This window comes from Lysinibacillus sp. JNUCC 51 (genome assembly GCF_015999525.1).
Lineage (GTDB): Bacteria > Bacillota > Bacilli > Bacillales_A > Planococcaceae > Lysinibacillus > Lysinibacillus xylanilyticus.
Genome location: NZ_CP065545.1, coordinates 4,391,130 through 4,448,800, shown reverse-complemented (window position 1 = coordinate 4,448,800; position 57,671 = coordinate 4,391,130). Strand labels below are relative to the sequence as shown.

Sequence of the window (57,671 nt, the reverse complement as noted above, 5' to 3'; positions counted from 1 at the left end):
AATCCAAAGCTAGCCGCTAATTGCTGTGTAAATACTGTCGTTTGTGTTAAAAAACCTGGTCCGATAGATGAGGTAGCCATTAAAAAGGCAGCTCCTATTAACACACTTTTACTAGCTGTTTTCTTAACAAATTTACCTTTTTTCTCTTGCTCGATTCCTACTTCACTAACTTCCGTTATTTTTGCACCCATTGGTTTACCCCTCCTTGATTGAACGTACTGATATTTGATGTTCTGATAATTTTGAATGAATATATTTTGCAAACTCTACAGCATGTTCCCCGTCCCCATGAATACAAATAGTATTTGCCTGTAATGGGATATCGATTTGCTGTTGTGACAGCACAATTCCCTCTTTCACCATTCTCACAACCTGATTCACAGCTTGTTCCTTATCGGTAATCATTGCATTAGGTTGTTTACGAGATGTTAAAGAGCCATCCTTTTGATAGGTACGATCTGCAAACACTTCATGGGCTGTTTGAAGCCCTACTTTTTCTCCGGCTTTTGTTAATTCACTACCTGATAGACCAAATAACACAAGTGAAGGTGAAATATCATAAATGGCTTGTGCGATTGCTTCAGCAATAGCTGGATTTTTAGCAGCCATATTATAAAGTGCTCCATGTGGCTTAACATGCTGCATAGTTTCATTGTAAGTCGTTAGAAAACCTTGCAATGCTCCAACTTGATAAATAACCATATCATAGGCTTCTTGTGGTGTGATGTTCATCTCACGTCGTCCAAAGCCATTTAAATCCGGTAATCCTGGATGTGCTCCGATTTTCACACCATTAGCAATGGCTAGTTTAACTGTCTCTCGCATGACTGTTGGATCTCCAGCATGGAATCCACAAGCAATATTTGCAGAGGTTACATATTTTAAGATTTCTTCTTGCTCTCCAAGTCGATAACGACCAAAACTTTCCCCTAAATCACAGTTTAAATCAACTCGAAACATCTTCTTCCCCCGTTTTCTTCCCACTAAAGTACTAATAATGAATACGTTTACAAATGTCTTGTACCGATATTCGGAACTTAAGTTTTGAAATTTAAAAAAATCTTAACATATTTTATTATTGCTGAAAAGTGCAAATTTAAAATTTTGAGAAAGAATATTTTTTTTCAAATTTTCATTTAAATTAGACTTGTTTTTGTTTATTGTATAAATATAATAAAAATAATCCGTTATTTAGAACTTACATACCGAATTACGAAACTTCAGGAGATGGTTTATATGGTGAACTTAAAAGAGAATGTACAGATAAGACCTTTGAGCGATTCTGCGCTAGTCATACATGTAGGTGAAGGAATCAGTGAGGCAATTCACAACAAAGTTAAAAATATATTGAATTTATTAGAGAGAAATCCATTTGAAGGATTCATCGAGGTTGTGCCTGCCTATAATAATGTGACAGTTTATTACAATCCAATTGAAGTATACTTTTCAAATATAGAAAAAGGAGGCGAAATGCCTTACGAAAAGGTGAAAGCGACAATTCTTTCTTTAATGAAACAATCTCACATAGTTGAAACAACGAAGGAACGTGTAGTAAAAATTCCTGTAGTATATGGTGGTGAAATGGGACCAGATTTGGAATTTGTAGCCTCTTATCATGGTTTAACACCTAATGAAGTCATTAAAATTCACTCTTCTGTAGAATATCTTGTATACATGATAGGTTTTGCTCCAGGTTTTCCGTTTATGGGAGGAATGGACAGACAAATTGCAACACCTCGTAAAGAAACTCCACGGTTATCGATTACTCCGGGATCTGTTGGAATTGCGGGTAATCAAACAGGGATTTACCCATTAGAAACTCCAGGTGGATGGCAAATCATTGGACGGACACCTTCTCGTTTGTTTCTACCTGAACAATCTCCTCCAACCTTATTACAACCAGGTGATCGAATTCAGTTTGTACCAATTTCGTTGGAAGAATATAAAAGTGATTGGGAGATGGAAACATGGGCATAAAGGTATTACAGCCAGGTATGCTGGCAACCATTCAAGACCTAGGAAGATATGGGCTACAAAAGTTTGGTGTTATCGTCGGAGGAGCAATGGATTCAATTTCCTTACGAATTGCGAATTTACTTGTTGGAAATTCGGAAGGAGAAGGCGCTCTTGAGGTTACACTTTATGGAACAACCCTTTTATTTGAAACGGATGAACTAATCGCAATTACAGGTGGCAATTTACAACCTACAATAGACGGAAAAGAAGCACCAATGTGGCGACCACTTTTAATTCAAAAAGGATCGGTTTTAAAATTTAATACTGCGATTAGTGGTTGTCGCGCCTACGTATCGTTTAGCAGCGGAATTCAAGTGCCCAAAGTGATGAGCAGTAAAAGTACTTACATACGCGCTGGAATTGGAGGATTTCAAGGAAGAAAATTGCTGAAGAATGATGTCTTTGAATTAGATAGACGATCAGAGTTAGGAGAGGATCTTTTTAAACAATTAAATAAAGAACCAACTCACCTTTCTTGGTCAGCTGATTACACATCCTTTGTTACATTTAAAAAAACACAAACAATCCGCTTCATAAGAGGCTCTGAATATCATCATTTCGACGAGGAAAGTTTAAAAACATTCCTTTCAACGCCTTACGCCATCACAACACACTCAGATCGAATGGGCTATCGATTAGAAGGAGAGGCAATACAATTAAAAGAGCCATTTGAATTATTATCCGAAGGGGTTACATTTGGAACGATTCAAGTGCCCTCCAATGGGAAACCTATTATTTTAATGGCAGATCGTCAAACAACTGGTGGTTATCCTAAAATAGCTCAAGTGATTTCTGCAGATTTACCATCATTAGCACAAATGCAAGCAAATGGTCGAGTCTATTTTAAAGAGGTCACTCTAGAAGAAGCTCAATTGGCATTAATTCAGCAAGAAAGAAAACTAAAAGAATTAGCATTTGGGCTCCGTTTAAAAAGGGGATAGCAACTTTAAGTAGAGGCTATCAATCATCCTAAATTCGATTATTTAAATAGTAGTATTTTTTAAAAATTAGCAATTCCAGCACAAAATGGGTAATCTCAAAAGACTTTTGAGACTACCCATTTTTTAAAGCTGTACATACCCCAATTGTTTTGAAATCTCTGCGGTAGCCTTCTTAAGTTTATCGACGAAGATTTCAACATTTTCCCCTCGATAATTGCTTTCTAGTCCCGCAATACTCATTGCTGCAACGACGTCTCCTTTATGATCGTAAATCGGTGCTGCAACAGCAGATGTATAATCTTCTAATTCTGAATGACTGATTGTATAACCAAGTTCTCTAGCCTGCATAATCGTTTCAAAAAGCCTTTCCTTTTCAGTAATCGTCCCCATTGCAAATGATTTAAGTTCTACCGATTCGAGATATTCCTTGATGTCTGCATCCGGTAAAAAGGATAATACAGCACGAGGGCATGCCCCTGCATAAAGAGGACTTTTTCTACCAATTGCAGTGTAGAGTCGAACTTTTTGCTTCGTATCTATTTTCTCGATATAAACAGCATCGTCACCATCACGAACGATTAAATTAATCGCTTCTTTTACATCATTATGTAACTTGTTCATAATTGGTTCTGCAATTTTTCGCACATCTAGGCGCGTTGATACTAAATGTCCAAATTTAAGGAAGAGAATACCTAATCTATATTTTGCATCAGTTCCCTTTTCTAAAAATTCCATTTCCTCGAAAGATTTCAACATGCGGAAAGCAGAGGTTTTAGGGATTCCTGATAACTCAATTACTTCTTGAAATGACAGTTCAGTATGATCGATAAATAAATTTAAAATATCCATTGAACGGATAACCGTTTTATTATTATTTGTCAATTTAAGTTTTCTCCCCCTTCTATACTAGATTTAATCTAATCATAATTTTTCTTTTCTTCTATAATAATTATACCTAACATCTTACTATTTTTATATACCCTGGCTCTTCACCAAAACGTGTGATTGTTTTCCGTTCCGGCTGGGCGCTTTTATCGCTGACGCTTCGCTTTCGCGCAGAGCAGAGCTTCCTGGGGGCGTCCGATGAGCCGCTTCGCTGCAGGGTCTCGGGCCAACAGATTTTTTTTGCGCGAAAGCGTAGTGCTAACGTAGCGGCAGCAAAAGGGGTTCATTCTGTGCGAAAGCGTAGTGCAACGTAGCGACAGCAAAAGGGGTTTATCTGCGCGAAAGCGAAGCGGCAGCAGCAACAGCACCGATGTTGGTCACGAAGGCGTTATCACAGGATGTGATGCTTTTAGCCTTCGTTCCTCTATCGCTAATCCCCAAGGAGTCGCCCAGCCTCCACTCCAATCAACTTATATACAAGGTATACGTTTAACAAATGTCATCCACAACTGTGATAGCCTATACCCTGTAAATCAGGTTAGTAAAGGAATAAAAAACAGGAGCAAAGAATGGTTGCTTTCCTTCCATGCTCTTTACCCCTGCTTGTTATTGTTATTGTTATTTTGAATCCCTCATGCGGATTTTCTTTTTTGTCCTACACTCTGACGTTTTTCCTTTAATAAAATCACTCCAATCAAACCACCGATGGAGAAGATAACTGGCGTGATGAAACCATAGTAATATCCATCAAATTGATTTCCTGAAGTTGATTGAAAATGATCTAATATATATCCAAAAATGATAGGTAGCAATACAGCACTTAGAAAGCCACCCGTATTCGCAATCCCTGAAACAATTCCTGATTCTTCAAGTTTAAAAGATTGACGTACAGCTGCAAAGGTTAATGCACTTGCCCCATATCCAAAGCCTATGATAAAGAAAATAATAATTAGAAAGAAAAAGGAAGGATAACCATTACATAAAAGGAAAGAAAACCACCCTAATAAAACAATGATATGAACGACAATATACGGTTTTTTTATTGTTTCTAACCGACTTGAAATCCAACTAGCTAGTGGTGCTCCAATAAGTGCACCGATAAGACCGATCATAATCAGCTGGCTGGCATCTGAACGAGTCATTTCATACATATTCATCCCATATGGTACAGCCCACGAACTGATAAACCCTACATAACCGCCGACTACCCCAAAATGACAGAAGAATAGAGCCCATGCTTGCGGGTTTGAAAATATTCTTCGTAGTAAAACTGATGTTTTTTCACGTTGCACTTTTACTGTATCAACTACTTGCACATCCCCAAATATTTGTTTCGTTTTTTTTACAAGTACAAAATAAAGGAGAATGCCACATAAACATAAGAGTAGTCCTACTGAGAAAAATGTTACCCTCCAACCAAATAAAAGTATCCACGTGGAGTAAGGTACTGTCGCCAATAAGAAACCAAGACTTCCCGTCATGCCCGCTAGGCCAATTAATCGAACAAATTCCTTTGTATGAAACCATTGAGCCAAAATTAGCACCATGTTAACCCATATGGTCGCATCCCCTACCCCAGTTAGTATTCTGGCAAAAAACAGGACAAATTCATGTGTACCCATACTATAAACAATTGTCCCTAAACCTGTAAGAGTAGCTCCAATAATTAGAAAAAAATTTGGCCCATATCGATCCGCTAAAATCCCCATCGGAATTTGCAAACTCGTGTAGACAAAAAATTGTATACTCGTCAATAACCCAATCGTTGATGCTGTTACATTAAAATCTCGCATCAATTGGTCTGTAATCAGTCCTGGGGCGGTACGCTGACTCGCCATTAACAAATAAGTAAATAATACAGAAACAAATACAACCCATCTATATCTGCTATTTTGTTTGTCCAATATTTCTACTCCTATTAGTTTTTACTATATATATATATGAATTATAGGTAACGTTAAAAACCTGTTTTTTAAAGTAGCTTAATGATTTGAATTTAGTTGAAAATGCTTTTTAATCTATTGGTTGGATGAGGCGTTGCAAAATGTCTATATATCGAAGCAACAATATATTCAGACAAATGAATTGACACAACAAATTATTAAAATATTAGTAGTTATGATAATAAAACTGAAAAGTAGCCCGATTGTATAGCATTTGTTTGATAAATGAAAAATAAGAAATAGAGGGGCGGTCCATTCAGTAAAATCTGAATTGCTTGTACACAATAAAAAAGGTCGAAACCGTGAAAAAGATAGTTATGGAAACAACCCTTATCCAACTTATCCACCAAGAGGCTAATTTTAATATCTATTTACCACTATATTAATAGGTAGAAATTTAAAAATAGAAAAGAAGGAGAAAGCTTGGTAGATTACGTTCCCTACCAATTTTCACCTTCTTTTCATTTCAAATAACATTATTTCTCTTATTCTATTTAACTGCTAACGCCGAAGTTGAATCTGCTGCTAATTCTACTTGTAGATCCGTATATGGTAATCCATGTGCATCAGCTACCGCTTTATATACTATTTTTCCATTTACTACGTTTATCCCCTTCGCTAAAACAGGATTATCTAAAGAAGCTTGGCGATAGCCTTTATTAGCAATTTGCAAACCGTATGGAACAGTTACATTTGACAAGCCCATTGTTGAAGTCCGCGCGCAAGCACCTGGCATATTCGCAACTGCGTAATGAACAACACCGTATACTTCATAAGTAGGATGACTATGAGTAGTAATTCGATCAATTGTTTCAATAGAACCCCCTTGATCTACCGCTACATCCACTACAACAGACCCCTTTTCCATCGTTTGAATCATCTCTTTTGAAACTAATTGTGGTGCACGTGAGCCTGGAATTAGCACAGCACCAATTAACAAATCTGCTGTTTTCACTGCTTCAGCGATATTGTAGGTATTTGATGCAAGTGTACGAACACGTCCTTGGAACATATCATCTATTTGACTTAAGCGTGTAATATTAACGTCTAAAATTGTTACGTTTGCACCTAATCCTACTGCCATTTTCGCAGCATTCGTCCCGACAACTCCAGCACCTATAATCACTACATTTCCAGGTGCAACACCAGGAATACCACCTAAGAGAACTCCTTTTCCTCCTTTGGAATTTTCTAAAAACTGTGCACCAATTTGTACAGACATTCGGCCTGCAACTTCACTCATTGGCGTTAACAATGGTAAGGCACCTGAATCTAATTGAATTGTTTCATAAGCAATTCCAATAACTTTACTTTCAAGCAAAGCTTTCGTTAATTCTGGCTCTGGAGCTAAATGTAAGTATGTGTAGAGAATTAGATTCTCTTTAAAATATTTGTACTCCTCCTGAATCGGCTCCTTCACTTTAATCACCATATCAACATCCCAAGCTTCCTTAGTCGATTTAGTAATTTGAGCGCCTACATCTAAATAATCTTGGTCGGTAAATCCACTACCTATCCCTGCACTCGATTCAATTATTACTTCATGACCACCTTTTTTGTAAGCCACAACACCTGCTGGAGTAATTCCTACTCGATTTTCATTATTTTTTATTTCTTTAGGTACACCAATTATCATTATATTTCCTCCTACCTATTTTTTTATTAGTTTTGGTTTATAACTACAAGTTTCATTTCTGTCATTTCCTCAATTGCATACTTCAGCCCTTCTCTTCCCATTCCACTTTCCTTTACACCACCATATGGTAGATGATCTAAACGGAATGTAGGAATATCATTTATAATGACACCACCTACATGGAGTTTTTGCGTTGCCTGTAAAGCAACATGGATATTATCTGTATAAATACCAGCTTGCAAACCATATTTGGAGTCATTTACTTGATCAAATGCCTCTTGAATAGATGTAAACTTCATAATAGATACGATTGGTGCGAATACCTCCTGACATGAAACCTTCTGCTCCGGTTTTACATTTAATAGTACGGTAGGTTGTAAGATATTCCCTTCAGATTCTCCACCAGTTGCAATAATTGCCCCTTGCCCCTTTGCTTCTTCAATCCAACTTAATGTTCGTTTTACATCTTGTGGACTAATTAAGGCTGAAACATCCGTTGTAGGATCTAGGGGATCACCAAGTTTCAATTCTTTTGTAGCTGCTACAAATTTATCTACAAACAAATCATACATTTTTTCGTGAACATAGATTCGTTGAACTGAAATACATATCTGCCCTTGGAATGCAAATGCACCGGAAACGACACGTGGAATTAATTTATCAATATTAACATTTTCATCGATAATAACAGCCGCATTAGAACCCAATTCAAGCGTTACTTTCTTAAGACCTGCTTGATTGCGTATGCCAATACCAACAGCAGGGCTACCTGTAAAAGAAATCTTTTTCACACGATTATCCGTGACTAATTTGTTACCAATTAAAGAACCTGCACCAGTAACGATGTTTAACGCACCCTTCGGTAATCCTGCCTCTACTAATAATTCACCAATAAAATAGGCAGTTAATGGTGTTTGACTTGCAGGTTTTAATACAACCGTGTTACCTGATGCTATTGCTGGCCCTACTTTATGAGCTACTAGATTCATTGGGAAATTAAAAGGTGTAATAGCTGCCACGATGCCTAATGGTTCACGAACCGTATAGGCAATGCGCCCGTCTCCACCGGGAGCAGCATCCACAGGAATTGTTTCTCCGTGTATTCGCTTTGCTTCTTCAGCAGCAAATTTATACGTTTGAATTGTACGCTGAACTTCAGCTTTGGCGGTTGTAATAGGCTTGGCAGCTTCTAGTGCTATTAGCTCTGCTGCTTCTTCAGCACGTGCTTCTAATAAAGAAGCTAATTTTTCAAGAATAATCGCACGCTTATAAAAAGGCATATTTGCTATCGTTTTACGTGCAGCATCGGCAGCTACTAAAGCCGCTTCTACTTCCTCAACATTTGCCTTCGGTATTTCTGCAATGACCTCGCTACTATATGGAGAGCATAATTCTGTATACTCTGCTGCTTCCACCCAATCCCCATTGATAAATAAATTTTTCCTCATTATAATTACCTCACCTTCCGTATTACAACTTATTTGCCAATATCTGATTCTCTACTTCTTGAATTGCTTTTTCTAGAATATCTAATAAATCTCTTAACTCCTTTTGGCTTATTGATAATGGTGGTGAAAATACAACAATATCTTGAGCATCTAGTACAACAGAGCGACATATTAATCCCAACTTTGCTGCCTCTGTCACTATTTGCGGAGCGAGGAGTCTTCCTTCATAAGAGATTTCTATACCTGCCATTAAACCTAAACCTCTTGCATCTACAATAAATGGATACTTCGCTTGTAATACTTTTAACCCTGCTAATAGCTCTTGACCACGAATTTCTGCATTTGCTACTAAATTATCTTTCTCTATAATTTCAATGTTTTTCAACCCAACAGCACAGGCCATTGGATGACCACTATAAGTGTATCCATGCAATATAGTTCCTTCTGATAACTCAGAAAATTCTTGGTGTATTTTCTCTGAGATCATTACACCACCTAATTGTGCATATCCACTAGTAACACCTTTTGCAAAGCACATCATATCCGGTACCACATTAAAATGTTCCATCGCAAAGAACTTACCCGTCCTACCAAATCCTGTGATAACTTCATCAGTTATCATCAAAATGCCATACTCATTGCAAATTTCACGAATTTCTTTGAAATAATTATCCGGTGCAATATGCACCCCACCTGCACCTTGTACTGGCTCGGTGATGAAAGCAGCAATTGTTTCTGGACCTTCAGTTTCAATCAAATCACGTAAAGCTTGTATGGAGAAATGATCTACGAATAGAAAATCCGGTGCATTAGAATTTGTAAAATCACGAAATCCTTTTAAACCCGTCGCACTTGTAGCACCGATTGCCACCCCATGATAAGATCTCGATCTTGAAATAATTTTTTTTCGAGAAGTTTCCCCTTTTAATATCCAATAATGACGAGCCAATTTATAGGCGCTATCATTGGATTCGGAACCCCCGGACGTAAAAAATGTAGTATTTAAATCACCAGGTGCTAATTCTGCTAACTTTTTTGCTAATAGAATAGCAGGCTCATTACTAAACGTTGCAAAACAAGAACTGAAGGCTAATTTATCCATTTGTTCCTTCGCTACTTCACCAAGTTCTGTTCTACCATGTCCGATATTCACATTCCAAAGCGAAGACATACCATCAATAACTTTTTTACCTGTAATATCATACAGATAAACACCTTTTCCTTCTGTAAAAATAAATGAAGGTCCATTTTCCGTCTTTACTGGTGAAGTAGGGTGTAAAAAATGCTTTTGGTCTAACACTTTAAGTTCTTCAACAGAATAATTTCTTTTCATAAAAATACATCCTCTCTTTTAAATGTTTTTAAACAATACACTCACAATTATTAATCAATTTCGCCTTGGCGTAATTGCGTCCGGATTTTGAATTGTGCTCAGGCCTGCAGATGTTTTTTGCGCGAAAGCGTAGCGACAGCAGCACCGACGCAGGTCAGTTAGCCGTTTTCGCAGGATGCGAAGGTTTTAGGCTAACATCCTTATATTCATTCCTTTGAAAATCCGTGACATCCGCCGGAGGCTTTAGGCCAACACGATGTTGGTCACTCAGTCGTTGCCACAGGACGTGGCGTTCTTAGACTGAGTTCCTCTATTTCAGTAGGTGTTTGGACACCCACTGAAAAGGTACCAAAATCGCATTCATTCTCCACCTATAGAGGTGGGAGTTTTCTGCTGAATAAAGATAAATAGTCATGCGATTCAAAAGACGACATTTATAGAAATTGCAAAGATTGTTGCATTTCTTGTGTCATTTTTAATGCTAGATTTTGTTTTAAATCTAATACCAATTGCATTAAGCCTACCCCCTTTTTTCCATAACATTCCTAATTATTCAGTTACCCAAGCTAGAAGAATTATGAGAGATACTATATTAGTTTGAAATGGATTTTCCCAAAAGTTAACGATGATTAACTCTCGCACCACTTAATAATATAATTTGCCAAAACATTAGTTACTTCTACTACGCTATCTAAATGAACACATTCATCTGGTCCATGCATATTTTCTCCAATTGGCCCAAAGCACAATCCTTGATTTCCATAATACTGAGTAAATCGTGCATCATTTCCTCCAGCTCTTCCAACCATCATTACTTTATGTCCCATAACATCTTCTGCATTTTCCATGAATAATTTTACAAAAGGGTTCTCAGGATCTTGGTACCATGGCTCCGTTGACCATCCAAACCACTCTATTACAGGTGGATTTTTATCCATCCACTCATCTCCTAAGACAGATTTCATAATCGTGTCTTGTACTAGTTGCTTAATTTCTTCGCGAGTTTCCCCTGGTATAAAACCAATTCTTCCTTCGAGGATCGCTTCCCCTGGAACCGTCGATACCCAGTCACCAGCTTTTAGTACACCTAAGTTTAAGTGAACGGACTGTCCAGACCCCTTTTCAAATAAATCAAACTTAACATTTTTAGCACGCCATTCACTTAATTCATCCAGCGCACTAAGGATTTTCATCATTTTTGAAATAGCATTTACGCCTTCATGCGCTAAACCAGCATGCGCTGTTCTTCCCTTTACGTACACTCGGAAATACATAATCCCCCCATGACTTATTGTCATATTCAAATTATGTGGCTCTGTCGAAATGTACCCATCTGTTACGAAGCCTTCCTCCAAACATGCTAAAGCTCCGCCTCCACCACCAGCTTCTTCTTCTATTACTGAATGTAGCTGAACATCTCCTGCAATTGGATAACCTAAATCAATTAATGTTTTCAATGCGAACCAATTTGATATAAGTCCTGCTTTCATATCGGCAGAGCCTCGACCGTATAACTTATTTCCAATAATATCTCCACTCCATGGGTCCATCGTCCAGTTTGAATATGGTTCTGGAGAAACAACATCTACATGCCCATGAATCGTTAATGACTTACCATTGGATACACCTTTATGTATTCCGATAATATTTTTTCGGTCTTTAAACGGAATACCAGAATCAATAAACGCTTCATGAGCTGAAACCTTCTCATATTTTGGTTCAATCTCATGCAAAATCAAGTTAAGTTCTTCATATTTTTTTTTCATGTATAGTTGCATCTCTTGTTCATTACCAACAACGCTTTTTATACGCACGACATCTTGAATTGTTTTAAATAATTCTTCTTTATTTTCTTCTATATACAGTCGAATTTTTTCTTTCAAAGCAATCACTCCTTTATTAACTTCTTGTGTCATTAAAAAGAGGAAGATTATCTAAGAGATTCTCATCCTCTCAATAGTTAATTCAAGACTTTAATCTTATCTTCATTAAAAATCTCTTTATCTAATGACTCCAAGTCATCAATAGAGTCCATGCTTCCAAGTTCTTTTTTAAAGAATCTTGTTATAAACAGCATGTAAATGATTCCGATTATAAGCCAAACGATTCCACCTATAAATGCATCAGCGTGTAAATGATACCAAAGAATTCCAGTAGCTAATGCTCCGAAAGTAGGCATAATTAAGTACTTAAAGGTTTCACTGCCTGATCTCATTTTCTGACGAATATAGAAATGAACAATAACAGATAGGTTAACGAATGTGAATGCAATTAATGCCCCAAAGTTAATGACTGAAGCAATTAATTCTAAATTTGGTCCTATTGCAAATAATGATACGATTCCCGTCAAAACAATCGTAAAAACAGGTGTTCTAAATTTAGGGTGTAAGTATCCGAAAGTTTTTTTAGGAAGTACACCATTTCTGCCCATAACAAACAGTAAACGAGAAGCACTTGCATGAGATGCAAGTCCTGAAGCTACAGTAGCAGCGAAAGCTCCTGCAATGAAAAGTAGTTGGAAAAACCTCCCTCCTACATATAAACCTATTTCCGGCAATGTATCATCTACATTTTCGAACACAGAAACATCCGGGAATAATGCTTGTGTAAAATAAGAAGCAATAAAGAAAATACCCCCACCGATTAAAACAGTTAGAAGGATTGCTCTAGGAACTGTTGATGTATCCTTTGCTTCTTCCGTATACATTGTTATTGCGTCGAAACCGATAAACGAGAAAGCTACTACTGTTGCCCCAGTTAAAACGGCTATTAATTTCACATTTTCATGTGATAGTGGATGAATCGTGAATAAAGTACCATTTCCCATACCGTGATAAAGTTGTACAGAAGCAAGTATTAAGAAGATACTTATTAAACAAATCGTGAAAACAACAAGTATAAAGTTTAAGCCGGATGTTGATTCCATACTATAAGCATTAATTGCAGTAACAACAATGACATAAGCAAAAACCCAAATCCAAACAGGTACATTCGGAAACAGAGATTCCATATATATTCGAATAATTAATGCATTAACTAAAGGTAATAATAAATAATCTAATAACGATGCCCATCCTACGAGGAATCCTAGGTGAGACCCCATTGTTTCCCGGGTGTAAGTATAGGCTGAACCAGCAGCCGGGAATACATGTACCATCTTTCCATAACTAATCGCTGTCAATACCATTACTAACAAGGCGACAAAATACGCCATTGGTACTACACCATTTGTTAATTTTGATACAATTCCAAACGTATCAAAGACCACTGTAGGCGTCATATATCCTAATCCCAGTGCAACAATTGACCAAACACCTAATGATCTTTTGAGCGTAGTGTTATCTGTCATTCATCCATCCCCTTACATATTTTTAGCTGCTTCATTAAACTGCAACGAATCAATCTCATCTGTTTTGAGCACTGGTGGTTTATGCTTAAGACCTTTTGTCATAAATAATAAATAAATAACACCAATTCCTAACCAAGTACTACCAAGAGCAATCGAATAAACATCTAGGTTGAAAAGCAAACAAGTTGTAAGTACCGCTCCGATCAATGGAAAAATCAGATAGAAGATAATCCCCTTTAAGGAGCGTTCTTTTCGCTTACCGTAATATAAAAAAACAACGGATAGATTCACAGCAGTAAATGCAAGTAGGGCACCAAAGTTAATGAAAGACGCGACAAAGGTTAGACTTAAAAACAATGCAGATAATGATAAAAGACCAATTAATAAAATGTTGTTAACCGGGGTTCTCGTTCTTTTATTTAGTTTTCCAAAAAATTTTTTAGGTAATTGTCCATCTCTTCCCATTGCGTATAATACACGTGCAGCACTTGCTTGAGATGCGGACGCGGAACCAAATACGACCACTGCAGTTTTTGCTAGGAATGCTGCTTGTAAGGCATTCCCGCCTACTAGGAAAACAATTTCATAGGAAGCAGAATCAGAATCTTTAAAACTTGTATAATCTGGCCAAACATTATGTGCAAAATAAGATACGACTACAAAACATAATCCACCAATTATTGTTACTAAAGATATTGCACGCGGTATGTTTTTCTCCGGATTTTTTACTTCTTCTGAAAAAGTAGAAACTGCATCAAAACCGAGGAAAGAGAAACATAATAGTGCAGCACCAGCAACTATATACTTAAATGACTCCTCGGTATTAATAAAGGGATCAAGGTTAAATAAAATGCCAGTCCCGGTTCCAGTTACTATTGATTTAACTGATAAGATGCAAAAGGCAAGTATAAATAATACTGATAAGCCTATTACAATCATGTTGATATTTGCGCTTAACTTTACACCTTTAACATTTACAAACGTCACAAGAACTATTAATGTAAATATCCAAACAGACTGTGGAACTTCAGGTATAGCAGCTGAGAAGAAAATACCAAATAGTAAAAAGTTAACCATTGGGATCAAGAGATAATCCATTAAAATTGCCCATCCCACTAAGAAACCAACATGAGAATTAATAGCTTTTTGCGCATAGGTATAGGCAGATCCCGCAATGGGGTACGCTTTTGCCATTTGACCATAACTATGAGCCGTAAACATCATCACAATTAATGCAATTACATACGATCCAGCGACCATACCATGAGATATTTTAGAGGCTATACCGTATGTGCTAAACACTGTAGTTAAAGCCATAAAGGCCATCCCAGTAACAACAACAGACGTTAAAGAAAGCGATCTAGACAAATTAACTGGATGTTTTATTTTTGTTCACTCCTCGAATAGTAATAAAAAAATCTTCCCGGTAAAATGATTAATTAACTAAAATAGTAGGATAGTAGACTGATTCACTATCAATTTCGCCTTGGCGTAATTGTAGCTGTCGCTTTGCTTTCGCTACAGAAAACATTTGCCGCTGACGCTTTGCTTTCGCGCAGATAAACAATGCGTCCGGATTTTGAATTGTGCCCGCACAATTCATTCCTTTCAAATTCCGTGACATCCGCCGGAGGCTTTGGGCCAACAAATGTTTTTTGCGCGAAAGCGTAGTGCTAACGTAGCGTCAGCAGCATGATGTTGGTCACTCAGTTGTTGCCACAGGACGTGGCGTTCTTAGACTGAGTTCCTCTATTTCAGTAGGTGTTTGGACACCCACTGAAAAGGAACCAAAACCGCATTCATCTCACCACCTGTAGAGGTGGGAGTTTTCTGCTGAATGAAGATATACAACTTCACCATCCATAATTGTTAACAAAACTTTCGTTTGCAGAATTTCTTTATTTTCTACTTCAAAGAGGTTTTTATCTAGTACAATAATATCTGCTAATTTTCCAACTTCTAATGTACCCAAATCTTTTTCTCTGAATGTGCTGTATGCTGAACCTTTTGTATACGCTTTCAAAGCTTCTGCGAGTGTTATCTGCTCTTGACTATTCCACTCATAATCACCAGTAAAGTCTAATCTCGTAATCGCATGGAAAATTTCTTTAAAAGGATCTAATGTTGTTATTGGGTAGTCTGTACCAAAAGCAATATTCTCGACTGCGTCGTATAACGTTTTACATAAATACGTATAAGGGTCTTTTTCTTTACCGACACGCAATGTATGACTTTCTTTTGGCATCAATGCTAGATGAGAAGGCTGTACAGATGGAACAACCCCCAATTCTTTAAATCTCTTAATATCTGTCGGATGAATCACTTCAATATGCTCTAGCGCATGTCGTGAATCTCTCACACCATTATTCATCCTTGCTTCTTCAAATATGTCTAGAGCAAGCCTAACTGCGCCATCACCAATTGTATGAAAGCGAATTTGAAATCCTTCTTTGTCCGCTTTTGTCACCCAGTTTTTGATCGTTTCTACAGGAAAAGCAGTACTCCCTCGTGTTATAGGTTTGTCTAAGTAAGGATCTAACATGTATGCGGTATGTCCAGTTACAACGCCATCAATAAACTGCTTAAGTCCTGCAAGCTGTAATTTTTCAGAATTGTACTTTTCACGCAAGCTTATCGCTCTATCTATATCATCATTTAACTCAGGGTAAAGATGAATTCGAGTTGTAAGTTTTCCAGCTTCATCATATGCCTTATACATATCGAAACTATTTAACTTATCAAAACTACTTGCAAACAAATCATTTACTGATGTAATGCCTAATTGAGCTGATTTTTTTAAGAACTCTTCAAACAATTCTTCTTTCCGTTTATCCGGAAATGCGAGAGCAATATCCACAACTAAATTCATTGCTGTTTCAAGAAGAATTCCTGTGATTTCATTATTTTCATCTTTTTGAATCGTACCATTAGGAGGGTCTTCAGTTTCATTTGTAACCCTAGCATTTTCAAGTGCTAAACTATTAACCCACGCATAATGACCTTCTGCGTGGAAAAGAATAATCGGGCGATTAGGAACTACTTTGTCTAAAGAAAAACGTGTCGGCAAGCATTTCTCTGCCCAATTTGTATGATCCCATCCATAGCCTATAATCCACTCATCAGCATGCACGTTTTCCGAGAATTGCTTTACTAAACTAGCAACTTCTTCTTCCGAATGAGCATCCGATAAATTGATACTTGCATGCGAGAAAAGACTACCAAACATGAGATGAAGGTGCGCATCATGAAATCCTGGCATAATGAGTTGGTTGCCATAATGATATTCCTTCGTGTTTAAACCTATAAATGGTTTTATTTCCTCCATCGAACCTACCGCAATGATTTTGTTACCTTTAATCGCAATAGCAGCTGGCTTTGCTTCATTTTCTAAACCTGTAAATACTGCTTCACTCGAAATAACTTTATCAGCGATAACCATATATAACTCCTCTCTTTATCTAAGATTTACTTCTAATGGAACTCTTATAACAATCACTTGAAAGCGCTTACATAACTAAAGAAGTTAAATAATCTCAATAAACAATGGGCATCCACTGTTCGCCTATTAAAATAGGCGAACATAACGGACAAAGGACTCATACTAATTTAAGCTTGTAAACTGGATTTTTCCATTCCAAAAGTGTTGCATATTCTAATGACTCAATATCCCCTGGTAAATAGCCTGGCATTACTTTATTTAATACGTATCCGTTTTTCAATTGGAATGTTAATACAGGATCATATATTTTCCCTTTCATTACCTCTAGTACATACTCATCTGCACTCATCTGCTCAGCATATTTATAGTAAAAAGGTATACGACCACCTACTAAGATATTTTCTAAGTTAAGTTTCTCACATATTCTTTTTCGGCCATCGTACAAATGACGTCCCAATTGTAACCCTCTAAAATCTTCATGTACTCCAATTTCAATACCATATAGGTTTCTACCATTAGGGTTATGATTTCGAATAAATCCTAAATCACAGATTTGAAAATATGAGTGACTATCTCCATAATCTTCAAAATTTACTATTAGACTTAAAGCGGTTCCTACAATTTTACCGTTATATTCTAGACAAATTTGACCTTCTGGAAACAACTCAATCTGACTTTCAAAATGCTCATATTTTAATGCCATATCAGGTCCAAAACACTTCATAGAAAGTGCGGCAACTTCAGCAAGATCCTCTTTTAAAATATTGCGGACAACTATTTCTTGTCCATTATTTTTTAAATTTACATTAGGCATAATAAATTCACCCTCTTATTTTATTGGAATTAAATTAAAGTTTATTGTAGACTGTCTCCCATACACTCTTTAGAAATTATGTATGAGAGACATGGAGAATATTGATAAGTCTACTACAATATATTTAGTTACCTAGATCAGTAACAATTTTTATCATTTTAAATAAATCGATACAAACTTCTTCTCCAAGTACTCCTCAAGTCCGTACCAACCACCTTCCTTCCCCATTCCGCTTTCCTTCATACCACCAAACGGAGCTTGTACAACCACTGGAGCTGGATCATTAATACCAACAATTCCGAACTCTAAAGCACGCATCATTCGTAAGCCTCGACCAATGTCTCGCGTATAACAATAAGCTGCAAGACCATATTCAGGATGGTTTGCTCTTTCTACTACCTCTTCTTCCGTCTTAAATGTATAAATTGGTGCAACTGGTCCAAATGTTTCTTCTGTTGTAATCTTCATATTATCGCTTGCATATTGAATAACTGTCGGCTCAAAGAAGTAACCGCTTCCATTATTTAATGTAATTACTTTACCTCCCGCAATTACTTTACCATCATGTTTCACAGCGTCTTCTACTTGACTTTTCACTTTTTCAAGAGCCACTTTATTAATTACTGGACCGACATTTACGCCATCTTCTAATCCATTTCCTACAACTAATTTAGATACCTTTTCAGCTAACTTTCCTGAGAATTCATCAGCTATAGTTTCTGCTACGTAAATCCGGTTGGTGCTGATGCAAGTTTGACCTGAGTTAATAAACTTAGACACTAAGATACCATTAACTGCTGCGTCAATATCAGCATCTTCAAACACAATATACGGTGCGTGTCCACCAAGCTCCATTGATATTTTCTTCACTGTATCAGACGAATCACGGATAAGTTTTTTCCCCACACGCGTCGAGCCAGTAAATGTAATTTTACGAACGTCTGGGTTACTCGTCATTTCGTTTCCAATTTCTTCAGCTGGGCCAATTATCAGGTTTGCAACTCCGGCAGGTAGTCCAACTTCATGAAAGCATTCGAATACTTTTATCGCCGAAAGAGGAGTTAGGTCAGCCGGTTTTAAAACAATCGTACAACCTGCAGCAAGTGCAGGTGCAATTTTTCTTGTAATCATCGATAACGGGAAATTCCATGGTGTAATAGCTGCACATACCCCAACAGGTTCGCGAATTACCATTAAGTGTTTATCAGCTGCAGATGCAGGAATTGTTTCCCCATAAATTCTCTTAGCTTCCTCTGCATACCATTCTAGATAGCCGATCGCACCTGCTACTTCACGAGTAGCATCTGGTAAAGGCTTACCATTTTCAAGTGTAATTGTTTCAGCTAATTCTTTTGTTTTTTCTTTCATCAATTGAACCACTTGAAACATGTAGTTGCTGCGCTCATTTCCAGTTGTCTTACCCCAGAATTCAAATGCTCTCTTCGCACTTTCGATTGCTTCTTTAGTTTCAGTTTTACCACCTGTAGCAACAGTTCTAATTATTTCTCCTGTCGCAGGATTTGTTACATCTAATTTATTTCCTGTATCTCGCCATTCACCATTTATATAAAGCACTAGAGAACCTCCCCTTTTTTAACTATAACCCCACTACTCAACTTACTTTATAGGAATAGTTTAGTTGCGTGTATTTTTAAAAGCAGTAATCGAATCGTCTATAATTTGAATCATTTTTTCAATTTCTTCTTTATTAATAATAAGCGGTGGTGCAATTGCCACAATTTGGTTATACGCTCCAAGCGCTCTTAATATTAATTGGCGATTGAAACATGCGTCAACTACCGCATTTGCTGGGAAAACCGTTGGATCAAACAATTTTCCACTTGTTGGATCTTCATAAAGTTCAAATGCAGCCAACAGTCCAATTACTCTGCAATTTGTTACAATACTATGTTTTTCAGCTAAGTAATCTAATCCTTTTTTAAGTTCTTTCTCCATCTCGTTTACATGGTCAATAATATTATCACGCTCTAGTATTTCAATGTTTTTCAGTCCAATCGCACAAGCAGTCGGATGGCCACTATATGTGAAACCATGTGGGATTACAGCATCGAAGTTAGTAATTGTTTCTCTAATTTCATCATTCATCATGACACCGCCAAGTTGCGAATAACCACTCGTAATTCCTTTTGCAATTGACATCATATCAGGGACAACATTCCAGTTTTCTATACCAAACATTTTCCCCGTACGACCAAATCCACAAATAACTTCATCTGCCATGAAAAGGATATTGTGCTCGTCACAGATTTTACGAACTGCTTCTAAGTAACCTTCTGGTGGAATATTAACTCCGCCCGCACCTTGCACAGGTTCAATAATAATTCCAGCAATCGTCTCCGCACCTTCTCTTTCAATTGTTCCACGGATAGAATCTGCATAGTTCGGGTCACTTTTATCGCCTAACTCACTGTTTAATAGGTGGGCTGTTGCACGAACAACTCCGTCTATATTTGATGATGCGAACTTGTGGTATGCTGCAAGACCAGTAGCTGTTTGCGCTCCTATTGTTACACCGTGATAAGCATTCGTTAGCGCAATAATCTTTCTTTTTTCTGATTTCCCTTTAAGCTCCCAGTAGAAACGAGCTAATTTAATTGCTGTATCATTTGATTCTGACCCACCAGAAGTGTAGAATACACTGTTTAAATCTCCTGGTGCTAACTCAGCTAATTTTTTAGCAAGTAGAATGGATGGTTCATTTGAGAATCCTTTAAATGATGATGCATACGCGAGGGTAGATAATTGACTATTACCAGCATCTGCAAGTTCTTGATTCCCATGTCCTAAGTTCACGTTCCAAAGCATTGACATCCCGTCGATGTATTCCACATCATCTGTACTTGTAACTGTAACGCCTTTACCTTTAACAAAGATAATAGGTGGTCCATTGTCAATTAAAGCCTTCGGATTTGTAGCTGGATGTAGGAAGTGCTTTTTGTCCAGTTTAGCTAACTCTACAGTTTTTGATTGTTGAGTAATTTTAGTTGTCATTGATAAAACCTCCATTTATAAATTAATAATTTGTGATTGGAAAGACACACTCTGGTATCAACTAACTTCAAACTGAAATACAACTTAAAACCATTTTTTAACTATTCTTAATTATGAAAATATTATATCTTTACATTTTTATAATGTAAATTATAATATTTATATGACTTCCATATATTTTATGAATACTAAAAGGAGGAGTTATCAAAATGAACCTTCATCGTTTACATTGTTTTATTACAGTAGTTGAGGAAGGTAGCATTACAAAAGCTGCTACTGCACTGCAAATGACTCAACCTCCCTTAAGTATTTTAATTAGAAAATTTGAACAAGAATTAAATGTCACTTTGTTTAATCGTTTAGGTAGATCTCTTGAGTTAACACCAAGTGGAGTATTTTTATATGAAAAAGGAAAAGAATTACTTGATTTATCTGAGAATACGGAGAAGAAATTAATCGAGTTTCATGAAGGAATTAGGGGTACTGTGAAATTGGGTTGTACTACTTCAGCAAATCTATTTATTTTGCCAAATGTCTTAAAAAAAATTCAAAAGGAAACTCCTAACATAGTTACACATGTTAGCGAGGGTAATACATCATATATTTTAGAAGAACTAAGAAGTCATAAAATAGATATTGGAATTGTCCGAACTTCAGTGAGAGCGGAAGACATCCATACTTCAACACTACTAACAGAACCTTTACTTTTAGCTCTTCCACCCAACCATCATCTATGTGAAAAAGATTCTATTGATATTGCAGACTTGAAAAACGAACGATTTCTTTTAAATACAACATCTTATGGATCAGGTGTTGCTGATGATGTGATCGAGGCATGCCAAAAAAGTGGATTTACGCCTAATGTTGTTTACTGGGGCACAGAAACATTACCAACACTTATGATGGTAATGAAAGGCGCAGGAATTTGTTTTGTACCTAGCTGTTTCAAGCTACTTAACTCTCCTGATTTACCAGTACTTAGACCACTAGCAAATCCAGTGTTACAAACAAAACTTAATATAATTACACTTAAGGATCGTTACATGACATCAATTTCCAAACGATTTCTTGCGATTACCGAAGAGGTTGCAGAAAAAATGACAAGCATTTTTCAATAATTAATATGATTTAAGTAATGGCGTTCAAGTTAAAATATTCAGTATAATGCATAATAAGTAAGTAAAAATAAGCACTCTCACTTTAACATCAGTTAAGGTAAGGGTGCTTTAACTTACCACCTGCTAAAGCAGGTGGGTTTTGTCATGAATGTCCATGACTAAAATCTTTTTTATCTAAGGCTGAAGCCCTTCTCAAATCTCTTGTGCTCAAGCACAATGTATATGGACTAAACTCATTCTTCAATACAGAAAACATCATTCTCATATTCATTAAATTGTTTCGCAATGTAATTTCTTATAATTTCTTCGTTTACTGTATAGCTGTCATAAAGGTATCCCATCGCCCATAGATGTTTGTCCAAATATTTTTTTATTCAACGAACAAATTTCTTTGTATGAAACCATTGAGCCAAAATTAGCCCATGTTAACCCATATGGTCGCATCCCCTACACCAGTTAGTATTCTGGCAAAAAAACAGAACGAATTCATATGTACCCATACTATAAATAATTTCCCTAAACCTATTTTTAATCTATACGAGTTTGCAAATTCTGATGGGGATTTTAGCTGATCGATTTGGGCCAAATTTTTTTTTTTGTCTTATAACCCCGTTGATGCTGTTACATTAAAATCTCGCTTCAATTGGTCTGTAATTAGTCTTGGGGACGGTACGCTGACTCGCCATTAACAAATAAGTAAATAATACAGAAACAAATACACCCCATCTATATCTGCTATTTTGTTTGTCCAATGATTTCTACTCCTATTAGTTTTTACTATATATATGAATTATAGGTAACAATAAAAACCTGTTTTTTAAAGTAGCTTTATAATTTGAATTTGGTTGAAAATACCATTTGTAAATGTAGTATAATAGAATTAAACGTCTGATTATTCAGTCATTAAAATAACGTAGCAATTTAGTTTAAGAAAATGTTTTAGCTTGTTAAACTATTGGGCAAATTAGGTAGTTTAAACCTCTATAAATATAAAAGGTACAAGCTGAATAGAGCTGGAGGGGGAAATGGTGAAAAAACAACATACAAGCAAAATATTAGTTTTATTAGAGTTGATTTTTTATGCAGTATTACCTTATGTTATATGGAATTTTAGTAGAGAGCCTTTAGGTGATTATACAGCAATGCTGATTTCAACTATTCCTGGAATTGTTTATACCATTTACCGCTTTATTTTAGATAAGCAATTTAACATTACGGGCTTATTAATCTTAAGCTCATTAGCACTAGGCACGACGGTTAATTTGCTATCAGGTTCAGCAGAGCAAATGATTTGGAATGGTGTATATCTAAGTCTCTTTTATACATTTCTTTATATTGTTACGCTAATAATTAAGCGTCCTCTTTCTTTATATCTTGCTGTTGATTTTGTATATTTGCAAGGTTATGCACGAATGGACAGCAGAGCATTATTTTTTCAAAAAGGAATCTTTAAATGGTTTCAAGTTATTCAGGTAATTTTTATCATCAGAGGACTTTTTATGGCAGGGTTAACAGTATACCTACTTCAAAAATACGGAATTGATGGTTATGGCGGCATGTTGATATATAAGCAAATCGCAGGGTGGGCTTTCTCGATTCTCCTTATAGGCATGTTCTTTTATATAAATGTCCCAGTACGAAACTTTTTTGCTAAGCAACAAAATCAAGTACAAGACAACAATAATCTAGCTCTCCAACAATCAAACGCAACTGTTGAATAAGCTTCATTTTCTTGTCCTAACAAGGATAGTTTAATAAGGATTGGACTTGTGCTTATAAAAAAATCTCCTTACACAAGTCCTTTTGTTTTGCTCCCTTAATCCCTTGTAGCTCCATCCTATCTAAACTTCCATTAAGTTTTTTAAAGCTTAATTGAATTGGTGATTCTTTTATTATTTTGTAACGGTACATAGTCTTCGTCAAAACAAATATACCAGTAGCCAGAGTCATCCTGATTACATATAGCATTTCTCTCACTAATCAATCCTTGTGGAGTAAAGCTATACGCATAAACTCGTTCTAAATCCAAACCAGTATCATAAAATCGATAGACCATTAGACAATTAGACAGTTGAATCATATTTTTTTGAAGAATTAAGTCGTTTAAATAATCAATTCTGTCTGCTGATTCTATGTACTGTATCCCAATGACATTATGGGGAATATAGCCTTCTTCTGTATCAGAAAAGAGTTTTTCAATCGTCTCTACATCTTTATTACAATTAAATTCTCTTTCTAAATGTAATGCAAGGTATAAAAAGTTTTCTTTATCAATTCTGGCATCCCACTTCCACCATGATAAGTCCATTGGTCGGGAACGTCCCTTTGATTTATCAAACTTTGAATCTTCTATAAATGCATCAAAACCCAACATTTCTCCCAAATTAGCAAAATATTCAATTTCACGATTTGTAAACATAGAACGATTATGTAACTGAGATAAATTCAATTTCCTGTAATTCCGAACATAGCCTTCAAAAAATTGCATAAGGTTAAAGTAATACTTCTCCATAGCTGTCTCCTTCTCTGTAAAAGCCCTTAGTAACGTAATTTCCAAATTAATCTACTACTATTTTATCACCGCATGTTATTATTTGGTATATAGATACAAACAATATGAATACTTGCAAATCAGACAACTCGGAGGAAGAATTTTGCCAAATACTAATTGGACACAACTTAAGCCCCAACAATTGGGAAGATATGCAGAATATTATACAAAAATGGAGTTTGCCTCACATGGATGCGATGTTTATACTTCAGAAGTGGATGACCACGGAATAGATTTTGTAGTGAAAGATAAGAATAACCGTTTCTGTGAGATACAAGTGAAATCTCTAAGAGGTACAGGCTACGTGTTTATGCAAAAAAGCAAGTTTGATATAACAAATAAAAATCTTTATCTTGCTTTACTGATATTTGAAGCTGGAAAACTACCAGATATTTTTCTTATTCCATCTCAAGCATGGGAAGTACCAAATGAAATATTTGTTGACAGAAATTATGACAAACATGGACAAAAAAGCATTCCAGAGTACGGAGTAAATATATCTAAAAGAAACTACTCAATACTCGAAATTTTTAAATTTGAAGACTCAATTCAAGATTTTTTATAAAAAACTGCTCCTGAAAAATTTTAGTTATGAGTGCTTTTTCCATTCTTTAAGCTCTTAAAAAAGTAGTGAAATTTAAAAATGATAAAACCCCTAAAAACGGTACGACAAGCCAAAGTATAAATAACATTAATTAGTCCTCTTCTTCTCATTTACAGTGGTAATTACCGATTTTTTTGCTTACAATTTTATACATAGTGTTATTAAATGAGGTACTAAAACAATTTTTCAGGAGGTAATTATCATAGACGAAATATTATTAGTAGATGATGAAAGTGGGCTTTTAGAAATACTTCAAATAACTTTAAATAAAGAAGGCTTCACAAATATACATACAGCTTCTACAGGATTACAAGCTATTGAATTAGTGAAGAAATATTCATTTGATTTAATCATTTTAGATATTATGCTCCCTGATATAGATGGTTTAGAAGTATGTAGACAAATGAGGCTTGAGTCTAATGCTTTAATTCTATTTTTAACAGCTAAAGATGAAGATACTGATAAGATTATTGGGCTAACAGTTGGTGGAGATGATTATATTACTAAACCTTTTAATCCTTTAGAAATTGTAGCAAGAGTAAAAGCTCATTTACGCAGACAAAAAAGAGCTTCTTCTAGTTTAAGAAGAGAAACACCGTTAACAATATGGAAATTGAGTGAAAATGTACGTGTAATCAAGGAATCAGGTCAAATTATTGTTAATAAAAAAGAGATTGATTGCCCTGCTAAAGAGTTTGAATTATTGATTTTTTTATGTGAACATCCAAATAGAATCTTTAGTGTTAGACAATTATATCAATATGTTTGGGGAGAATTATCATTAGGAGATGATAAAACGATTGCTGTTCATATTTCAAGGTTAAGGAAAAAGATAGAATATGATCCTAAAAACCCTACTATACTAATAAACTCTAGAGGATTAGGTTATAAACTATTATTATCTGATAATGGTGGAGAACATTGAAATTTTTCTCAAGAATTATTACACACTTTCTTAAAGCATTAATGCTTTTATTACTTCTGTTAATCATTATTTACATATTTTTATCTGTACTTTTATCTAATTCACTAATTTCCACAACTTTTTTTCAGTTACTTATGATTATTTTTAGTATTACTATACTTTTGATTTTTTCATTTTCGTATGGTTGGTATTTATGCAGACCTCTCTTTCAACTCATTGTTTTTATTGAAGAATTAGGTAAGGATGAGTCTGAAATAAAAGAAATGAAAAAATTTGTTGCAACTCCTGTTAAGTTGTATGAAGATTTATTTTTTAATATTGATAAGCTCTCTAAAAGACTAAACGAAAACAATAGAAAACAAGTACTATTAGAACAAGCGAAAAATGAATGGATTTCAGGTGTATCTCACGATTTAAAAACCCCACTATCCTATATCAAGGCATATGCAAAATTATTAAACTCACCTCAATATAACTGGAATGATGAGGAAAGATATAAGTATTTAAATATTATCGAAGAAAAGTCCGATTATATGGAAGAACTAATTAAAGACTTACATTTTCAGTTTCGCTTTGATAATGGAGATATTGTGGTAAACAAGTGTAAAGTTGATATTGTTTGCTTAGTAGAGAATATAGTTCTTGATGCAGCTAATAACCCTAATTCATCAGATCAAATATTAAGTTTTAACACAAATATCTCTTCTTACATTATTAGTGTTGATGAGAAATTAATTAGTCGTTCTATCAATAATCTTTTAACTAATGCTATTAAACATAATCCACCAGAAACTAGTATCGCTATTTCTATTCGGCTATCTCCTCTAAATCTCATAGTTGAAATTAAAGATAATGGAAAAGGGATTAATGATCGGGTATTACAAGATGTAGAACAAAATAAAAGAAACTACAATGGATTTGGATTGGTTATTGCAAAAAAACTAATTGAATTACAAGATGGGGAAATTTTAATTCAAAGCGAGCTAGGAAAAGGAACAATAATAAAGATTAAATTTAAGGGAGTTAAAAGTTAGATTACTTTTAACTCCCTGTTTACTTTCTGTTTATTTTAAATCACTACTATGTAATAGAGGTGAAAATATAATGATTAAAAATATCGTTGAAACTATACAATTAACTAAAATGTACAAAAAGAAATGTTCTGTTACCGAATTAAATTTAAAAATACCTGAAGGAAGTATATATGGTTTTTTAGGTCCGAACGGGGCTGGAAAAACAACAACTATACGGATGATATTAGGACTGATTAAGCCAACCGAAGGAGAAATAAAAATTTTCGAAAAAAAACTAATTGGAAATCGTGATTTTATTTTAGGTCAAACAGGTTCGTTAGTTGAATCACCTTCTTATTATGGACATTTAACAGGGTATAAAAACTTAGAAATCCTGACGACTATGCTCGGCCTACCAAAATCTAGAATAGATGAAAAACTAAAATTAGTTGGATTAGAAACAGAAAAGAACAAACTCGTTAAAAATTACTCATTAGGTATGAAGCAAAGATTAGGAATTGCAGCAGCCCTTATTAATAACCCTAAATTATTAATTCTTGATGAGCCAACAAATGGTCTTGATCCATCTGGTATTCAGGAAATACGAAATTTGATTAAAGAATTGTCTCAAAAAAGTGGTATTACAATCCTAATTTCAAGTCATTTATTAAGTGAAGTAAATCAAATCGCTACTCACGTAGGAATCATTAATAATGGGCAATTAATTTATCAAGATACATTAACTAATTTACAGCGACAAGGAGAATCAAAACTACATATTGAATTAAGTAAGGCTAAAGAAGCCTTTCTTTATCTGAAAGAATGTCATTTGAATGCAGATCTAGTGAGTGAAGAAAAAATAGTTCTTGATTCTATTAGCAAAAATAAAACAGCTGAGATAATAGAACAGTTAGTCTTCAATAAACATTCAATTTATTCAGTTACAGAGGTAAGAAAATCTCTTGAAGATCTCTTTTTAACTTTAACCCAAAAGGGTGATTTACTATAATGTATCGACTGCTACTTACTGAAGCATTAAAGCTTAAACGTTTGCCTATTGTATTTGTAGTACTTTTGAGTGTAATTGGGTTAAGTATTGTTGTAACTTTACAATCATATTTTTGGAAAGAAGAAGTAATGAATTCTAATGGGGTTTTTATTATGGCTGTATTAAATTTATTCTTTCCAATTGTTCTTTTATTAGGTATAACAATTCTTTCTTCAATGCTAGTTGGATTAGAAGATGATGCTCGGACTTGGAAGCAACTTTTAGCAACAACAATCTCTAAAATAAAATTATATTGGAGCAAGATTATTCTTATTTATGGAATTTTATTCATTATGTCTTTACTTATTTTTGTATGTATGTTCATTATTTGGTCTATTTTTGTGGGGCCATCAAAAATTGTTTGGGAGTTGCTGTTCAAGCAAATTTTTTATCCTTATTTTGCTTCATTTGGAGTATTATCTATTCAATTTTTCATTTCAATATTTAATCGGAACCAAGTATTTCCTCTTGCAATTGGATTGATAGGAGCTATTTCTGGTTCATTTCTTGCACGTTCATCATTACCGTTTATGCATTTCGCTCCTTGGACATATCCTTCATTGGCAACACCATTAATGAATGAAGCAACAAAGTGGGCAATCAGTGGATTGTTAATAGGTGTTATAGGGACGATATTCGGAGCAATTTTATTTTCAAAAAAAGAAGTAAATTGAGGTGGAAAAATGTTAAGTAACTTTATTCGAGCAGAACAGATGAAAATACCCTGGCTCTTAGTAATAATATTGCTTATTGGAAGTGGGATTATTAATTCTACAGTTGCGATCATTACATTAACAACACATCAAGCAATTACCTGGATTGATTTTTATACTTACTCAGTAAATTTTTATTCAATGTTTTTCTTTCCTTTAATGACAGGAATCATTATTTCATTATTATTTAAGTTCGAGCATTCAGGAGGTAATTGGAAACTTCTTTTCACCGCACCTTTTGCAAGAAAAAAATTATATCTCACAAAGGTATTTTGGGTATTCTTCCTATTATTTTTTTATCAATGTATATTTATTCTTTGTTTTTATAGTACTGGTAAGTTAATGAATGCAACTGGAATTTTCCCGACTGAATTACTAATCAAAAGTTTCATTTTAGGGATGATTTCCATAGTACCACTTGTAGCTCTTCAACTAGGAATAGTCATTTATATCAAAAATTTTGCAACTTCCCTAGTGTTCATTATTGGTATGGTTGTTCCTAATATAGTCATTACTGGACTGCCTTCTATAATTGGATCTTGGTTTCCTTCTGCTCTACCATTTTACCTTATGATGCCTGAAGATTCTCCATTTTCCCCTAGAGTAGATTTATATAATCTATATCCTATATTAATTATTACTTTTCTAATATATAGCTTATGGAGCTATCAAAGTTTTATAAAAAAAGAATGGTCTTAATTTGTAAGGAGTACTTTGGGATAAAGGAAATATAAATATACCTCAAAAGGTAAATGAAATTTTTCATTTACCTTTTGATTATAATTCTTTATTCAACTAACCTCCCCCCTAGTGGAATAGCAACAATCTTTTCGAAAAAACCTTCTTGTTTCTGTCCAATCTAAAGTGACGGAAGATTCCTTCTTGCACTATGACTAATTGATAACCTCCCCATCTGGTAACTTCCATCCTTAATCCACTCTTCAACAAAATGGTTAAAAAACACAGGGTTCGTTAATGAGACACCGTGGCAGATGTTCGATAGCACTACACCTTGACAATTGGAAAATTACTACTCACAAGTAGGATCGCAGATTTTTTCATGTTACTCTTCTCTTTTTCACCGACAGTTACTAAAATGTTACATTGTGCTTTTGAAAAATCATGCGGGATTGTAAAAGACATATTTTCTTGCAATATTTTAATAAGGGTATCTAATTTTATCTTTGAACTATCTTGATAATATTGCTCAGAATATTCTTGATCTACATATAATGTTTTAGCTTGAAGCTTGGCGAATGATTTATTTTTTATTAGAGGAAATGATAATTTTATCAATGGTCTAATCCATTTTTCTGCAATTGGGGAAGGTGTCACTAAAGCACTGTTGATGATGGCATAATCTATTAATTGCGGTTTTAGACTAACCATTTGAATAGCAACTTGTGCTCCTAATGAAAATCCTACTACTATGACACGTTTATTTCTTGCTTTTTCTTCTATTAAAAATAGAAGCTTTTTTGCACTTCTTCAATTGAAAAATCAGAGGTATTATTAACCTCGTTATCTATTAATTCTGGTACAACGCAATGATAATCGGAAAAGTATTGGACTTGTTTATCCCACATCCACCCTCCAACACCACCTCCATGAATCAATAATATGAGTGGCTTCTGTAGATCACCATACTCCTTATAATGCATTACCACACCTGCTTTCTTTGTTCTTGTATTTCTCGGGAAATAAACAGATTATTCTAACATATTTCAAATCATCACCAAAAGCAGTGGATAACTTTTGTTAAAGTGTATGCCGTGTATATAAGTTGATTGGAGTGGAGACTGGGCGACTCCTCGGGGATCAGCGTCACAGATGAGACCCTGGAGCGAGTGAAGCGAGTGAAGCGGCTCATCGGACGCCCCCAGGAAAGCGCCCAGTCGGAACGGAAATCAACCACACGTTATGGTTATGGGCTATATTTTTACACATAGTAATTATTTTACCAATTTATAGTGTTTATGTGTCATATTTATAGTTTCTGCTGCATATATAATACTTGAAACACATTTTGCATTTTTTGAAGCACTGTGGCTCTTGGGATTGAGGAAGAAAGACAAAAAAATAATAAACATGGAGGTAATAAAGATGGAGCAAAGCAAAACAAAAGAACCAAAAGAATTATTAAAAGCCATTAACCCTTCCAGTTTAGGAGAATTTCCCCTCTCACCAATTAGCGGTTTATATGCATGGGGTGAACAGCAAATCAGAGAGGAACTTCGCCTCGACGTAGACGGACTCTACCCTCAAATGGTAGCAAGCGGAACTATTATTTCAAACATGTCTTCTACTATTCATTGGATTGCTAAGTTAACAGCTAATGGTCCAGATACTTGGACAGGCAATATTCGAAATAAATACCTAGACGAAATACAATCATTTCCTTATACAAATGTAAAAATACAGGTAACACGAGGTTCATTGCCTGAACAGCATACTGCCGAAGTCGAGTTTCTTATCGGAGGTGAGACAGACAGAACTAGCACGTTCCAGTTTCAATCTCCTTACTTCCACCCTGTGGAATTTGAATTCGATGCTGAAGAAGGTACAACGCCAGTAACAACCTATCAAACGCACGCTCATCCAGACAAGCCTACATCTTTGCCGGATGAAACTCTATCAATCTCAGAGGTTTTTAAACGAACTGGGTTTGATGTAAAAATATCTGATGGTAATAATATTGTTTCCAAAGACTATACAGGAACTGATAAAAAGTGGAACACTCAAGAAATGCATGATGCCATGCAGGTATATTGGTCAAACTTTGATAATAAGCCCCAATGGTCCATGTGGACATTCTTTGCAAATTCGGAAGCTGAAGAAGGCCATGGTCTGGGCGGTATTATGTTTGATAGTATAGGTCCGAATCATCGTCAAGGGACAGCCATTTTTAATAATTCATTTATTTCTGATCCACCTAAAGGTGACTCCTCCCCAGAAGCTTGGGTACAGCGATATCGTTTTTGGTGTACTTGCCATGAAATGGGACATGCTTTCAATCTCCTGCACTCTTGGCAAAAACACCTAGGTCATCCTTGGGAACCGTTGGAGCGCCCTCTTACTCCAGAACCAAAGGCTCTAAGCTTTATGAATTATCCTTACAAATATGATGGCAACCAACAGGAGTTCTTTAAAAACTTTGAGTATCGTTTTAGCGATCAAGAGCTATTGTTTTTGCGACACGCACCTGAGCGCTTCGTACAAATGGGTAATGCTGACTGGGCTGTTGATCATGGGTTTGAACAACCGATCATTTCAATTCACCCTTCTTTTAATCTTGAATTGAGAGTTAACCGTAAAACACCTATATTCCAATGGTTAGAACCTACTGTTATAGAGATCAAACTAACTAATACTTCAAATCAACCTCAGTTAATAAATAAGCATATATTGTCCGATTTAAATGGAATGTCTGTAATTGTTAAAAAAGATGGTAAACAAGGGCGTCGTTTACTACCTTATGTTCAATATTTAAGGAACCTAGAGAACAAGGTACTTATGCCTGGAGAATCACTATATGAAACCATTTTCGCTTCCGTAGGGAAAAATGGCTGGTTAATTGATGATCCAGGATTCTATAACATTCAAGTAGCCCTACAAATAAACGGCAGTAACATCGTATCTAACAACTTAAGGCTACGAGTTTTACCACCAACTGGATACGATCAAGAATTCCTTGCTCAAGATTATTTCTCTGAAGAAGTGGGCCGTATCCTTGCATTCGACGGCAGCCGTTTTTTTGAAAAAGGGAACGATATCCTTCGTGAGGTAACGGAAAAACTTAGTGATCATGCAGTTGCTCTTCATGCTCATATCGCTCTTGCTAAACCATTGGCGTTCGATTATCAATTCCTTGACTTCAAAGAGGACTCAGATACAAGAGGTAAAATCAAAATAATACCTGCCCAACCAGATGAAGCACGTAAACAGTTTACTTCTGCTTTAACTGCGCACAAACAAATAGCGGCTAAAACACTTTCCAACATAGATTATCATCAATATATGGTAACCTATAGTGAATTTCTAAGTAACCAAGCAGAAAACAAGGAAGCGGCAGAAGTACAAAAAGTCCTATATCAAACTCTGTCTGAACGAAATGTTTTAGATAGTGTATTACAAAAAATCAAAAATCGCGGTGAAACCTATGGACAAAAGGAAAATGAATCTTTTACAAACACATAACTACTACCTTAATAAGTTTAAACACTACTCATAGTTAAATTACATGCCTTAAATCTATTCCAACTACAAAGAAACCGTCATTTCGAAAAAAATTGATCGAAATGACGGTTTTCTAATTGATTTTACTTATTTATGTTCGTCCCAAAAGTCCTTACTAAAACTCGTATTTGCTTGATATTTCCCTACTGGTTTGGCAATATCTGAACCCCGCAAAATCGTTCCTTTTCCAAACTTTTGCTCGATTTGATCAACAAGTTTAATGATTGGTTCATCTTTTACATGCTCTTCAAAATTAAATAACGTTAGCTGCTGTGTCGTTTCTTTAATATCACTGACATTCGATACGGTAACACCCAGTAATCGAACAGGTTCTTCGGCCCAATGCTTATTAAAAAGATACCAGGCATGCTCAACTATATCCTCTTTTGAATGAATCGCGTTATTGATGGACTTACTCCGTGTACATGTCTCCCAATCAGCTGAACGAATCATAATACTTACAGTTACTCCAGCAAGTTTCTTGGCCTTTAATCTGTCTGCTACCTTTTCAGAAAGTGTTGAAATAATTTTAAATAATTCATCTCTATCTGTCGTATCATGAGAAAGCGTTGTTGAATTTCCTACACTTTTCGTATCGTATATTGCTTCTGGATCGACAGGTCTATCATCTTCACCATTTGCCTTTTGCTTCATACGTTGACCATTAATGCCGAAATTTTGCTTTAATACATATTCATCAGCTACAGCTAGTTCTCCAATTGTTCGGATACCTAAATTCCCTAATTTCTCCGCTGTACTTTTGCCTACCCCATGCATCTCAATGACATTCATCGGCCACAATACTGTTGGCACGTCACGCTTTCGGAGTACTGTTATACCCATTGGCTTTTTCATATCACTCGCCATTTTTGCCAAAAATTTATTCGGTGCAATACCGATCGAACAAGGGAGATGCAGTTCTTTCCAAATTCTATCTTGCATATTTTGTACATGTTGCAATACATTTTGACCTTCTACTATAGGAAGTTGCAAATATCCTTCATCGATTGAAACTGGTTGGAGAATTTCGCTATATTCTTTTAACAAATTAAAAAATGACTTGGACGCAGCTCTATATCGATCAAAATTAGGAGGTAGCACAATTAGCTCTGGGCACTTCCGCCGCGCCTCCCCGACATTCATAGTTGTATAAACACCACTGGCTCTTGCTTCGTAGCTACACGTAATAATAATACCTCTACGCTCTTTAGGATTCCCTGCGATGGCTACTGGCTTCCCTTTTAATGAGGGATCATAAATTTGTTCAACAGAGGCATAAAAGCAATTAAGGTCAATATGTAAAATGATTCTACCTTTATTCATATTTTATCACCTCATTCTGGCTTGCCCTTTAGACAGGGCTATACACCCGTTCAATGCGCATAAAAACTATTCATATTTAAAATAAAAAATAATATACCCTTTATGCGCCATCGACTTTTCTTTACATACCTTTATTATAAGCCTTCCTAACTTTAATCAACAAATGTATAATCACCATCACTTTCAAGTAAATCCTTTAAAATGATTAGTGCTTGTTCAAGGTGATTTTCAGGAGCAGTGATTGCTAAACGAACCGCATTTAAAGGCTTAGCATTTCCTACTGCAAAACGTTCGGCTGCATACACTTGCACCCCTGCTTTTGATGCTAGCAATTCAAACTGAACACTGGTGAATTTTTCAGGAAGTAAAAGCCATCTGAAAATGCATTCTTCTTCTCCTAAAATGTTATAATCTCCTAAATATTGATTGACAAGAGCATTTTGTTGCTTTGCATACAAGCGGTGCTTCTCTAAAATTGTCTGTGCAACGCCATCATGAATCATCCTTGCTGTAAGCTCCACCATCATTAGAGACACTGAAATATTTATATTATACAGTGTTTCCATTATTTTTTTTCGTAGAACTGGAGGTGACACAATATAGGATAGTCGCAAGCCAGGTGAAATGGTTTTTGATACACTGGCAATATAAATTACCTTTTCAGGAGCATAGGACGCTATTGGTGCAAGTGGCTTCTCCTTAAGAAAACTATAAATCGCATCCTCAATGACGATTAAATCTTTCTGCCTTGCAACCTCCGCAATCATCTTTCTTGTATCCATCGACATTGTATGGGTAGTTGGATTGTGAAAATCTGGAATAACATAAAGACCTTTTATATGCTCATTTTTACAAGCGTATAATATCCCTTCTCTTGTCATTTCTCCGTTTCGTTGTTGGATTGCTACTAGTTGGATACCAAGCATAGTTGCTGCTGTTTTTATACCTGCATATGTAATGGGATCTGTACCAATTCGATCTCCTGGCTGAAACAATGCAGCTAGAGTTCCAACAATGGCATTTTGTCCACCCGCTCCAAGCAATACAGGTTGATCCGTTTGAAAATTGACCTTTTCAAAAAGCTTCATTGCTGCCTCCGTTTGCCATGCATTTCCTTCAGGTCGCCCATATTGAAATAATTTGCTGAAATTAGGGTCATTCATCATCCTTTTCATATAACGTGCTATATCCTCATTAGCATGATTTTCTGGGATTACAGAACCCATTTCAATCATCTGAGAAGAATTACTTGTCGGTAATAACATTTTATTTGTCGCTGCATCTGATGAAACGAATGTACCATTACCGATTGAAGCATAAATAAGCCCCTTCTGGCCACATAGTTTAAAAGCTCTTGTTATCGTGCTTAAATTAACATCTAAAAAATCAGCTAACTCACGCTGAGGAGGTAGCTTGGTGCCTGGCGATAATTTTCCATCCTTTATATCTTGTTCAAGCTGTTCAGCTATTGCTATATATAATGGTGCCGAACTTTTACTAATGTCCGGTTTCCAACTCATTGGATATTCTTCAAACGAATTAACTGGCATATTCTAAGCTAAGCTCCTTCTCTCTAAATTTATGCATACAATATTTAATTGTCTTGCATACAATGATAATATTGTATGCATATGATGACAATGATATAATTTTTAAAAAATCAGAAAAAAGGAACGATAAATTATGAAATTTTCAGAAAAGATATTAAATACCCCGTCCTCATTCATCCGAAATATTTTGAAAGTAACTGAATCAGATGATGTCATTTCTTTCGCAGGTGGGCTTCCGAACCCAATTTCTTTCCCAATCGAAGCGTTAAAGGCATCTGCGAACCATGCTATTACAGAAAACGGTAGTCGTCTATTCCAATACTCTTCTACACAAGGGTATGCGCCTTTACGTGAGTACATTGCTGCAAAATATCAACGTGTACATGGACTAGATATACATGCTGACGATGTATTTATTACTACAGGCTCACAACAAGCTCTTGAATTACTTGGGAAAGTACTTATTGACAAGGGTGATGGTATCGTTATTGAGGAGCCTGGTTATTTAGGTGCTATTCAAGCCTTCACATTAAGTGAGCCAACTTTCTATGGTGTAACACTTGAAAATGATGGATTAAACTTAGAAGAATTAGAGCATGCACTACAACAACCAAATGTAAAATTCGTTTATACAGTTCCAAATTTCCAAAACCCAACAGGTCTTACGTATTCTAAAGAAAAACGTCAGCAAATTTGCGAAATCATGGCAAAATATGATGTAGCGTTAATCGAGGATGATCCATATGGAGAATTACGCTTCCAAGGTGAGCCATTACCATACATTGGTGCTGGTAAATTAGAAAATAGTATTTTACTAGGTTCTTTCTCTAAAACAGTTACACCAGGAATGCGTCTTGGCTTTATCATTACAAAGAATAAAGAATTACTGCAACATATCGAAACAGCGAAGCAAGCCACTGATTTACACACAAATATTTTCTCTCAATATGTAATTTATGATTATCTAGCAAACAATGATTATATGGAACACGTTCAGAAAATTATAGCGTTATATAAAAATCAAGCAGATGCTATGCTCAATGCGATGGAGGAGTTTTTCCCAGCACATGTGGACTACACACGACCAGAGGGTGGAATGTTCATTTGGGCTACAATGAACAACGGCGCTTCGGCTGTGGATGTCTTCCATAAAGCGATGGATCAAAAAGTAGCCTTCGTACCTGGCGATCCATTCTACACATCAAAAACTGGTGTGAATACAATGCGCCTAAATTATACGAATGCAACACCTGAAGTCATCCGAGAAGGTATTAAACGCTTAAGTAGTATTTTATAAAAGGAAACTTTAATCCGTGGAGTGTTCTTTCTCCACGGATTATTAATTTAATACAAGAAAATCAGTACAACAAAAAAGCACCCCTCTTCGTGCGCTGTAGCGTCGAAAAGGGGTGCTTCACTTTAATCTGAAATTATTTTGTATACGTTAAAACTGCATTTTTCTTAAATTTCGCTAAAGCCTGTGTTGCTTCATCTTTATTTGTATACTCAAAAATCCGAACGTCCTTTTTATCAAATACTGTAATAACCCACATCATAATTTCTCCCTTCCAATTTGTTTTTGTAATATAACAACCACTTAAAACCGTGATACTTTTTTCTAACTGTTTTTAACAATCCCTTGCTTGATTCTTATTTTACGCCAATTTTTTTAAAAATAAAGCGTTATGTGAAGCCCTTCACAAACTGTTCAATTTCAAAACGCTTTCATTGAACAATTTGTGAAAATCGGATTTTTGAAGGCATAAAAACAGTTCTTTTTATGTTAGCTTCGTCACTTTTTATCCCTTATTAGCCTATCGTGGGTTTTCGACGGACCTAAGCAGTTTTCTTGATGAACCCGATCACTTCAGTTTCTATGAAATTTTCAATCCAACAGAAAAAGCCGTATGTACGCCTTTTCCACGACGCACATACGACTTTCCAATTCGATGATAATTAAGTAGTAGTAGTAGATTTTATTTCATAAGGTGAAACTTTAATCAGTGGGGTTTCTTTATCCGGCACTGATTATTAGCCTTCACCAATCGCGCAGTAACGGGCAGTTCATTACTGCCCGTTAATACGGGATAAGTTTTTATTTAGCAGAATGTTGCTTCTTGTTTTTTCGTTAATTCAATTTCAAAGCCTAAATCCTCAAGCATACGATAATCACTGTTTGCTTCTTGTCCTTCAGTTGTTAAATAATCCCCTACAAAGATACTGTTTGCTGCATATAACCCTAATGGCTGAAGCGACCCAAGATTGATTTCACGACCACCAGAAATACGAATTTCCTTTGTTGGATTAATATAACGGAACAACGCTAAAACCTTTAAACAATAGCGTGGATTTAATTCCTTCGTCCCTTCTAGTTTCGTGCCATCAATCGCATTTAAGAAGTTAACTGGAATGGAATCCGCGTCTAATTGATGAAGTGCACGTGCAATATTCACGACATCCTCTTTTGTTTCCTTCATACCAATAATGGCACCTGAGCAAGGTGATATTCCATGCTTTTTCGCTATTTCAACCGTATTAACACGATCTTCATACGTATGGGACGTAGTAATATAAGAGTGATGTCGTTCAGATGTATTTAAGTTATGATTGTAACGATCCACCCCTGCCTCTTTTAATTGCTGTGCCTGTTCTTCTTTTAATAAGCCAAGACATGCACATACTTTTAAGCCATACTTCTCTTTAATTTCTGTAACAGCTTCACTTACAACATTGACATCCTTTCGAGTTGGCCCACGACCACTCGCCACGATGCAATAAGTGCCAATTTTATTGTCAAATGCTCGTTTTGCCCCTGCTAAAATTTCTTCTTTCGTAATGAATGGATATTTATCAATCGGTGCTGTTGATTTAGATGACTGCGAACAATAGCCACAATCCTCTGGGCAATAACCGCTCTTAGCATTCATAATCATATTTAATTTTACTTTTTTCCCATAGTAGTGCTTACGAATAGCAAAGGCACCGTCCATCACCTTTAAAAGCTCATCATCATCACTATTTAAAATGGCAAGAGCCTCCTCATTGCTAATGATTTTCCCTTCAATAACTTCCTCTGCTAACTGTAACCAATTCATTTAAACATTCTCCCTCTCTACATGAACAATTTTTAAGGTTCTTGCTGAATTAAACACTTTGTAAAGTCGCTCGGCCAAAAATGCAGAAGCTATCGCTAAGCAAAAATCTGCAACAATACTGTTTAAAAAGCCAACTACTAAAATATGTGACCAGCTCGTTTTCATATGTAACCAGAAATTCAAGGACACATATAAATATGGAACTGCTACTGCATAAATAATAAAGAGCCCTACAATATTTGCACCGATAAAATGTTTTCTCGTTGGAGTATCCACTCTTTCAATCATAAAACCAATTACTAATGCGGCCAGTGCAAAGCCGATAAGGAAGCCAAATGTTGGTTGCAATACATAGGTGATGCCCCCACCTTGTGTAAAAACTGGCAAACCAACTAAACCAACGCCTATGTAGACGAGCTGACTTTGTAATCCATTGCGACTACCGAGCAAACAACCTGCTAAAAATACAAAAACAATTTGTAAAGTAAATGGCACCACTGGTAGCGGTATTTTAATAAATGCACCGATTGCGGTTAAAGCGGCAAACATCGCAATCATCACAAGTGACAGTGTTGATTGTCGTTTGAACAACTTACTCCCTCCCACTCCTCAAAGAATTCCGTGATCGTCTCTTTTGTTGTATCAATCATAAAACTCATTTCATCATCAGATATGACGTATGGAGGCATGAAATATAATATATTGCCGAGAGGACGAATCAGTAAGCCTTTTGCTAAGGCACGTTTATATATTTGATAGCCGATACGTTCCTCACTCGGTAGTGGCTCCTTTGTATCACGATTAGCGACTAATTCAATTGCGCCAACTAGTCCTACCTGTCGATATTCACCAACAAACGGCAACTCTTCAAATGCGTTCATAGCTAGTTTTCGCATACGATCACCCTTGTTTTGTATCATGTCGAGTACACTTTCCTCTTCAAACATTGTCAAAACTTCTAGAGCTACACGACATGCAAGTGTATTACCGGAATAGCTATGGGAGTGTAAAAACGCTTTCATTGTACCGTAATCATCATAAAAAGCGTTGTATACATCATCAGTCGTTAAAACTGCGGATAGTGGTAAATAACCACCTGTTAACCCTTTTGATAAGCACATAAAATCTGGAGCAATATCCGCTTGTTCGCAGGCAAATAATGTACCTGTTCGTCCAAAACCAACTGCAATTTCATCTGCAATAAAATGAACATCGTATTTCGTACAAAGCTCTCGTAATCGCTTCAAATATATTGGAGGATACATTTTCATACCCGCAGCTGCTTGAATGAGTGGCTCAATAATAACAGCTGTAATTTCCTCATGATGCTGACTAAGCTCCGTTTCAACAAACTGTATACATTGGGCTTGACAGCTTTCAGGATTCTCTTTAAAAGGACACCTGAAGCAATCCGGTCCTTGTGCGCGTACTGTATCCAATAAAAGCGGCTGATACACTTCGTTATACAGCCCTACTCCGCCAACAGATAACGCACCAAGTGTTTCACCATGATAAGCATCCGTTAAAGCTAAAAAACGCTTTTTCTTTGTTTTTCCCGTCTGCATATGATATTGAAAACTCATTTTTAGCGCGACTTCTATTGCAGACGAGCCGTTATCTGCAATAAATACTTTATTTAAACCATCTGGCGTTAAGGCGACTAATTTTTCTGCCACCTTAATCGCAGGTTCGTGTGAAAAATTCGCAAAGATCGTATGCTCTAATGTAAATGCTTGATCGCTTAATGCTTGACTTATACGCGGATTCGCATGTCCAAATAAATTGACCCACCAGGAAGATACGGCGTCTAAATAGCGCTTATTATTTTCATCGTAAAGCCATACACCTTGTCCTTTTTTAATAACAATTGGTGGAAACTGCTCATAGTCCTTCATTTGTGAGCATGGATGCCAAACATGCTGTAAATCTCTCTTCTGCAATTCAGTTAATACTTGTTTCATATTTGACCAACCTTTCAAACAAAGAAGTGTGTGAAATAGAGTAGTCAACAATCTGTGAAATATCCCCAAGCTTTGGAATCGTCGCATACGGCAAATCATGATGTTGTAGAATCGTTTTCACATTATCTTGTTCCATCTGACTACCTATGTCTCCATTAAATACAATGCCAAGAACCTCAATATTACGAGCATGTAATGCCTCAAGTGTAAGTAATGTATGATTAATTGTTCCTAGTGTTGTTCGTGTGACAAGTACAACCGGAAGCTTACTTTGAACGATTACATCAAGAAGCGTAATTTCTCCATATGTATCTAACGGGACAAACAGCCCCCCTGCTCCCTCACAAATCACGACATCGTTTGCTTGCTGTAACAACTGAATTTGCTGTAATAAATATTCCACATTTATTTGCTGTCCCTCCAGCTGTGCAGCAAAATGTGGTGATGCAGCTTCCTTAAACGAATAGCCATTTAAATTTTCTTGCTTTAGTCTTTGTAAAGAATACTTTTCATACATTGCTGTATCGTAGTAATAGCAATGTCCTTTCTCCTTAATTTCGCCAGTTTGCACCGGCTTATAAGGCGTGACTTGTAAATCATGCTTTTGTAATTGTCGCATCAGTAATGTAGTGATAACCGTTTTACCGACATCTGTATCCGTTCCAACAACCCAAAAATGTTGCATCGTTAACCTCCCCCTCTTTTAAGTTAACCTTTAACATTTTCTAAGTTAACACATATAATTTTATTTTGTAAATGCTATTTCCACATTTATTCAAAAACGGCCCTTTTCTTTGCAAAAAAATAGAGAATTTTGTGATAACTTAACCACTTTTTTCTTCACCAAAAAACACTAGATTCTTACCATGTGGCAAAATCTAGTGCTGGTTCATAGCTTCACTCTAATCAAGCTCCTATGAAACATTAATGTAGATTAGATGGAACTTAGAAAAAAACATAGAAAAATATACCATTTTATGTTTATATATTATTTGTAAATACACCCTTTATATAGAAGGAGCTTTCTAATGTCATATCTAGTGCAGTTACTTATTTTCGGCATAACAGGTTCGTTAGTATACTATGGTGTTTTCTATGGAACACCGCTATTAATTAAAAAGGGTGTTCCATTAATTTATGCTTTTTGGTTCTTTCTATGGTTTCCTGTAATGAGTTTGTTTCCAATCGCGTTACTACTGTATCATTTAGAGGGAAACACTTGGACATGGCAAAATTTTTTGGAAAGGTTTCGGTTCAACCCTTTAACAGAAAACGACTGGTATTGGGTTGTGGGAGCAATTGTTTTTACTATAATCTTTGACCAACTCCTCGAACCTTTAGGAAAGTTTTTTGCGAGATTTCCTATACTTGCCCCGCCAAGTTATCTTCCTGCTCCATTTAATCCATTAAAAAGAATGGAATTACCTCCATCAGAATTTTTTGGTGTTACGCTTTATGGGAATTGGAAAATGTTAACCATATTTATTCCATTACACCTTTTTGCTATGCTTAGTGAAGAAATAATGTGGAGAGGTTTTTTCCTTCCTATTCAGCAAGAGATTTTCGGAAACTGGGCTTGGGTAGTAAATGGATTACTTTGGGCATGGGTTATTCATGCTTGTCTGAAATGGCATTTTATCAATATGCTTCCTAGCATGCTAATTGCTCCATGGATCGCCCAATTTACTAATTCAACATGGGCTTCTTTTGCAACCCATTCTATTGGAAATAGTTTATTATGGATTTTATTATTTGGCGAATAGTAGAATCAAGTTGAACACTTTAGAAAAATAAAAACATCGTACGCGAAATCGTGTATTATTGAGGTTCCTACACCAATCAATAAGAAGGGATTTCGAATACGATGCTAGAACAGGATAACATAAAAACACGCATTAAGAAACCACGCCTTACACAGTTCCAACGTGGAGAACTTCAAGGCTACTTGAACGCTGGAATTACAAATAAGAGCGAGCTTGCGCGAAAACTCAAGGTTTCGCGTGGGACAATCTACAATGAACTCGCTCGTGGCACGACCACTCAAGTAAAGAAAATTAACGGAAAACATATCTACACGACGCAATATCTTGCGGAAACAGGTCAAGCTACAACTGATCGAAACGTGGCTCGTTCTCGTAAACCGTTGAAGTTTGAACGTGTGAAGGCATTCTTATCGTTCGTTGACGGACTGTTACTTGATCGCACAAAGACCATGTCTCCAGATGCGATTGTTGGTCTCGCGAAGCTCAAAGGGTTGTTTTCTCCGGAGGAAATGGTCTCAACAAAGACGCTTTATCACTATATCGCGCTTGGTCTTCTAAAAACTCGAAACAGTGACCTTCTCTTAAAGGTACGTCGAAATACCAAGAGTACTAAGAAAACGCACCGCCCGAATAAGACGGTTCTCGGTAAAAGTATTGAAGAACGTCCTGATAGCGTTGAATCTCGTGAAGAATTCGGTCATTTTGAAATTGACTCCGTCGTAGGGCGCAAGGATAAAGAAGATGATGTGCTATTAACCTTGATTGAACGTAAAACCCGTCGTGAATTCATTGTAAAAATGGACGGGAAAGACGCTGATTCAGTTAACTACGCACTCTCTTCAGTCCTCAAAGAATTTGGTGAATATGCATCTACTGTCTTCAAATCAATCACGGCAGATAATGGTTCTGAATTCGCGGGGTTGTCAGAAATGTTTGGTGATAGGATAGATATCTATTTCACTCATCCTTATTCTTCATGGGAGCGTGGAACGAATGAGAACCACAACGGAATCATCCGTCGTTTCATTCCTAAAGGACATGCGATTGAGGATTATAGCCGGACGCAGATTCATATGGTTGAGGAAGCTATGAACAACCTACCAAGAAAAATGTTTGACTACAAGACACCAAATGAACTGTTTGAGGAGGAACTCCAGAAACTTGTCGCTTAAAGATTGCGGGGACACCCCGCACCCCTTGAGCCTCCCTCGAAACAGAAAAGTCTCCTGTTCATCAGTCAGCAGCAAATCCTAACCTGTATTGGCTAAATCCGCAAGGGAAAGCGCCTTGCAGATCTAGCCAACACAGGTTGAACGACCTATGCCGACCGACGAACAGAAGACAAAGGAACCTCTGGGGTGTTTTTGAAAAAAGTGTTCAACTTGTAATTGTAATTTAGGGATTTTATTATTTGTGGGAATAATTAAAAAAACTAAATCTCAAAATATAAACTCAATTTGATTTTTCAACTTTAAAAGTCTTGTTACATAAGTAAGTGTAGCAAGATTTATTTTTTATAAACACACAATCACCGCTATCTAAAGTCATACTAAACCTTTACGCTCCAGAGCATTTTATTAATTTCTGAGTATTTCCGGAAATATAAAGGGTTTTACTCTTCGTTCGTAGTATTAAACTAAACGGGGGTGGCTGTATGTTTGGTATTTTTAAAGAATCAGAAAAAATTATTGATACTTATGAGCATGTTAGTTTTATTTTAAAATCCTTGCTCACATACGAGCTAAAAGACTTACCTATTCGCTATGAGTTTTGGTATCGTGTGGCAATTCGTCAGGAAGAATTGCGAACGTTATTTACCGAGCATCGAGCAAAGATCTCCATGACTACAGCAGTAGGACGATTTCACCAAACACAATACGAGGGGACGAAACAAAAGTTAGCAAAACTTGAACGTCTCGCAGATATGTATAAATCGTTTTGTATTGAGGAAGAAAGAGAGGCATTAAATCATCGACTCTATTTTCAAAAAGAAGCAATTACTGAGCTATATGAGCATGTCCAAAATAAAGAGCTATATGTGTATTGCGATGCTGTACAGCAACAATTTTGGGCTGCAGTGAGTGAAGACATATTAAATGCAATAGCCCACCTAGATTAAGTAGGTGGGTTATTGCAAGGACAAATATTATTTAATTCCCTCACATGAATCGAAATAAAAGCATGAAAATGGTCGACTTCACCTTGTACAACAATTCCCTCAATCAGTTAACCCTTCTACTAAAAGATATTCTTCTGAAAGCCCTATAACTTGAAACATTTTCCTCTTTAATCCGTAAATATACAAAGAGAGGAAGTGAATGACAATAAATATTAACATATATAAAGGTGGCTATGTAGAGAACGAAGCCATTATTTCAAACATTGAATTTCAAGTAAATAGTGGTGAGCTCGTTGGGTTAATTGGTTCCAATGGGGCAGGCAAAAGTACAACTTTGCAAGCAATGATGGGTGTATTACCAATAGTGGATGGTCAAGTGACAATAGGAACTTACGGCTACGTACCAGAAAGACCCATTTTGTATGAGTATTTTACATTGTGGGAGCATATCGACTTTTACATGCGTGTAGCAGGTAAGGAAAATTCTTTAACAAATCATGCGAAAGAATTACTGGAAATTTTTCAATTGGACCATAAGCTACACGATTATCCAACAACATTTTCCAAAGGTATGCAGCAAAAAGTGATGCTTATTTTAGCGTTTCTTGACAAGCATTCTACCTATATTTTAGACGAACCATTTATGGGACTAGATCCGCAGGCAATGCGTAAGCTATTAACGATTTTAGAAGAATTAAAAATGCAAGGTGCCGCCATTTTAATGAGTACACATGCACTCGATACGGCCGAAAAAATATGTGATCGTTTCATCTTGATTGATCATGGGCGAATTTTACAGCAAGGTACACTTGCATCATTACGCTTAGCGGTGAAACAGGACAATGCATCTCTTCTAGATATTTTCGACACACTACTTGAGGAAAATCACCATGACTAGTTTATTGCGGCAACGAAGAAAATTAGAGCGCTCCTATAACTTTAAGCTTTTGGCAAACATTATCGATTGGACAGTCGCCTTATATGTTGTTGTGCCAGCAATAGTCATTGGCTTTTTCCTTTATAAAGACTTTATCTTAAATATAAGTACATCATGGGTCATACATATTCCGTTAGTGTTTATTATTGTACTGTTATTTCTTATTACACGAATCGAAACTATTCGTACTTATTTACAACGAGCCGATCGTCTTTTTTTAATCCAAAACCGAAAACAAATGGTACGGTTAAAACAAGCTGGTCTTTATTGGTCGTTAAGTAAGCACCTAATTTTACTTAGTACTGTACTTGCTCTATTAGCACCCATTTTTATAATCGTTCATCATGTAAAAATATTTGAATTACTTATTTTACTTCTACTACTATTTACGAATAATTATACAAACGTACTTTTACAATTAAAGCTTCATAAATGGCAGCAGCTAGTAAGTAATATTTTTATGTGTATTCTAGGTACAGTTTGCTTTTTATATGTACCAGTTATTATCACAGCACTTATTTACTTAATACTTCTTGTTTATTGCACAAGCTATTATAATAGACATTTTGTTTATAGCACTAAATATTTTGATAAGCAAGTGGAGCTCGATCAAACGGCTTTTCATAAATGGCAAAGTCTTTTATTCCAGATTGCTCCTGAGCTTCGAAGTCAGTTAGTACCGAAATTAAAAAAGCCTCGCCTACTATGGAAAAATTCAAAGCGTATGTTTAGACGTTCCGATTATTTTATAGAGGAAATAGTATGTAAAACGATGCTTCGCCAAAAACAGTATCTCTTCGGCTATCTGCGTTTTTTATCAATGGGTATCGGGCTAACTATAATTGTGCCGTCTTGGGCGAAAATTATTATACTTGTAATTCTTTATTTTACTTTACGCTCTATGATGCAATCGGTGATCCAACAAATTTTCGAGCATAAAATTTGGTCAATCTTTCAAGTAAACAATGAACAAATTAATGCAGCAAACAGCCGGCTGCTAAAGGGATTTGTAAATCTCCCGGTGTTATGTGTCTTTGTTATCTTAGTTATTTTTACTCTTGTAAATTAAGGGTCATCATCATAATGTGGGGGTGATTTCCATTCCGAATGCGCAGTGTTTGTCGCAACGGAAATCAATTTATATATTTAAACAGGTGCCAGCATAGTTTGCTGGCACCTGTTGTTTCTTATTTATTATCTTCCATTCCTTGGAGTAGCATTTTTCTAAATTCCTGTGCTTGGTCGGCTTTAATTGCTATATTGTTATAACGTTTTTTAAGCCCAAACATGAAAGTCACTTCCACAGGCTCCTTCATTTTTAAAATAAACTGTGGATGTACTTCAGCAAAATCACGTGCTATAAAGTCAATTGTATCCTTGGATAATTTCCCTTCCAATTGTTCCTTATCCTCAATTAGCTCTTCAATCTGTTCAAAGCGAACCTCTGCTCTTTTCATCAATCCTAAAGACAAATACAATTTATCAGATGTTACATGGACAGGATTTAAACGAATCGCCTGCATATCCGCTATAAAAAATAGAACAGAGTATACATTTAAGATAAGCAATAGAATAGAAAGAACTATCGATTTCTCATGTAGCCACCAATGAATCCCGATTGTTTCAATGACTATTCCATGGATTAGCATAATGATAAAGGCAATATAGCTCGAGTTTTTATGCAAGGTTAAACCAGGTTGCTCTTTTCTCTTCCAACTTGCAAAAGCGTAGTAAAGTACTACAAAATCTGAGCAAAACACTTGGATAATAGTATGCTTAGGTGCATGTTTTTCAACTGCTTTTGGAAATGAGAACAAATCTGGTAAATTAGTTGATCGTACATCCGCTAGAATTCTCGGCATGTAACGAACAAGGGTTGCAACTAGTAAAATTTCGAATAGGATAATCGTACCTTCAATTGCAAAACCTGCCCAAGTCACTGCAACAAATGGTTGCAGATGTTCTACCGGAATAATAAAACGAGCTGCTATACAACCAGCTGCTGCTAAAATAACCGCTTGTTTTATAGAAAACTTTCCTTTATACAGCAGAAATAAAACAGGCATTACAAGAACAAAATCAATTAATGAGCCAATAACAACTCCATTTGTTTCAGAAGGTAACATCGATATTCCAAAACCAGTATTATAAAGCGTGTAATTGCTAGCAATTACGGCTAACAAAAATGCTAACCATAGATTTTGCTTTTTCTTTAATGCAACCATGTTAAATCTCCCCTTTTTTCAAATGAATTTCATTTATTTCAATTATAATTCCTTCCTTTAATACAATTTGATTGAGCTTCTGAACAATATCTTTTAATTGCACAATCTCACTTATCTCAAGCTTTGAATAATATCTCGAAATAATAAATTGTTTTATTTCTTCCTCTCGTTCAAAATACTTAATGCCTGAAGTATCAAGACTTACAAATATTTCACGTCGGTTTTCAGGATTAATGCTCCGAATTACATAATGCTGCTCTTCAAGTTTACTAACCAGCTGTCCGACAGCACTAGACGTTATATTCATATAATTTGCAATCTGTCCAATCGTCACTTGGCTATTTTTATTAATGAAATCTAATAAAATTATTTGTTTAGGGGATAATTCATCACTAATTAAATTTTGATGTAACTTTATGAAATGACTATCCATCGAATAAATAGCTTCATTTATTTCTTCCACAAGCTTATATATAAGTTTTTCATCCTTTGTCATCACTAAATCAATCCTTTAAGTAAAGTTAATAGTAAAGGTATCTTTACTATTAACTTTACTTTATTTCAAATGGTCATTATTGTCAATATGTATAATAATAACAATCATCACCATAAAGTGTGGTTGATTTCCGTTCCAACTGGGCGCTTTGTAGCTTTCGCGCAGAGCAGAGCTTCCTGGGGGCGTCCGATGAGCCGCTTGGGCCAACAGGATGTTGGTCACGAAGGCGTTATCACAGGATGTGATGGTTTTAGCCTTCGTTCCTCTATTCGCTAATCCCCAAGGAGTCGCCCAGTCTCCACTCCAATCAACTTATATATGGCATCCGTTTTATCAAATGTCATCCACTACTTTTGCAGATGATTCAATAATAAACAGCATGGTCTATTCCGTTAATTTTCAAGAATATTTCACATTTAATGATTAAGATGAGGCAATTCATATTTGTTTCTCTTTCACGGATATCCCCATGCTTCACGAAATTATGCTCAGCTATTCTTTATCAAAAAATTGTTTACGATAAACATGAGGGGAGTATCCTGTATATTTCTTAAACTTTTCAATATAATAACTTACTGTACTAAAGCCTGTTGTTGTAGCAATTGTAGTGATAGATTGCTCACTATCACGTAATAACTCCATACTTTTGCGAAGACGATAGTATAGTAAGTATGTGAATGGTGTCATGCCGACCATTTTTTTGAAAAATCGACTACATTCTGCACGGCTTAGAAAAACATGTGCAGCTAAATTTTCTAAAGAAATCTTCTCTTGATAATGAGCATGTAAATAATCAAGCATCTCCTTAGCTCGATCATGCTGGACAATAATTGCCGGATCCAGTATTTCTTCTGTTAGCATTGATTGTGACAAAATGGTTTCCCAAATGACTAATAGCTCTCGCCATACCTTTAACTCATAAAAAACGGCTTGCTCTTGCAGTAATTTCGCCAAGAATCCAATTTTTTGCGCCAATTGGTCTGAAAGCTTTACATAAGGCAGTCTATTGCTCGTTATATACGGCAGCACATATTTAGAGGAGAAAATACTGTCCTTGTGTCCGCCTAATATCACTGGGTTCACGTTAATACAGAAAATTGTAGCCCGCTCTATTTGAAAAGGCTTTGCTTCATGTAAACAAGAAGCATTGACAAATAACCCCTCTCCCTCCTCAAGTACAAAGATATCTGCTCCTACTCTGTATTCCACACGACCACTTTTCACATAGACAAATTGAATTTCCTTATGCCAATGTAACGGTAAAAAATCCATACTATCTAATCGCAAAACTGTCTCATATAAGGCAACTGGAAATTCCTTCGTCCCATGCAACGTTAGTTCTTGTAAATCCTTCGCAATTTTAATATGAGTTAACGCCATTACTTAGATCACCTCAATATATTGATATTTTTAATCTTATAAATCGATATTTATTGCGCATAGTATTCCTTATAATAGCTTTATATTGATAGTTTAGGAGATGTTTTAAGATGAATCAATCTGCACAGAAAAATCGTACTATTGGTTTTATTTTAGTCATTCTTGGGGCAAGTTTTTGGGGTATTGGTGGTACCGTAGCACAAAAGCTATTTCAGCAGGAAAATATAGAGGTTGGCTGGCTCGTTTCCAGTCGTCTTCTTTTAGCTGGCATATTACTGATAACTGTCTATAAAATGACACATCGTAAAGAGTCTATTTTTGTGATGTGGCGAACAAAGCAAAATGCTTTTAGACAAATATTATTTAGTTTACTTGGAATGCTAGCGGTTCAATATACTTATATGATGTCGATTTCTATAGGCAACTCTGCTGTAGCGACATTATTACAATACTTAGCACCGCTCTTTATTATGGCCTATTATTTAATAACGAAGCACAGTCAATTGACAAGGCAGGATGGGATAGCTGTGACACTAACACTTATCGGTACATTTTTATTACTAACAAATGGTTCGTTATCTACACTTTCTGTGCCATCCATGGCAGTTTTTTGGGGGATTTTATCTGGTCTTTCAGCTGCTTTTTATACGTTATATGCCGTCTCACTTTTACAACAATTTCATTCACTGTTAGTTGTAGGCTGGTCAATGCTTATTGGTGGGATTGTGATGAGTCTTTTCCATCAACCATGGCAAATTGATATGTCAAACTGGGCATTTTCGACAATCGCATACTTTCTATTTATCGTGGTTTTTGGGACAATGCTAGCATTTTGGTTTTATATTGCAAGTTTGCATTATTTAGCGCCAAAAGAAACTAGTTTACTTGGTAGCCTAGAGCCTCTAACTGCTGTTGTTACAAGTGTTTTCTGGCTTAAAATTGCCTTTGGTGGTTTTCAGTTTATTGGGACGATGCTAATTCTCTTCATGATTTTATACCTCACAGTTTTTCAGAAAAAGAATAGCAAGGAAAACTTAACCAATTTAGGATAATTACAAAATTATTAGTTATAAATTCCTACCCATAATATATAAACTATGAATTTCCACATAAAATTTACATATTATTTATATCCTTTTTCCTTAGCTGTCTATTATACTGAAAATATCATCTTTCAAGGGGGTATTTTTATGGATAAAAAGGTTATTTTTTTCGAGGTTCGTGGCGGCACAGATAAGGGCCCTGACGGCTATCGACAAGATACAATGCCAATGGTGAATGCGCTAAAACAACGTGGACAGGATGCAGAGGTCATTTTCTTTGATGTTACAAAAAAAGAGGAAATTTTTAATTACGTCAAAGAACAAGGTATTGCCTATGTATCACGTATTAATCCAGGAAACTTACAGCATGAAAAAGAGTACTTTGATATGTTGCGTGAACTATGTAATGAGGGTGTCATCGGTATGCCACACCCTGATGCAATGATTGGTTATGGTTCTAAAGATGCATTATCAAAGCTGTCCTCAACGAATTTAGTGCCGGATGATACATTTGCTTATTATACAATTGAAGCATTTAAAGCTCAGTTCCCTACTTCTCTTGCTATTACTGAACGCGTCCTAAAGCAAAATCGTGGATCGACGGGCGAAGGTATTTGGCGAGTTAAATTGGTTGAACCTCTTGCTGAGGGAATTACAACAGTGCCACTTGATGCGGAGATCAAATGTACAGAAGCAAAGGATAATCATGTGGAATATTGGAAACTTAGCGACTTCATGACGTTCTGTGAGCAATATATTACAGGTCCAAATGGCATGCTAATTGATATGCGCTTCCTTCCTCGTATTACTGAAGGTGAAATCCGCTTATTAATGTTACGAGATAAACCCGTTCACGTAGTACATAAAAAACCGGCAGATTCTGAAGACGCATTTAGTGCAACACTTTTCTCAGGCGCGCAATATCGCTATGATGCACCAGAGGATTGGGAAGAGCTTGTCCATAACTTTTTAAAACAGCTACCTCTTGTAACTAGTTTACTGGGTAATTATGCATTACCACTTATATGGACTGCCGATTTCATGCTTGATACAAACGAAGCTGGCGAAGATTGCTATATTTTAGGGGAAATGAATTGTTCATGTGTAGGCTTCACTTCTGAACTTTCTTTAGCACATCAAGTAGCAGAAGAAATTTTAGCCTGTATCCAAGAAAATGCCGAGATTTCAGCATAAAATGATACAAGATAAACGAAAAAGTGCGATCTCTTAGGATCGCTCTTTTCATATATAAATCTTAATCGCTTGTATAAATTCATAGATAAAATATCCGGCAAAGCAAATAAGTAATACACCCGCTACCATTGTAAGCATCTTAATGACCTTACGACTCATCGCTTTACGGGTAACCGAAACAATGGTCATCAAGCCAATATCATGCAACAATATGCCACTCAGAACACCTGCAGCGATCACTAAAAAGTTTGCTGACTCTCCCTGCCCATAAGATTTAGCTAGTACAACGCCAAAAACATTTACCCAGAATACTAGATTTCCAGGTGAAACAGCAACTAGTAAACCATTACGATAAGAAGTAAAAAATGATTTTGTTACTTTCTCCCCTGCAAGCGTAATATCATGATCAGCATTTTTTATAGAATCCAGCCCTAGAAGGAATAAAAAGCCTGCCCCTATAATCCACATAGGAATTTGAATGATAGGCATTGCTAAGATGGACGCTAGTCCCATATACAATGCAAAAACCAATACAATATCAATTGTCATACCACCAAGCCCGACAGCCCAACCATGCATAAAGCCATTTTTTAGTCCTTGCTTTGTCATTTCTACTGTGATGGCACCAACAGGCATGGCAATCGCAAGACCTACCAATACATACGCTACATATAAACTCAAATAAACACTTCTTTCATGCAATAAGATAAGTTTCATACGTCCGTTTATAATCGCATTATAGCATAAAAATACATATAATGTTATTTTTATTAATAAATATTCATTTTTTATATGCTCGTACTTTATTTATTTGTATGAAATTATTGGGATACCTATTCTTATTGCTATTAAAGTTTTTAAATTCTTATCTGAGTTTTTTAGTTGCGGACTGCTTTCTCTTTACTCTTAGAGCATTTGCTTTTTCCATTGTGATAGTACGTCGTTGGATTTCGCGATGTCCACTTTTAATGCAACCTGTTTAGCAGAGCAACGTTTTTTAGCCTTTTCCCAGGCTTCTTCTAGAGCAGGTAAATAGCTTAAATTTTTTGTAGCTGCGACAAGCTGTAAAAAAATATTCCCCTGAATGTAGTACCAGCGAGGGTTCATATTATCTAACTGAATAGCTTCTTCAATAAGACGTAATGCTAAATACGGACTGCCTTCATTTCGACTTAAAAACTGTGCGAAGGCTCCCCAGTAAAGGGCTTTATTTGGCTGTAGTTTTATCGCTTCCGCATATTGCACAAGTGCTTTATCATGCTCCTTTGCAAGAGCAAAAAATTCAGCCATTGTATAATATGCATTCGCTTGTGCCTCGACCGATCCTGCTAATAATTCATCTACTACTTTACCGAATTGCTGATCATCCTCACTTCCTATGTATGCAGCTAGTACATCGCGCTCTGGATAGGATCCATCTGTCCGTTCAACACTTTGCTTCACTTTTTCAGCTGTAGGAACTGGCATATTTGCATAACCGTTCGCCTCTAGCAACGCGACGTGCTGTTGTATTGTTAGAAATGATTCATGATCTGTAAACGTACTATTAGCTAACAGTGCTTTCGCTAATTGATAGCTTTCTTTCACATGACCATTTAAAAATAATTCATTTATTTGTTGGACTTGCTCATCAAACTGTTTGATCACTATATAAATCCTCACCTTCACTATAAGAAAAGTCTTATAGGTATTTTACCATCTTTAAATCTAAAACAAACTAAATAGCAATAATTTTTCTACAATTCTTTTAATTCAAGAATAATTCACCAGACCACACCAAAAAGAAAAGTCTGTTCATTGTACATTCTATCCTCCAGTTGTTAGGACTAACTTAATAGCAAGGCACTATTTTAGAATCACTTTAAAGAACGGTAATTTAAATGATACATCATTATTAGGATGACATTTGGTAGAACATATACTATGTAAATAAGTTGAGTGGAGACTGGGCGACTCCTTGGGGATCAGCGAATAGAGGAACGAAGGCTAAGAACATCACATCCTGTGATAACGTCTGACCAACATCCTGCCGCTGCCGCTTCGTTAGCACTACGCTTTCGCGCAAAAAACATCTGTTGGCCCAAGCGGCTCATCGGACGCCTGCAGGAAGCTCTGCTCTGCGCGAAAGCGAAGCGTCAGCGGCAAATGTTTTCTGTAGCGAAAGCAAAGGGACAGCTACAAATGTTTTATCTGTGCGAAAGCGAAGCGTCAGCAACAAAGCGCCCAGTTGGAACGGAAATCAACACCTACGTTATGACGATAATCCAAAATGAAAAAACATTGGATAATGTTCTGAATTATGAGATAATTGAAGTGTATTTTCATTTATTGAAGGTATGTAAACTATATAGGAGGGCGGCTTGCTATGAATAGACGTTTTCATTTTGTATCGCTTATTATTGGAAATTTGTTAACATTAGGAGCTATTTTCATTTATGCTATGCAAAGTCAAGTGGATGTGGCCCTCAGCACTTACGCCCTCGTAATGGGGTTCTTAAGTGTATTACTACTAATCTTTTTTTATTTATGGGGGGATGAAAAACAACAAATATCGAAACATTTTTCTAAATAACTTGCATGACTTAAAACTACAGTTTTAGTGACCCAAATTTTTTAAAAGCTTGTTGAACAAAAAAGAAATTTTCCCCGTTAAGGGAATTTTTTTTTCATGAAAAGCTTCGTTTTTCGTGGTATTCCCCTCTTAATACGGCTAATTGTTGTTGAAAAATAAAAAATTTTGTAGAAAATTTAAAAAGAATGATTGAGTAGTAATTCAATTTTCTGTATAATCAGCTTGTTTGACAATACTTATATGAATTTGGGGGTAGACAATTGGGTAAAGCATTGATTATAGGAGCTGGCGGAGTAGCCAGTGTTGTGGTACACAAGTGTGTTCAAAATTCGGACGTATTTGAGGAGATTTGTATCGCAAGTAGAACTGTTTCAAAATGTGACGCTCTAAAAGAAAAACTAGATGGCGGAAAAACAAAGATTCATACCGCACAGGTAGACGCAGACAATACGGAAGAGGTTATTGAGCTGATTAAAGCTTTTGGACCGGAAGTTGTTATTAATGTAGCACTACCTTATCAAGACTTAACGATTATGGATGCTTGCTTAGCGACGGGTGTACACTATGTGGATACTGCAAACTACGAGCCACCTGAAACGGCAAAATTTGAATATAAATGGCAATGGGCTTATAAAGAGAAGTTCGAAAAAGCTGGCTTAACTGCTTTACTTGGTAGCGGTTTTGACCCAGGTGTAACGGGCGTTTTCACAGCTCATGCACAAAAACATGAATTTGATGAAATCCACTACATTGATATTGTGGATGCAAATGCTGGTGATCACGGTTACCATTTCGCAACAAACTTCAACCCGGAAATCAACATTCGTGAAATTACTGCGAATGGTCGTTACTGGAAAGAAGGCGAGTGGGTTGAAACTGCACCACTTGAGAAAAAAGAGGTTTATAACTTACCAGAAATCGGACCAAAAGATATTTACCTTTTATACCATGAAGAACTAGAATCGCTTGCTAAAAACATTAAAGGCTTAAAGCAAATCCGTTTCTGGATGACATTCTCTGAAAAATACTTAACTCATTTAAAAGTATTAGAGAATGTTGGTATGACTTCTATCGAGCCTATCGAATTTGAAGGACAAATGATTCAACCAATTCACTTCCTTAAAGCTGTACTGCCTGATCCAGCTTCACTTGGACCACGTACAAAAGGAAAAACTAACATCGGTTGTATTATTCGTGGTCTAAAAGATGGTAAGGAAAAAACTTATTACGTGTACAATGTTTGTGACCACGAGGAATGCTATAACGAAGTTGGTTCACAGGCAATTTCATACACAACTGGTGTACCAGCAATGATTGGTGCAATGCTTGTGATGAATGGTGAATGGCGTAAACCTGGCGTTTGGAATGTTGAAGACTTCAATCCCGATCCATTCATGGATGCACTAAATAAATGGGGTCTACCATGGCAAGAAAGCCATAATCCAGAATTACTTGACCTTGAGTTAGATGCAAAGGAATTAAGTCGATGAAGCCAATTGATTTCTCAAAAGTTCCATCCCCTTCTTACGTTGTGGATGAACGATTATTAACAAAAAATCTAGAACTTTTAAAATCGATTCAAGATCGAACAGGCTGTCGTATTTTACTTGCCTTAAAAGGGTTTTCCATGCATTCAACATTCCCATTAGTGGGTGAATATTTAGCCGGGATTACATCAAGCTCATTATTTGAAGCTCAACTCGGCTATGAAAAAATGGGCAAAGAAGTTCATGTCTATGCACCTGCTTACGTGGAACATGAAATGGACGAGCTTCTTGGCTATGTTGATCATATTGTGTTTAATTCATTTAACCAATGGAATCAATATAAAGACAAAGTAAAATCTGCTGGTAAAACAATTGAATGTGGTATTCGTATCAATCCAGAGTACTCTGAAATTGAAACAGCACTTTACGACCCTTGCTACACGAATTCTCGTCTTGGCACAACATTAGCCAACTTCGACAAGTCACAGCTTGAAGGTATTGATGGCTTACACTTCCATGCAATGTGTGAGCAAAACTCCGATACATTAGAGCGTATTATACAAGTTGTAGAAGAAAAATTTGGTGATGTCTTACATCAAATGAAATGGCTAAACTTTGGTGGAGGTCACCATATTACTCGCGAGGATTATGATGTAGAGAAGCTTGTGAATATCATTAATTATATTCAAGACAAGTATAACCTTCTTGTATATTTAGAGCCAGGTGAAGCTGTTGCACTTAATACAGGTTATTTAGTAGCAACTGTTCTTGATGTACAGAAAAACGGTATGGACCTAGCAATTTTAGATACATCAGCAACTTGCCATATGCCAGACGTTCTAGAAATGCCATACCGCCCAATGATTATCGGTTCTGGTCAACCGAATGAGCTTGCTTACACATATCGCCTAGGCGGGCTTACATGTCTTGCTGGCGATGTAATTGGTGATTATTCATTTGAACAACCTTTACAACCAGGCGATCGTCTAGTATTTACTGATATGGCGCATTACTCAATGGTGAAAAATCATATGTTTAATGGCGTAAATCTTCCATCAATCGTTTCTTATAACGATGAAGAAGGCATTAAAGTCATTCGTGAATTTAAATTCGAAGACTATAGCCGCCGACTTTCATAATAAGCTGAAACTATTTTAAATAGTGAACCCTTATATAAGGTCACACAATATATGTATAGAAATTAAAAGGATAGAAGAGCTTAAGAAATTAGCTCTATCTATCCTCTTTTTGTACCACATCTGGGTCCAGTTATATTTAAATATCAATTTAAGTTGAAGGAGTATATCGAAGCTATTTATACAGAATTTCTAAAATATCTGCAACAACTTGATAAAGCAGGACTATTATCTTTAAAACTCAAGGAATTGCTTATTCATTAGGGGTGATAAAAGTGCGTTAATCTACATTTCGTCGTTAACACACTTTTATCTTCTCTTTTTTATTTAGTTAAATGTGGTTAACTCTTCTGAAATAGAATTTAA

At 36.0% G+C, this 57,671-nt stretch carries 51 protein-coding genes and 2 pseudogenes (2 of these 53 cut by a window edge); 22 read left to right on the top strand and 31 right to left on the bottom strand.

Annotation, left to right across the window (positions count from 1 at the left end; all coding sequences use genetic code 11):
* On the bottom strand, positions 1 to 155 hold the beginning of the coding sequence (locus JNUCC51_RS21445; protein ID WP_337992276.1) for an NRAMP family divalent metal transporter. 1,063 nt of this gene lie to the left of the window's left edge; only the first 155 of its 1,218 coding nucleotides appear in the window; its start codon is at positions 153 to 155; its stop codon lies beyond the left edge, outside the window.
* A gap of 40 nt (positions 156 to 195) precedes the next feature.
* The gene (locus JNUCC51_RS21440) at positions 196 to 960 is read right to left on the bottom strand and encodes a LamB/YcsF family protein (protein ID WP_337989674.1); all 765 of its coding nucleotides are present in this window, start codon (positions 958 to 960) and stop codon (positions 196 to 198) included.
* A gap of 276 nt (positions 961 to 1,236) precedes the next feature.
* On the opposite strand from JNUCC51_RS21440, the gene pxpB reads away from it, so the two are divergent.
* Positions 1,237 to 1,977 carry a 5-oxoprolinase subunit PxpB gene (gene pxpB, locus JNUCC51_RS21435; RefSeq protein WP_337989673.1) on the top strand — a complete coding sequence of 247 codons (741 nt, stop codon included), beginning with the start codon at positions 1,237 to 1,239 and terminating at the stop codon, positions 1,975 to 1,977.
* A complete protein-coding gene (locus JNUCC51_RS21430; RefSeq protein ID WP_337989672.1) occupies positions 1,968 to 2,957 on the top strand; it encodes a 5-oxoprolinase subunit C family protein in 990 nt (329 codons plus the stop codon). The genes pxpB and JNUCC51_RS21430 overlap by 10 nt, the downstream gene beginning before the upstream one ends.
* 123 nt (positions 2,958 to 3,080) lie before the next feature.
* Here JNUCC51_RS21430 and JNUCC51_RS21425 read toward each other — a convergent pair whose 3' ends face one another.
* The 13 genes from JNUCC51_RS21425 to JNUCC51_RS21365 form a co-directional block, all read right to left on the bottom strand.
* The gene (locus JNUCC51_RS21425) at positions 3,081 to 3,839 is read right to left on the bottom strand and encodes an IclR family transcriptional regulator (protein WP_337989671.1); all 759 of its coding nucleotides are present in this window, start codon (positions 3,837 to 3,839) and stop codon (positions 3,081 to 3,083) included.
* Positions 3,840 to 4,474: 635 nt separating this feature from the next.
* The gene (locus tag JNUCC51_RS21420) at positions 4,475 to 5,746 is read right to left on the bottom strand and encodes an MFS transporter (RefSeq protein ID WP_337989670.1); all 1,272 of its coding nucleotides are present in this window, start codon (positions 5,744 to 5,746) and stop codon (positions 4,475 to 4,477) included.
* Positions 5,747 to 6,275: 529 nt separating this feature from the next.
* On the bottom strand, positions 6,276 to 7,421 hold the full coding sequence (gene ald / locus JNUCC51_RS21415) for an alanine dehydrogenase (protein ID WP_337989669.1): 1,146 nt from the start codon (positions 7,419 to 7,421) through the stop codon (positions 6,276 to 6,278).
* Between the two features lie 26 nt (positions 7,422 to 7,447).
* Complete coding sequence (locus tag JNUCC51_RS21410; RefSeq protein ID WP_443136963.1) at positions 7,448 to 8,869, bottom strand: aldehyde dehydrogenase family protein; 1,422 nt, start codon at positions 8,867 to 8,869, stop codon at positions 7,448 to 7,450.
* Positions 8,870 to 8,891: 22 nt separating this feature from the next.
* Complete coding sequence (locus JNUCC51_RS21405; RefSeq protein ID WP_337989668.1) at positions 8,892 to 10,202, bottom strand: aminotransferase family protein; 1,311 nt, start codon at positions 10,200 to 10,202, stop codon at positions 8,892 to 8,894.
* A gap of 629 nt (positions 10,203 to 10,831) precedes the next feature.
* Positions 10,832 to 12,085: an ArgE/DapE family deacylase gene (locus JNUCC51_RS21400; protein ID WP_337989667.1), complete on the bottom strand. Its 1,254-nt coding sequence runs from the start codon at positions 12,083 to 12,085 to the stop codon at positions 10,832 to 10,834.
* 77 nt (positions 12,086 to 12,162) lie between these two features.
* A complete protein-coding gene (locus tag JNUCC51_RS21395; RefSeq protein WP_337989666.1) occupies positions 12,163 to 13,551 on the bottom strand; it encodes an APC family permease in 1,389 nt (462 codons plus the stop codon).
* Between the two features lie 12 nt (positions 13,552 to 13,563).
* The gene (locus JNUCC51_RS21390; RefSeq protein ID WP_337989665.1) at positions 13,564 to 14,868 is read right to left on the bottom strand and encodes an APC family permease; all 1,305 of its coding nucleotides are present in this window, start codon (positions 14,866 to 14,868) and stop codon (positions 13,564 to 13,566) included.
* A gap of 118 nt (positions 14,869 to 14,986) precedes the next feature.
* Positions 14,987 to 15,163, bottom strand: a complete 177-nt coding sequence (locus tag JNUCC51_RS21385; RefSeq protein ID WP_337989664.1) for a hypothetical protein — start codon at positions 15,161 to 15,163, stop codon at positions 14,987 to 14,989.
* 192 nt (positions 15,164 to 15,355) lie between these two features.
* Positions 15,356 to 16,990, bottom strand: a complete 1,635-nt coding sequence (locus JNUCC51_RS21380) for an amidohydrolase (protein WP_337989663.1) — start codon at positions 16,988 to 16,990, stop codon at positions 15,356 to 15,358.
* A 157-nt stretch (positions 16,991 to 17,147) separates the two neighbouring features.
* A complete protein-coding gene (locus tag JNUCC51_RS21375) occupies positions 17,148 to 17,804 on the bottom strand; it encodes a GNAT family N-acetyltransferase (protein WP_337989662.1) in 657 nt (218 codons plus the stop codon).
* Positions 17,805 to 17,957: 153 nt separating this feature from the next.
* Positions 17,958 to 19,379, bottom strand: a complete 1,422-nt coding sequence (locus JNUCC51_RS21370; RefSeq protein WP_337989661.1) for an NAD-dependent succinate-semialdehyde dehydrogenase — start codon at positions 19,377 to 19,379, stop codon at positions 17,958 to 17,960.
* Positions 19,380 to 19,439: 60 nt separating this feature from the next.
* Complete coding sequence (locus tag JNUCC51_RS21365; protein ID WP_337989660.1) at positions 19,440 to 20,816, bottom strand: aminotransferase family protein; 1,377 nt, start codon at positions 20,814 to 20,816, stop codon at positions 19,440 to 19,442.
* Between the two features lie 209 nt (positions 20,817 to 21,025).
* Between JNUCC51_RS21365 and JNUCC51_RS21360 the strand changes: the two genes are divergently transcribed.
* Positions 21,026 to 21,934: a LysR family transcriptional regulator gene (locus tag JNUCC51_RS21360; RefSeq protein WP_337989659.1), complete on the top strand. Its 909-nt coding sequence runs from the start codon at positions 21,026 to 21,028 to the stop codon at positions 21,932 to 21,934.
* A 377-nt stretch (positions 21,935 to 22,311) separates the two neighbouring features.
* Here the strand turns inward: JNUCC51_RS21360 and JNUCC51_RS24880 are convergent.
* Positions 22,312 to 22,686, bottom strand: a pseudogene (locus JNUCC51_RS24880) (MFS transporter); the annotation flags it as partial.
* A 273-nt stretch (positions 22,687 to 22,959) separates the two neighbouring features.
* Here JNUCC51_RS24880 and JNUCC51_RS21355 point away from each other — a divergent pair.
* Positions 22,960 to 23,655, top strand: coding sequence for a VC0807 family protein (locus JNUCC51_RS21355; RefSeq protein ID WP_443136962.1), 696 nt, complete (start codon positions 22,960 to 22,962; stop codon positions 23,653 to 23,655).
* 140 nt (positions 23,656 to 23,795) lie between these two features.
* Here the strand turns inward: JNUCC51_RS21355 and JNUCC51_RS21350 are convergent, their stop codons facing one another.
* Positions 23,796 to 24,446: a hypothetical protein gene (locus JNUCC51_RS21350; protein WP_337989657.1), complete on the bottom strand. Its 651-nt coding sequence runs from the start codon at positions 24,444 to 24,446 to the stop codon at positions 23,796 to 23,798.
* A 142-nt stretch (positions 24,447 to 24,588) separates the two neighbouring features.
* On the opposite strand from JNUCC51_RS21350, the gene JNUCC51_RS21345 reads away from it, so the two are divergent.
* The 6 genes from JNUCC51_RS21345 to JNUCC51_RS21320 all read left to right on the top strand — a co-directional run bounded on the left by JNUCC51_RS21345 (position 24,589) and on the right by JNUCC51_RS21320 (position 29,487).
* Positions 24,589 to 25,050: a DUF4365 domain-containing protein gene (locus JNUCC51_RS21345; RefSeq protein WP_337989656.1), complete on the top strand. Its 462-nt coding sequence runs from the start codon at positions 24,589 to 24,591 to the stop codon at positions 25,048 to 25,050.
* Positions 25,051 to 25,291: 241 nt separating this feature from the next.
* Positions 25,292 to 26,014 (top strand): response regulator transcription factor, encoded by a 723-nt coding sequence (locus JNUCC51_RS21340; protein WP_443137014.1) that lies wholly within the window; start codon positions 25,292 to 25,294, stop codon positions 26,012 to 26,014.
* Positions 26,011 to 27,048 (top strand): sensor histidine kinase, encoded by a 1,038-nt coding sequence (locus JNUCC51_RS21335; RefSeq protein WP_337989655.1) that lies wholly within the window; start codon positions 26,011 to 26,013, stop codon positions 27,046 to 27,048. The genes JNUCC51_RS21340 and JNUCC51_RS21335 overlap by 4 nt, the downstream gene beginning before the upstream one ends.
* Before the next feature lie 70 nt (positions 27,049 to 27,118).
* Positions 27,119 to 28,036, top strand: a complete 918-nt coding sequence (locus tag JNUCC51_RS21330; RefSeq protein WP_337989654.1) for an ABC transporter ATP-binding protein — start codon at positions 27,119 to 27,121, stop codon at positions 28,034 to 28,036.
* Positions 28,036 to 28,749, top strand: a complete 714-nt coding sequence (locus JNUCC51_RS21325; protein ID WP_337989653.1) for an ABC transporter permease — start codon at positions 28,036 to 28,038, stop codon at positions 28,747 to 28,749. The genes JNUCC51_RS21330 and JNUCC51_RS21325 overlap by 1 nt, the downstream gene beginning before the upstream one ends.
* Before the next feature lie 9 nt (positions 28,750 to 28,758).
* Positions 28,759 to 29,487: an ABC transporter permease gene (locus JNUCC51_RS21320; RefSeq protein ID WP_337989652.1), complete on the top strand. Its 729-nt coding sequence runs from the start codon at positions 28,759 to 28,761 to the stop codon at positions 29,485 to 29,487.
* Positions 29,488 to 29,647: 160 nt separating this feature from the next.
* Here the strand turns inward: JNUCC51_RS21320 and JNUCC51_RS21315 are convergent.
* Positions 29,648 to 30,455: pseudogene (locus tag JNUCC51_RS21315) on the bottom strand (alpha/beta fold hydrolase).
* A 436-nt stretch (positions 30,456 to 30,891) separates the two neighbouring features.
* Here JNUCC51_RS21315 and JNUCC51_RS21310 point away from each other — a divergent pair.
* Positions 30,892 to 32,985 carry a hypothetical protein gene (locus JNUCC51_RS21310; protein ID WP_337989651.1) on the top strand — a complete coding sequence of 698 codons (2,094 nt, stop codon included), beginning with the start codon at positions 30,892 to 30,894 and terminating at the stop codon, positions 32,983 to 32,985.
* A 126-nt stretch (positions 32,986 to 33,111) separates the two neighbouring features.
* Here the strand turns inward: JNUCC51_RS21310 and JNUCC51_RS21305 are convergent, their stop codons facing one another.
* Positions 33,112 to 34,347, bottom strand: a complete 1,236-nt coding sequence (locus tag JNUCC51_RS21305) for a DNA polymerase IV (protein ID WP_337989650.1) — start codon at positions 34,345 to 34,347, stop codon at positions 33,112 to 33,114.
* 152 nt (positions 34,348 to 34,499) lie between these two features.
* The gene (locus tag JNUCC51_RS21300) at positions 34,500 to 35,897 is read right to left on the bottom strand and encodes an aminotransferase-like domain-containing protein (protein ID WP_337989649.1); all 1,398 of its coding nucleotides are present in this window, start codon (positions 35,895 to 35,897) and stop codon (positions 34,500 to 34,502) included.
* A gap of 133 nt (positions 35,898 to 36,030) precedes the next feature.
* Between JNUCC51_RS21300 and JNUCC51_RS21295 the strand changes: the two genes are divergently transcribed.
* The gene (locus JNUCC51_RS21295; protein ID WP_337989648.1) at positions 36,031 to 37,194 is read left to right on the top strand and encodes an aminotransferase-like domain-containing protein; all 1,164 of its coding nucleotides are present in this window, start codon (positions 36,031 to 36,033) and stop codon (positions 37,192 to 37,194) included.
* A 133-nt stretch (positions 37,195 to 37,327) separates the two neighbouring features.
* On the opposite strand, the gene JNUCC51_RS21290 is transcribed toward JNUCC51_RS21295, so the two are convergent.
* The 5 genes from JNUCC51_RS21290 to bioD all read right to left on the bottom strand — a co-directional run bounded on the left by JNUCC51_RS21290 (position 37,328) and on the right by bioD (position 41,638).
* On the bottom strand, positions 37,328 to 37,450 hold the full coding sequence (locus tag JNUCC51_RS21290) for a hypothetical protein (protein ID WP_255350007.1): 123 nt from the start codon (positions 37,448 to 37,450) through the stop codon (positions 37,328 to 37,330).
* Between the two features lie 546 nt (positions 37,451 to 37,996).
* Positions 37,997 to 38,992 carry a biotin synthase BioB gene (gene bioB, locus JNUCC51_RS21285; protein ID WP_337989647.1) on the bottom strand — a complete coding sequence of 332 codons (996 nt, stop codon included), beginning with the start codon at positions 38,990 to 38,992 and terminating at the stop codon, positions 37,997 to 37,999.
* On the bottom strand, positions 38,993 to 39,583 hold the full coding sequence (locus JNUCC51_RS21280; protein WP_337989646.1) for a biotin transporter BioY: 591 nt from the start codon (positions 39,581 to 39,583) through the stop codon (positions 38,993 to 38,995).
* Positions 39,550 to 40,953 carry an adenosylmethionine--8-amino-7-oxononanoate transaminase gene (gene bioA, locus JNUCC51_RS21275; RefSeq protein WP_337989645.1) on the bottom strand — a complete coding sequence of 468 codons (1,404 nt, stop codon included), beginning with the start codon at positions 40,951 to 40,953 and terminating at the stop codon, positions 39,550 to 39,552. Before bioA ends, JNUCC51_RS21280 begins: the two co-directional genes overlap by 34 nt.
* Entirely contained in the window at positions 40,934 to 41,638 is a 705-nt protein-coding gene (gene bioD, locus JNUCC51_RS21270) for a dethiobiotin synthase (RefSeq protein WP_337989644.1), read from the bottom strand. The genes bioA and bioD overlap by 20 nt, the downstream gene beginning before the upstream one ends.
* Before the next feature lie 343 nt (positions 41,639 to 41,981).
* On the opposite strand from bioD, the gene JNUCC51_RS21265 reads away from it, so the two are divergent.
* From JNUCC51_RS21265 to JNUCC51_RS21245, 5 genes are all read left to right on the top strand, one after another.
* Positions 41,982 to 42,716 carry a CPBP family glutamic-type intramembrane protease gene (locus JNUCC51_RS21265; protein ID WP_337989643.1) on the top strand — a complete coding sequence of 245 codons (735 nt, stop codon included), beginning with the start codon at positions 41,982 to 41,984 and terminating at the stop codon, positions 42,714 to 42,716.
* 101 nt (positions 42,717 to 42,817) lie between these two features.
* Positions 42,818 to 43,888, top strand: a complete 1,071-nt coding sequence (locus JNUCC51_RS21260; RefSeq protein WP_337989642.1) for an IS30 family transposase — start codon at positions 42,818 to 42,820, stop codon at positions 43,886 to 43,888.
* Positions 43,889 to 44,370: 482 nt separating this feature from the next.
* Positions 44,371 to 44,835, top strand: a complete 465-nt coding sequence (locus JNUCC51_RS21255; RefSeq protein ID WP_337989641.1) for a hypothetical protein — start codon at positions 44,371 to 44,373, stop codon at positions 44,833 to 44,835.
* Positions 44,836 to 45,034: 199 nt separating this feature from the next.
* A complete protein-coding gene (locus tag JNUCC51_RS21250) occupies positions 45,035 to 45,733 on the top strand; it encodes an ABC transporter ATP-binding protein (RefSeq protein ID WP_337989640.1) in 699 nt (232 codons plus the stop codon).
* Entirely contained in the window at positions 45,726 to 46,841 is a 1,116-nt protein-coding gene (locus JNUCC51_RS21245; protein ID WP_337989639.1) for an ABC transporter permease, read from the top strand. The genes JNUCC51_RS21250 and JNUCC51_RS21245 overlap by 8 nt, the downstream gene beginning before the upstream one ends.
* Before the next feature lie 118 nt (positions 46,842 to 46,959).
* Here JNUCC51_RS21245 and JNUCC51_RS21240 read toward each other — a convergent pair whose 3' ends face one another.
* The 3 genes from JNUCC51_RS21240 to JNUCC51_RS21230 all read right to left on the bottom strand — a co-directional run bounded on the left by JNUCC51_RS21240 (position 46,960) and on the right by JNUCC51_RS21230 (position 49,873).
* Positions 46,960 to 47,997, bottom strand: coding sequence for a beta-carotene 15,15'-monooxygenase (locus JNUCC51_RS21240; protein WP_337989638.1), 1,038 nt, complete (start codon positions 47,995 to 47,997; stop codon positions 46,960 to 46,962).
* Between the two features lies 1 nt (position 47,998).
* Positions 47,999 to 48,493 carry a MarR family winged helix-turn-helix transcriptional regulator gene (locus JNUCC51_RS21235; RefSeq protein WP_337989637.1) on the bottom strand — a complete coding sequence of 165 codons (495 nt, stop codon included), beginning with the start codon at positions 48,491 to 48,493 and terminating at the stop codon, positions 47,999 to 48,001.
* 492 nt (positions 48,494 to 48,985) lie between these two features.
* A complete protein-coding gene (locus JNUCC51_RS21230) occupies positions 48,986 to 49,873 on the bottom strand; it encodes an AraC family transcriptional regulator (protein WP_337989636.1) in 888 nt (295 codons plus the stop codon).
* A 110-nt stretch (positions 49,874 to 49,983) separates the two neighbouring features.
* Between JNUCC51_RS21230 and JNUCC51_RS21225 the strand changes: the two genes are divergently transcribed.
* A complete protein-coding gene (locus JNUCC51_RS21225; protein WP_337989635.1) occupies positions 49,984 to 50,925 on the top strand; it encodes an EamA family transporter in 942 nt (313 codons plus the stop codon).
* 138 nt (positions 50,926 to 51,063) lie between these two features.
* Positions 51,064 to 52,110, top strand: coding sequence for a Cj0069 family protein (locus tag JNUCC51_RS21220; protein WP_337989634.1), 1,047 nt, complete (start codon positions 51,064 to 51,066; stop codon positions 52,108 to 52,110).
* A gap of 48 nt (positions 52,111 to 52,158) precedes the next feature.
* On the opposite strand, the gene JNUCC51_RS21215 is transcribed toward JNUCC51_RS21220, so the two are convergent.
* Together JNUCC51_RS21215 and JNUCC51_RS21210 are read right to left on the bottom strand one after the other, a co-directional pair.
* Entirely contained in the window at positions 52,159 to 52,791 is a 633-nt protein-coding gene (locus tag JNUCC51_RS21215; protein WP_337989633.1) for a LysE family transporter, read from the bottom strand.
* A 225-nt stretch (positions 52,792 to 53,016) separates the two neighbouring features.
* The gene (locus JNUCC51_RS21210) at positions 53,017 to 53,757 is read right to left on the bottom strand and encodes a tetratricopeptide repeat protein (protein WP_337989632.1); all 741 of its coding nucleotides are present in this window, start codon (positions 53,755 to 53,757) and stop codon (positions 53,017 to 53,019) included.
* Between the two features lie 718 nt (positions 53,758 to 54,475).
* On the opposite strand from JNUCC51_RS21210, the gene JNUCC51_RS21205 reads away from it, so the two are divergent.
* From JNUCC51_RS21205 to nspC, 3 genes are all read left to right on the top strand, one after another.
* Positions 54,476 to 54,682: a hypothetical protein gene (locus tag JNUCC51_RS21205; protein ID WP_337989631.1), complete on the top strand. Its 207-nt coding sequence runs from the start codon at positions 54,476 to 54,478 to the stop codon at positions 54,680 to 54,682.
* A 260-nt stretch (positions 54,683 to 54,942) separates the two neighbouring features.
* Entirely contained in the window at positions 54,943 to 56,172 is a 1,230-nt protein-coding gene (locus JNUCC51_RS21200; protein ID WP_268635603.1) for a saccharopine dehydrogenase family protein, read from the top strand.
* Complete coding sequence (gene nspC, locus JNUCC51_RS21195; protein ID WP_337989630.1) at positions 56,169 to 57,308, top strand: carboxynorspermidine decarboxylase; 1,140 nt, start codon at positions 56,169 to 56,171, stop codon at positions 57,306 to 57,308. Before JNUCC51_RS21200 ends, nspC begins: the two co-directional genes overlap by 4 nt.
* 324 nt (positions 57,309 to 57,632) lie before the next feature.
* Here the strand turns inward: nspC and JNUCC51_RS21190 are convergent, their stop codons facing one another.
* Positions 57,633 to 57,671, bottom strand: partial view of an LCP family protein gene (locus JNUCC51_RS21190; protein WP_337989629.1) — the 3' end only. 972 nt of this gene lie beyond the right edge of the window; the window shows 39 of its 1,011 coding nt (coding positions 973-1,011); its start codon lies beyond the right edge, outside the window — the gene reads right to left on this strand; it ends in the stop codon at positions 57,633 to 57,635.

Bases quoted from the DNA above. Each gene is read 5' to 3' on its own strand.
- JNUCC51_RS21265 (WP_337989643.1), top strand. From the start codon at position 41,982: ATGTCATATCTAGTGCAGTTACTTATTTTCGGCATAACAGGTTCGTTA.
- nspC (WP_337989630.1), top strand. From the start codon at position 56,169: ATGAAGCCAATTGATTTCTCAAAAGTTCCATCCCCTTCTTACGTTGTG.
- JNUCC51_RS21305 (WP_337989650.1), bottom strand. From the start codon at position 34,347: ATGAATAAAGGTAGAATCATTTTACATATTGACCTTAATTGCTTTTAT.
- JNUCC51_RS21365 (WP_337989660.1), bottom strand. From the start codon at position 20,816: ATGACAACTAAAATTACTCAACAATCAAAAACTGTAGAGTTAGCTAAA.
- JNUCC51_RS21235 (WP_337989637.1), bottom strand. From the start codon at position 48,493: ATGACAAAGGATGAAAAACTTATATATAAGCTTGTGGAAGAAATAAAT.
- JNUCC51_RS21260 (WP_337989642.1), top strand. From the start codon at position 42,818: ATGCTAGAACAGGATAACATAAAAACACGCATTAAGAAACCACGCCTT.
- pxpB (WP_337989673.1), top strand. From the start codon at position 1,237: ATGGTGAACTTAAAAGAGAATGTACAGATAAGACCTTTGAGCGATTCT.
- JNUCC51_RS21325 (WP_337989653.1), top strand. From the start codon at position 28,036: ATGTATCGACTGCTACTTACTGAAGCATTAAAGCTTAAACGTTTGCCT.
- JNUCC51_RS21320 (WP_337989652.1), top strand. From the start codon at position 28,759: ATGTTAAGTAACTTTATTCGAGCAGAACAGATGAAAATACCCTGGCTC.
- ald (WP_337989669.1), bottom strand. From the start codon at position 7,421: ATGATAATTGGTGTACCTAAAGAAATAAAAAATAATGAAAATCGAGTA.
- JNUCC51_RS21360 (WP_337989659.1), top strand. From the start codon at position 21,026: ATGAACCTTCATCGTTTACATTGTTTTATTACAGTAGTTGAGGAAGGT.
- JNUCC51_RS21290 (WP_255350007.1), bottom strand. From the start codon at position 37,450: ATGTGGGTTATTACAGTATTTGATAAAAAGGACGTTCGGATTTTTGAG.
- JNUCC51_RS21255 (WP_337989641.1), top strand. From the start codon at position 44,371: ATGTTTGGTATTTTTAAAGAATCAGAAAAAATTATTGATACTTATGAG.
- JNUCC51_RS21205 (WP_337989631.1), top strand. From the start codon at position 54,476: ATGAATAGACGTTTTCATTTTGTATCGCTTATTATTGGAAATTTGTTA.
- JNUCC51_RS21410 (WP_443136963.1), bottom strand. From the start codon at position 8,869: ATGAGGAAAAATTTATTTATCAATGGGGATTGGGTGGAAGCAGCAGAG.
- JNUCC51_RS21430 (WP_337989672.1), top strand. From the start codon at position 1,968: ATGGGCATAAAGGTATTACAGCCAGGTATGCTGGCAACCATTCAAGAC.
- JNUCC51_RS21240 (WP_337989638.1), bottom strand. From the start codon at position 47,997: ATGGTTGCATTAAAGAAAAAGCAAAATCTATGGTTAGCATTTTTGTTA.
- JNUCC51_RS21375 (WP_337989662.1), bottom strand. From the start codon at position 17,804: ATGCCTAATGTAAATTTAAAAAATAATGGACAAGAAATAGTTGTCCGC.
- bioB (WP_337989647.1), bottom strand. From the start codon at position 38,992: ATGAATTGGTTACAGTTAGCAGAGGAAGTTATTGAAGGGAAAATCATT.
- JNUCC51_RS21220 (WP_337989634.1), top strand. From the start codon at position 51,064: ATGGATAAAAAGGTTATTTTTTTCGAGGTTCGTGGCGGCACAGATAAG.
- bioA (WP_337989645.1), bottom strand. From the start codon at position 40,953: ATGAAACAAGTATTAACTGAATTGCAGAAGAGAGATTTACAGCATGTT.
- JNUCC51_RS21390 (WP_337989665.1), bottom strand. From the start codon at position 14,868: ATGGCTTTAACTACAGTGTTTAGCACATACGGTATAGCCTCTAAAATA.
- JNUCC51_RS21350 (WP_337989657.1), bottom strand. From the start codon at position 24,446: ATGGAGAAGTATTACTTTAACCTTATGCAATTTTTTGAAGGCTATGTT.
- JNUCC51_RS21395 (WP_337989666.1), bottom strand. From the start codon at position 13,551: ATGACAGATAACACTACGCTCAAAAGATCATTAGGTGTTTGGTCAATT.
- JNUCC51_RS21225 (WP_337989635.1), top strand. From the start codon at position 49,984: ATGAATCAATCTGCACAGAAAAATCGTACTATTGGTTTTATTTTAGTC.
- JNUCC51_RS21355 (WP_443136962.1), top strand. From the start codon at position 22,960: ATGGTGAAAAAACAACATACAAGCAAAATATTAGTTTTATTAGAGTTG.
- JNUCC51_RS21440 (WP_337989674.1), bottom strand. From the start codon at position 960: ATGTTTCGAGTTGATTTAAACTGTGATTTAGGGGAAAGTTTTGGTCGT.
- JNUCC51_RS21230 (WP_337989636.1), bottom strand. From the start codon at position 49,873: ATGGCGTTAACTCATATTAAAATTGCGAAGGATTTACAAGAACTAACG.
- JNUCC51_RS21380 (WP_337989663.1), bottom strand. From the start codon at position 16,990: ATGGTTATCGCTGATAAAGTTATTTCGAGTGAAGCAGTATTTACAGGT.
- JNUCC51_RS21295 (WP_337989648.1), top strand. From the start codon at position 36,031: ATGAAATTTTCAGAAAAGATATTAAATACCCCGTCCTCATTCATCCGA.
- JNUCC51_RS21245 (WP_337989639.1), top strand. From the start codon at position 45,726: ATGACTAGTTTATTGCGGCAACGAAGAAAATTAGAGCGCTCCTATAAC.
- JNUCC51_RS21310 (WP_337989651.1), top strand. From the start codon at position 30,892: ATGGAGCAAAGCAAAACAAAAGAACCAAAAGAATTATTAAAAGCCATT.
- JNUCC51_RS21405 (WP_337989668.1), bottom strand. From the start codon at position 10,202: ATGAAAAGAAATTATTCTGTTGAAGAACTTAAAGTGTTAGACCAAAAG.
- bioD (WP_337989644.1), bottom strand. From the start codon at position 41,638: ATGCAACATTTTTGGGTTGTTGGAACGGATACAGATGTCGGTAAAACG.
- JNUCC51_RS21330 (WP_337989654.1), top strand. From the start codon at position 27,119: ATGATTAAAAATATCGTTGAAACTATACAATTAACTAAAATGTACAAA.
- JNUCC51_RS21250 (WP_337989640.1), top strand. From the start codon at position 45,035: ATGACAATAAATATTAACATATATAAAGGTGGCTATGTAGAGAACGAA.
- JNUCC51_RS21300 (WP_337989649.1), bottom strand. From the start codon at position 35,897: ATGCCAGTTAATTCGTTTGAAGAATATCCAATGAGTTGGAAACCGGAC.